Annotated in this window: 56 protein-coding genes, 1 tRNA gene and 1 pseudogene (2 of these 58 cut by a window edge); 38 read left to right on the plus strand and 20 right to left on the minus strand. The window is 63.2% G+C overall.

Annotated features, from left to right (window positions below; translation table 11 throughout):
* The 4 genes in view from GGR03_RS08235 to GGR03_RS08250 are tightly spaced (at most 26 nt apart) and all read left to right on the plus strand, a layout consistent with a single transcriptional unit that may run on beyond the window.
* Nucleotides 1–11 carry the 3' portion of an ABC transporter substrate-binding protein gene (locus tag GGR03_RS08235; RefSeq protein WP_183207169.1) on the plus strand. 982 nt of this gene lie to the left of the window's left edge, so only the last 11 of its 993 coding nucleotides appear in the window; its start codon lies off the left edge, out of view; the stop codon is at nt 9–11.
* 26 nt (nt 12–37) lie between these two features.
* Entirely contained in the window at nt 38–814 is a 777-nt protein-coding gene (locus GGR03_RS08240; protein WP_183207170.1) for an ABC transporter ATP-binding protein, read from the plus strand.
* A complete protein-coding gene (locus tag GGR03_RS08245) occupies nt 811–1,644 on the plus strand; it encodes an alpha/beta hydrolase (protein WP_183207171.1) in 834 nt (277 codons plus the stop codon). The genes GGR03_RS08240 and GGR03_RS08245 overlap by 4 nt, the downstream gene beginning before the upstream one ends.
* Nucleotides 1,645–1,659: 15 nt before the next feature.
* Nucleotides 1,660–2,592 (plus strand): ornithine cyclodeaminase family protein, encoded by a 933-nt coding sequence (locus GGR03_RS08250; protein WP_343058683.1) that lies wholly within the window; start codon nt 1,660–1,662, stop codon nt 2,590–2,592.
* A gap of 63 nt (nt 2,593–2,655) precedes the next feature.
* Here the strand turns inward: GGR03_RS08250 and GGR03_RS08255 are convergent, their stop codons facing one another.
* Complete coding sequence (locus GGR03_RS08255; RefSeq protein ID WP_183207173.1) at nt 2,656–3,264, minus strand: cupin domain-containing protein; 609 nt, start codon at nt 3,262–3,264, stop codon at nt 2,656–2,658.
* A 128-nt stretch (nt 3,265–3,392) separates the two neighbouring features.
* On the opposite strand from GGR03_RS08255, the gene GGR03_RS08260 reads away from it, so the two are divergent.
* From GGR03_RS08260 to GGR03_RS08295, 8 genes are all read left to right on the plus strand, one after another.
* Entirely contained in the window at nt 3,393–4,688 is a 1,296-nt protein-coding gene (locus GGR03_RS08260) for an NAD(P)/FAD-dependent oxidoreductase (protein WP_183207174.1), read from the plus strand.
* A 15-nt stretch (nt 4,689–4,703) separates the two neighbouring features.
* Nucleotides 4,704–6,752: a hydantoinase/oxoprolinase family protein gene (locus GGR03_RS08265; protein WP_183207175.1), complete on the plus strand. Its 2,049-nt coding sequence runs from the start codon at nt 4,704–4,706 to the stop codon at nt 6,750–6,752.
* The gene (locus GGR03_RS08270; protein ID WP_183207176.1) at nt 6,752–8,437 is read left to right on the plus strand and encodes a hydantoinase B/oxoprolinase family protein; all 1,686 of its coding nucleotides are present in this window, start codon (nt 6,752–6,754) and stop codon (nt 8,435–8,437) included. The genes GGR03_RS08265 and GGR03_RS08270 overlap by 1 nt, the downstream gene beginning before the upstream one ends.
* 55 nt (nt 8,438–8,492) lie before the next feature.
* Nucleotides 8,493–9,527, plus strand: a complete 1,035-nt coding sequence (locus GGR03_RS08275) for a TRAP transporter substrate-binding protein (RefSeq protein WP_183207177.1) — start codon at nt 8,493–8,495, stop codon at nt 9,525–9,527.
* 126 nt (nt 9,528–9,653) lie between these two features.
* Nucleotides 9,654–10,121 carry a TRAP transporter small permease gene (locus tag GGR03_RS08280; RefSeq protein ID WP_183207178.1) on the plus strand — a complete coding sequence of 156 codons (468 nt, stop codon included), beginning with the start codon at nt 9,654–9,656 and terminating at the stop codon, nt 10,119–10,121.
* Nucleotides 10,121–11,410: a TRAP transporter large permease gene (locus GGR03_RS08285; protein ID WP_183207179.1), complete on the plus strand. Its 1,290-nt coding sequence runs from the start codon at nt 10,121–10,123 to the stop codon at nt 11,408–11,410. Before GGR03_RS08280 ends, GGR03_RS08285 begins: the two co-directional genes overlap by 1 nt.
* A gap of 50 nt (nt 11,411–11,460) precedes the next feature.
* On the plus strand, nt 11,461–12,639 hold the full coding sequence (locus tag GGR03_RS08290; protein WP_183207180.1) for an MFS transporter: 1,179 nt from the start codon (nt 11,461–11,463) through the stop codon (nt 12,637–12,639).
* A 362-nt stretch (nt 12,640–13,001) separates the two neighbouring features.
* The gene (locus GGR03_RS08295) at nt 13,002–13,397 is read left to right on the plus strand and encodes a hypothetical protein (RefSeq protein WP_183207181.1); all 396 of its coding nucleotides are present in this window, start codon (nt 13,002–13,004) and stop codon (nt 13,395–13,397) included.
* A gap of 97 nt (nt 13,398–13,494) precedes the next feature.
* Here the strand turns inward: GGR03_RS08295 and GGR03_RS08300 are convergent, their stop codons facing one another.
* The 13 genes from GGR03_RS08300 to GGR03_RS08360 all read right to left on the minus strand — a co-directional run bounded on the left by GGR03_RS08300 (nt 13,495) and on the right by GGR03_RS08360 (nt 30,728).
* Nucleotides 13,495–14,937, minus strand: a complete 1,443-nt coding sequence (locus tag GGR03_RS08300; protein WP_183207182.1) for an NAD(P)(+) transhydrogenase (Re/Si-specific) subunit beta — start codon at nt 14,935–14,937, stop codon at nt 13,495–13,497.
* Between the two features lie 16 nt (nt 14,938–14,953).
* On the minus strand, nt 14,954–16,525 hold the full coding sequence (locus GGR03_RS08305; RefSeq protein WP_183207183.1) for a Re/Si-specific NAD(P)(+) transhydrogenase subunit alpha: 1,572 nt from the start codon (nt 16,523–16,525) through the stop codon (nt 14,954–14,956).
* Nucleotides 16,526–16,602: 77 nt separating this feature from the next.
* A complete protein-coding gene (locus tag GGR03_RS08310; RefSeq protein WP_183207184.1) occupies nt 16,603–18,339 on the minus strand; it encodes a dihydroxy-acid dehydratase in 1,737 nt (578 codons plus the stop codon).
* Nucleotides 18,336–19,793, minus strand: a complete 1,458-nt coding sequence (locus GGR03_RS08315; RefSeq protein ID WP_183207185.1) for an NAD-dependent succinate-semialdehyde dehydrogenase — start codon at nt 19,791–19,793, stop codon at nt 18,336–18,338. The genes GGR03_RS08310 and GGR03_RS08315 overlap by 4 nt, the downstream gene beginning before the upstream one ends.
* Nucleotides 19,794–19,805: 12 nt before the next feature.
* Nucleotides 19,806–21,698 carry a thiamine pyrophosphate-binding protein gene (locus GGR03_RS08320; protein ID WP_183207186.1) on the minus strand — a complete coding sequence of 631 codons (1,893 nt, stop codon included), beginning with the start codon at nt 21,696–21,698 and terminating at the stop codon, nt 19,806–19,808.
* Nucleotides 21,691–23,205 (minus strand): tripartite tricarboxylate transporter permease, encoded by a 1,515-nt coding sequence (locus GGR03_RS08325; protein ID WP_183207187.1) that lies wholly within the window; start codon nt 23,203–23,205, stop codon nt 21,691–21,693. Before GGR03_RS08325 ends, GGR03_RS08320 begins: the two co-directional genes overlap by 8 nt.
* Nucleotides 23,206–23,211: 6 nt before the next feature.
* Nucleotides 23,212–23,724 (minus strand): tripartite tricarboxylate transporter TctB family protein, encoded by a 513-nt coding sequence (locus GGR03_RS08330; protein ID WP_183207188.1) that lies wholly within the window; start codon nt 23,722–23,724, stop codon nt 23,212–23,214.
* Between the two features lie 25 nt (nt 23,725–23,749).
* Entirely contained in the window at nt 23,750–24,715 is a 966-nt protein-coding gene (locus GGR03_RS08335) for a Bug family tripartite tricarboxylate transporter substrate binding protein (protein WP_183207189.1), read from the minus strand.
* Between the two features lie 122 nt (nt 24,716–24,837).
* A complete protein-coding gene (locus GGR03_RS24590) occupies nt 24,838–25,848 on the minus strand; it encodes a xanthine dehydrogenase family protein molybdopterin-binding subunit (RefSeq protein WP_183207190.1) in 1,011 nt (336 codons plus the stop codon).
* Nucleotides 25,848–27,728 (minus strand): molybdopterin-dependent oxidoreductase, encoded by a 1,881-nt coding sequence (locus GGR03_RS24595; RefSeq protein ID WP_183207191.1) that lies wholly within the window; start codon nt 27,726–27,728, stop codon nt 25,848–25,850. The genes GGR03_RS24590 and GGR03_RS24595 overlap by 1 nt, the downstream gene beginning before the upstream one ends.
* On the minus strand, nt 27,721–28,638 hold the full coding sequence (locus GGR03_RS08350) for an FAD binding domain-containing protein (protein ID WP_183207192.1): 918 nt from the start codon (nt 28,636–28,638) through the stop codon (nt 27,721–27,723). Before GGR03_RS08350 ends, GGR03_RS24595 begins: the two co-directional genes overlap by 8 nt.
* 33 nt (nt 28,639–28,671) lie before the next feature.
* On the minus strand, nt 28,672–29,835 hold the full coding sequence (locus GGR03_RS08355; RefSeq protein WP_183207193.1) for a zinc-dependent alcohol dehydrogenase: 1,164 nt from the start codon (nt 29,833–29,835) through the stop codon (nt 28,672–28,674).
* A 44-nt stretch (nt 29,836–29,879) separates the two neighbouring features.
* Nucleotides 29,880–30,728 carry an IclR family transcriptional regulator gene (locus GGR03_RS08360; protein WP_343058713.1) on the minus strand — a complete coding sequence of 283 codons (849 nt, stop codon included), beginning with the start codon at nt 30,726–30,728 and terminating at the stop codon, nt 29,880–29,882.
* Between the two features lie 104 nt (nt 30,729–30,832).
* Between GGR03_RS08360 and GGR03_RS08365 the strand changes: the two genes are divergently transcribed.
* From GGR03_RS08365 to GGR03_RS08410, 10 genes are all read left to right on the plus strand, one after another.
* Nucleotides 30,833–31,396 (plus strand): BLUF domain-containing protein, encoded by a 564-nt coding sequence (locus tag GGR03_RS08365; protein ID WP_183207194.1) that lies wholly within the window; start codon nt 30,833–30,835, stop codon nt 31,394–31,396.
* A 954-nt stretch (nt 31,397–32,350) separates the two neighbouring features.
* The gene (locus GGR03_RS08370; protein ID WP_183207195.1) at nt 32,351–33,550 is read left to right on the plus strand and encodes a tyrosine-type recombinase/integrase; all 1,200 of its coding nucleotides are present in this window, start codon (nt 32,351–32,353) and stop codon (nt 33,548–33,550) included.
* A gap of 127 nt (nt 33,551–33,677) precedes the next feature.
* Nucleotides 33,678–33,887, plus strand: a complete 210-nt coding sequence (locus GGR03_RS08375; protein WP_183207196.1) for a helix-turn-helix transcriptional regulator — start codon at nt 33,678–33,680, stop codon at nt 33,885–33,887.
* Nucleotides 33,888–33,952: 65 nt separating this feature from the next.
* Entirely contained in the window at nt 33,953–34,294 is a 342-nt protein-coding gene (locus tag GGR03_RS08380) for a hypothetical protein (protein WP_183207197.1), read from the plus strand.
* 463 nt (nt 34,295–34,757) lie between these two features.
* A complete protein-coding gene (locus GGR03_RS08385) occupies nt 34,758–35,435 on the plus strand; it encodes a hypothetical protein (RefSeq protein WP_183207198.1) in 678 nt (225 codons plus the stop codon).
* 886 nt (nt 35,436–36,321) lie between these two features.
* Nucleotides 36,322–37,098 (plus strand): hypothetical protein, encoded by a 777-nt coding sequence (locus GGR03_RS08390; protein WP_183207199.1) that lies wholly within the window; start codon nt 36,322–36,324, stop codon nt 37,096–37,098.
* Between the two features lie 248 nt (nt 37,099–37,346).
* On the plus strand, nt 37,347–37,853 hold the full coding sequence (locus tag GGR03_RS08395; protein ID WP_183207200.1) for a hypothetical protein: 507 nt from the start codon (nt 37,347–37,349) through the stop codon (nt 37,851–37,853).
* A gap of 8 nt (nt 37,854–37,861) precedes the next feature.
* Nucleotides 37,862–38,197, plus strand: a complete 336-nt coding sequence (locus tag GGR03_RS08400) for a hypothetical protein (protein ID WP_183207201.1) — start codon at nt 37,862–37,864, stop codon at nt 38,195–38,197.
* Nucleotides 38,197–39,300, plus strand: a complete 1,104-nt coding sequence (locus GGR03_RS08405; RefSeq protein WP_183207202.1) for a phage major capsid protein — start codon at nt 38,197–38,199, stop codon at nt 39,298–39,300. Before GGR03_RS08400 ends, GGR03_RS08405 begins: the two co-directional genes overlap by 1 nt.
* A 165-nt stretch (nt 39,301–39,465) precedes the next feature.
* Nucleotides 39,466–39,669 carry a cold-shock protein gene (locus GGR03_RS08410; protein WP_183207203.1) on the plus strand — a complete coding sequence of 68 codons (204 nt, stop codon included), beginning with the start codon at nt 39,466–39,468 and terminating at the stop codon, nt 39,667–39,669.
* A gap of 39 nt (nt 39,670–39,708) precedes the next feature.
* Here the strand turns inward: GGR03_RS08410 and GGR03_RS08415 are convergent, their stop codons facing one another.
* Nucleotides 39,709–40,212, minus strand: a complete 504-nt coding sequence (locus tag GGR03_RS08415; protein ID WP_183207204.1) for a hypothetical protein — start codon at nt 40,210–40,212, stop codon at nt 39,709–39,711.
* 180 nt (nt 40,213–40,392) lie between these two features.
* On the opposite strand from GGR03_RS08415, the gene GGR03_RS08420 reads away from it, so the two are divergent.
* From GGR03_RS08420 to GGR03_RS08430, 3 genes are all read left to right on the plus strand, one after another.
* Nucleotides 40,393–40,659, plus strand: a complete 267-nt coding sequence (locus GGR03_RS08420; RefSeq protein ID WP_183207205.1) for a hypothetical protein — start codon at nt 40,393–40,395, stop codon at nt 40,657–40,659.
* Between the two features lie 70 nt (nt 40,660–40,729).
* Nucleotides 40,730–42,016 (plus strand): hypothetical protein, encoded by a 1,287-nt coding sequence (locus tag GGR03_RS08425; RefSeq protein WP_183207206.1) that lies wholly within the window; start codon nt 40,730–40,732, stop codon nt 42,014–42,016.
* Between the two features lie 12 nt (nt 42,017–42,028).
* Entirely contained in the window at nt 42,029–42,418 is a 390-nt protein-coding gene (locus tag GGR03_RS08430; RefSeq protein ID WP_183207207.1) for a hypothetical protein, read from the plus strand.
* Here GGR03_RS08430 and GGR03_RS08435 read toward each other — a convergent pair whose 3' ends face one another.
* Nucleotides 42,419–42,613 (minus strand): hypothetical protein, encoded by a 195-nt coding sequence (locus GGR03_RS08435; RefSeq protein ID WP_183207208.1) that lies wholly within the window; start codon nt 42,611–42,613, stop codon nt 42,419–42,421.
* A gap of 193 nt (nt 42,614–42,806) precedes the next feature.
* Here GGR03_RS08435 and GGR03_RS08440 point away from each other — a divergent pair, with 193 nt between their 5' ends.
* The 6 genes from GGR03_RS08440 to GGR03_RS08465 all read left to right on the plus strand — a co-directional run bounded on the left by GGR03_RS08440 (nt 42,807) and on the right by GGR03_RS08465 (nt 46,780).
* Entirely contained in the window at nt 42,807–44,489 is a 1,683-nt protein-coding gene (locus GGR03_RS08440; RefSeq protein ID WP_183207209.1) for a tape measure protein, read from the plus strand.
* Nucleotides 44,486–45,169, plus strand: a complete 684-nt coding sequence (locus GGR03_RS08445; RefSeq protein WP_183207210.1) for a hypothetical protein — start codon at nt 44,486–44,488, stop codon at nt 45,167–45,169. Before GGR03_RS08440 ends, GGR03_RS08445 begins: the two co-directional genes overlap by 4 nt.
* Nucleotides 45,170–45,252: 83 nt before the next feature.
* The gene (locus GGR03_RS08450) at nt 45,253–45,636 is read left to right on the plus strand and encodes a DUF2513 domain-containing protein (protein WP_183207211.1); all 384 of its coding nucleotides are present in this window, start codon (nt 45,253–45,255) and stop codon (nt 45,634–45,636) included.
* A 145-nt stretch (nt 45,637–45,781) separates the two neighbouring features.
* On the plus strand, nt 45,782–46,036 hold the full coding sequence (locus tag GGR03_RS08455; protein ID WP_183207212.1) for a DUF4238 domain-containing protein: 255 nt from the start codon (nt 45,782–45,784) through the stop codon (nt 46,034–46,036).
* A gap of 40 nt (nt 46,037–46,076) precedes the next feature.
* The gene (locus GGR03_RS08460; RefSeq protein ID WP_183207213.1) at nt 46,077–46,514 is read left to right on the plus strand and encodes a PIN domain-containing protein; all 438 of its coding nucleotides are present in this window, start codon (nt 46,077–46,079) and stop codon (nt 46,512–46,514) included.
* Nucleotides 46,511–46,780, plus strand: coding sequence for a hypothetical protein (locus GGR03_RS08465; RefSeq protein ID WP_183207214.1), 270 nt, complete (start codon nt 46,511–46,513; stop codon nt 46,778–46,780). Before GGR03_RS08460 ends, GGR03_RS08465 begins: the two co-directional genes overlap by 4 nt.
* A gap of 314 nt (nt 46,781–47,094) precedes the next feature.
* Here GGR03_RS08465 and GGR03_RS08470 read toward each other — a convergent pair.
* Nucleotides 47,095–48,060 (minus strand): annotated as a pseudogene (locus GGR03_RS08470) (IS1595 family transposase); the annotation flags it as partial.
* 86 nt (nt 48,061–48,146) lie between these two features.
* Between GGR03_RS08470 and GGR03_RS08475 the strand changes: the two are divergent.
* The 3 genes from GGR03_RS08475 (at nt 48,147) to GGR03_RS08485 (ending at nt 50,095) form a co-directional block, all read left to right on the plus strand.
* Nucleotides 48,147–48,911 carry a DUF4238 domain-containing protein gene (locus GGR03_RS08475; RefSeq protein ID WP_210292083.1) on the plus strand — a complete coding sequence of 255 codons (765 nt, stop codon included), beginning with the start codon at nt 48,147–48,149 and terminating at the stop codon, nt 48,909–48,911.
* A 423-nt stretch (nt 48,912–49,334) separates the two neighbouring features.
* Nucleotides 49,335–49,574 carry a hypothetical protein gene (locus GGR03_RS08480; RefSeq protein WP_183207215.1) on the plus strand — a complete coding sequence of 80 codons (240 nt, stop codon included), beginning with the start codon at nt 49,335–49,337 and terminating at the stop codon, nt 49,572–49,574.
* 332 nt (nt 49,575–49,906) lie between these two features.
* Complete coding sequence (locus tag GGR03_RS08485; RefSeq protein WP_183207216.1) at nt 49,907–50,095, plus strand: hypothetical protein; 189 nt, start codon at nt 49,907–49,909, stop codon at nt 50,093–50,095.
* Between the two features lie 276 nt (nt 50,096–50,371).
* Here GGR03_RS08485 and GGR03_RS08490 read toward each other — a convergent pair whose 3' ends face one another.
* From GGR03_RS08490 to GGR03_RS08500, 3 genes are all read right to left on the minus strand, one after another.
* The gene (locus tag GGR03_RS08490) at nt 50,372–50,668 is read right to left on the minus strand and encodes a hypothetical protein (RefSeq protein WP_183207217.1); all 297 of its coding nucleotides are present in this window, start codon (nt 50,666–50,668) and stop codon (nt 50,372–50,374) included.
* Nucleotides 50,669–50,835: 167 nt separating this feature from the next.
* Entirely contained in the window at nt 50,836–51,087 is a 252-nt protein-coding gene (locus GGR03_RS08495; RefSeq protein WP_183207218.1) for a hypothetical protein, read from the minus strand.
* 300 nt (nt 51,088–51,387) lie between these two features.
* Nucleotides 51,388–51,477, minus strand: a tRNA-Ser gene (locus GGR03_RS08500).
* A 536-nt stretch (nt 51,478–52,013) separates the two neighbouring features.
* On the opposite strand from GGR03_RS08500, the gene GGR03_RS08505 reads away from it, so the two are divergent.
* The 4 genes from GGR03_RS08505 to GGR03_RS08520 all read left to right on the plus strand — a co-directional run.
* Nucleotides 52,014–52,331, plus strand: a complete 318-nt coding sequence (locus GGR03_RS08505; RefSeq protein ID WP_183207219.1) for a hypothetical protein — start codon at nt 52,014–52,016, stop codon at nt 52,329–52,331.
* Nucleotides 52,332–52,363: 32 nt separating this feature from the next.
* Nucleotides 52,364–53,035 carry a peptide-methionine (S)-S-oxide reductase MsrA gene (gene msrA / locus GGR03_RS08510; protein WP_210292066.1) on the plus strand — a complete coding sequence of 224 codons (672 nt, stop codon included), beginning with the start codon at nt 52,364–52,366 and terminating at the stop codon, nt 53,033–53,035.
* Between the two features lie 148 nt (nt 53,036–53,183).
* Entirely contained in the window at nt 53,184–54,179 is a 996-nt protein-coding gene (locus tag GGR03_RS08515) for a BMP family lipoprotein (protein WP_183207220.1), read from the plus strand.
* A 155-nt stretch (nt 54,180–54,334) separates the two neighbouring features.
* Nucleotides 54,335–55,179, plus strand: the 5' portion of a protein-coding gene (locus GGR03_RS08520) for a nucleoside hydrolase (protein WP_183207221.1). Its footprint extends 97 nt past the window's final position; only the first 845 of its 942 coding nucleotides appear in the window; it begins with the start codon at nt 54,335–54,337; the stop codon falls past the right edge of the window.

Consider the following 55,179-nt stretch of genomic DNA (forward strand, 5'->3'; position numbering starts at 1 on the left):
ACGAGAAATAGGCGAGCTAACAGGCAGGGAGCCCGTGATGTCTGCACTTTCCATAGAGCAGGTGACGAAGACATTCGTCGACAAGCGCGGAACGACGGTCGAAGCCCTTGCGGGCTTCGACCTCGACGTCCGCTCCGGCGAGTTCATCACCATCCTCGGCCCCAGCGGCTGCGGAAAGACGACGATGCTGCGCATTCTCCAGGGTCTGGAGAGTCGGTCCGGCGGACGGATATCGATCGAGGGACGACCGATCGACGGACCGGGACCCGAACGGGGGTTCGTGTTCCAGCAGTACGGGCTGCTTCCTTGGATGACGTGCGGCGAGAATATCTCGTTCGCGCTGAAGGCCCGGGGCGTCGAGAAGGCACGCCACGATGAGATCATCGCGACGTCGCTGGAAACCGTCGGTCTCGCGGCGTTCCGGAATCACTATCCGAGACAGATGTCGGGCGGAATGCAGCAGCGTGTCGGGATAGCGCGGGCTTTGGCGATCGATCCCGATATCCTGCTCCTCGACGAGCCATTCGGTGCTCTCGACGCGCTGACCCGCGAGATTCTCCAAAATGAGATGCTCTCGCTCTCCGAACGCATGAAGAAGACAATCCTCTTTGTCACGCACTCGATCGACGAGGCGATCATCCTGGCAGACCGGGTCGTCGTCATGTCGGCGAGACCCGGACGCATCGACCAGATCATTGATATCGACATAGAGCGTCCGCGGGCGGGCAAGGGCGAGAGCATTCGCGAGGGTGCGCGGTTTATCGAGTACCGGCGGCTTCTCTGGGATCTCCTGATGGAGAAGCACGCGGCATGACGGACGCTGTGCTTCGAGACCACGAGTGGCAGTACAATCCGAGGGTCTCGACCCCGGACGCCGACGGCTATCGCAATAGGGCTTCCGCGGCCTCGACCTCAATGCGGGCAAGACGACCGGATGCCATCTACGATATCCCCTACGGAGCAGGGGAAAACGATCGGCTCGACATCTTCCCCGGCGCTCCTGGAGGGCCCGCGCATATTTTCCTGCATGGCGGTTATTGGCGGGGACGCGACAAGGCCGACTACAGCTATCTGGCCGATACCTTCAACGCAGCCGGAATCTCCCTCTTCGTCGCCAACTACGACTTGTGTCCGAGTGTGAGACTGGCCGATATCGTTCGTCAGGCTCGCCTGTGCATGTCCGCGTTCCCCGCGGTTGCCGCGGATGCGGGATGCGACGTCGGGCAGTTGTCAGCTTCCGGTCACAGCGCCGGCGCGCATCTTCTCGCGATGTGCATGGTCGAGGGTGCCCGAATCCCGGTCGGGATGAAGAGCGTTACCCTCGTCAGCGGCATTTACGACGTCTCCCATGTCCTCGGCATCTCGATCAACGAGACCATCGGCCTGACGCAGGCCGACGTTCCCCCTCTGAGTCCCCTGCATCTGCCGCTCAATCGCGATCGCACGGTGGTCGACGTTATCGTGGGGGGAGACGAGAGTGCGGGGTGGATCGCCCAGTCGGCTCTCTTCGCCGAACGCTGCCAAAGGATTGGCCTTGATGCGATGCTCCTTGTGCGGCCGGGCGAGAACCACTTTTCCATCATGGAGAGCTATGGCGACCCCGGCCACGATCTGGCTCGCCGGATTGTCACGCTCTGCATCTGAACCACAGAGAATTCAATGATTCACGTATCAGAAGAAGACGCCCGTCGCGTGGTCGGGCTTCGCGCTGCCATGGATGCCGTCCGCAAGAGCTTTGTCGATCTCCACGAAGGTCGCTGCCGGCTCCTGCCGGTCGTCCGGGAAGGCCTTTCGAACCGTCTCGGAACATTTGGCGTCAAGTCGGCAGAGTATGACAGCCTCGGTCTTGTCGGTCTCAAGGCCGGCGGCTATTGGCCCGGAAACACCGGGAACGATACCCGGCTGACCAACCATCAGTCGACGACCCTTCTGTTCGACGCGACGTCCGGCCTGGCGCTTGCCTCGGTCGAGGCGAACTGGCTCACCGAGGCCCGCACTGCGGCAGCCGGGGCCGTGGCCATGGACGTGCTCGCCAGAAAAGACGCAGAGACACTCGGCATCTTCGGAACGGGCATGCAGGCTCGCAGCCAGATCGAAGCGGCGCTGCTCGCCCGGCAGTTCACGACGATCCGGATTTGCGGTCGCAATCCGGCGACAGCCAAGGCTCTTGCAGAAGCTATACGCGAAACGCATCCCGGGATCGAAGTCTTGGTGGCGGACGCGGAGGAGACCGTCCGCGGATCGGACGTGCTCATTACGGTGACCCCGTCGAAAGAGGCGCTTTTCCCGCCCGAATGGGTGCCCGATGGGCAGCACATCAACGCCATGGGAGCCGACACCGTCGGCAAGCGCGAGTTGCCAAGGACGCTCCTGGGAAGGGCGCGCCTCTTTCATGACGACTTGGGACAGTCGGAGATCCTGGGAGAGTTTCAGGGCTACAAGGATCACGCTGAAAAGTCGGTCTCGATCGGAAGCGTACTGGCGAATACCTTCGTCTTCTCGCGCGACGAGCGCGACGTGACCATATTCGATGGCACGGGTGTTGCCGTACAGGATATTGCCGTGAGCTGGGTTGCCTACAAGGCAGCTTGATCACCACCTGTGGATAGCTATGCCCGCTTAAGTTCAAGAAGCCTAAGACCCGCTGCTCAACTACTAATATATTGGCGGCGTATTTATCCACAGGACCCGCGTTTCCTCATCCGCGGCATTGCTGAAGCGATGAGGACGTCGGCTCTTGAAGGTGAAACTGTCTCCCGGGTAGAGGAGGAGGCGCTTCTCATCCACCCAAAGTTCGAGAGCGCCGCTCAGGACCACCCCTCCTTCTTCGCCGTCATGTGAGAAGACGTCGTCACCGGTCGACCCACCCGGCGACAGGACGATCATGAGCAACTCGAGGGTGCCGATCGGCTGGGGCGTCAACAGTTCCTTCACGAGGCGCTTCTCCCCAAAGTCAAGGGTCCGCCGTGCACTCTTGCGCACGACCAGCCCCGCTTCTTCCTCTGCATGAAGATCTTCTCGATCCACTGCAGGCATCTTGCTGTGATCGCTGAACAGCGTTCCGACGGGGATTTTGAGACCGTGACTAAGGGCATAGAGGGAGCGGACCGACGGCGACGTCAGACCACGCTCGATCTTGCTGATCATGCTGACAGACAAACCCGTCAACTCCGACGCCTGCTCCAGGCTCAGTCCCTGCTGCTTGCGGTGGAAGCGTACGCTTCGACCTACCGCCTCATCCGGCCGGCGCTCTGTAGTAACCATGTGAGCCTCTCTGAATCTCTTTGCCTTCCGCTTTGACAAGCTACAGGACAAATGACAAGATTTTTTGATTGCAAGTCAAAATTAGCCCCCCTAGGATTGGAACGTCATTCAAGGAAGCGCGCAATCGGATGAGCGTCGAGCACCCCAACTCGTTCTGGCGAGCCACTGCCAACAGCGGGCGGCAGTTCTCCGTCCTCGACAGCGACCGTAGCACCGAGACGTTGATCGTCGGGGGCGGCTTCACTGGTCTGTCCACCGCGCGTGAGCTTTCGAGCCGAGGAAGGGAATGTCTGGTTCTGGAGGCTCACGACATCGGCTGGGGGGCGAGCGGCCGGAACGGCGGCTTTGCCGTTCCTCGGTTCAAAATGAATTATTCCGCCCTGGCGCTGAAATACGGGCACGAGGTTGCCCACGCACTGTACCTCCAGGCTTTGGAGGCCGTCGACAGCGTCGCGGAGACCGTCGAATCCTACAAGATTGACTGCAGCTTTCAAAGAAACGGCCACCTGACGCCCGCTCATAACCACACGGCGCTGGCAGGCCTGCAGGCAGATGTCGATTGGTTGCGAAGTCGCGCCAGTGACAGCACCGCGAGGATCATGGGGCCGGATGAGACCTTCGAGGCCCTCGGCACCACGGTCTATCAGGGCGCCTACCTCGACCCCCGTGGCGCTTGCCTCCACCCCTTCAACTACACGCGCGGCCTCGCCCATGGCCTTGAGGCCCGGGGCGTTCCCATTCTGACAAATAGCCCGGTCGTGTCGCTCCACCGCGACGGCGATCGCTGGGTCGCCCGGACGCCAGCCGGAGCCGTGCGCGCAAAAAGTGTGGTGCTGGCGACGAACGCTTATACCCAGCCCCTCCTTCCCAAAGACGATCTCAGTCGCAGGGTTGTTCCGGTGGCCTCCTCGATCATCACGACGCGGCCGCTGAGTTCGCATGAGAGGAAAAAGACCCTCCCTTGCGAGTTGCCGGTTACGGACACGCGGCGCCTCGTCAGCTACTTCCGGATACTGCCTACGGGCCAGCTGATGTTTGGCGGTCGCGGCGACATCACCGGTCGCCGCGATGACCCGGCCGTGTACCGCACGCTCGAGCGCCAGCTGGCGCTGACCTACCCCCACCTGAAGGGCATCGAGATTGAGGAACGATGGGCCGGAATGGTCGCCGTCACGCTCGACTCCTTCCCCCACATCGGCAAGCTCGACGACAATGTCTTCTACGCATTGGGCTATGGCGGCCGGGGCGTTGCGCTGTCCAGCCTCATGGGCCGTCGTCTCGCGGCGCTCGTCTCAGGCGAGAGAATCCGTCCCGGTCCGATGGGCGATGACAACTTCACCACGGTTCCCTTCCACGCGTGGCGGCGGACCGGCATGCGGATCATGGCCCGCTATTACCAGATCCGCGACCGCTTTGAACGATAGGAAGCAGACCAGACCATGATCGAGATCGGCGTTGATATTGGCGGCACCTTCACAGACGTCGTCTGCCGTGCCCCCGATCAGCCACTGCGGGTGATGAAAGTCCCGACCACGCGCGCAGATCCCAGCCGTGCCGTGTTGGAAGCTGTCCGCCAGCTAAATGAGCAATGGAATGTCGCGCCGGAGGACGTCGCACGCTTCGTACACGGCACAACGGTCGCCACGAACGCGGTGCTTGAGCGGAAGGGTCCAAAGACTGGACTTCTGACAACGGCGGGCTTCAAGGACATCCTCGAGATCGGCCGGCAGATGCGGCAGACGATGTATGCGGCCGTGCTTGAACCGGAAGTGCCTGCCTATCTCGCACCGGGTGCACTGCGGTTCGAGATTGGCGAGCGCGTCGCCTTCGACGGCGAGATTGTGCGGCCGCTCGACGAGCAGGACGTTTTGGACGCGGCTGCGGCCCTTGTCGCGGCCGGCGTCGAGGGCATCGCCATCTGCTTCCTTTTCTCCTTCGTCAACCCAATGCATGAGCGGCGCGCCGCTGAGATTATCCGTGAAGCCTATCCGGACATCGCTTTGTCGCTGTCGTGCGAAGTCGATCCGGCCTTCAGGGAGTACGAGCGGACGGTAGTCACGACCTTCGACGCCTACATCAAACCGGTGATCGACCGCTACCTCGCCAATCTCGAGCGGGGCCTAGAGCAGGCGGGCGTGCCGGCGCCCTTGCAAATAATGCAATCTCGCGGCGGCATCGCAACGAGCGAAGTCGCTCGTCAGCGACCGGTCCGACTATTTCTTTCTGGCCCTGCCGCCGGAGTGGTCGGTGCACGGATGGTTGGTCAGTCAGCCGGTATCACGAACCTCATCAGCGTGGACATCGGCGGCACAAGCTCCGACATCGCGCTGATCCGCGCAGGCGAGCCGCTGATCCGTCCGGAAGGTCATGTCGCGGGCTACAACATCCGCGTGCCGATGGTAGACGTGAATGCTATCGGCTCGGGAGGCGGTTCGATCGCTTGGCTCGACCCCGCTGGCGGCCTTCGCGTCGGCCCCCATTCGGCGGGCTCCGAGCCCGGGCCGGCCTGCTACGACCGTGGCGGCGAAAACGCTACCGTGACGGATGCTTCGATCGTCCTCGGATATCTGGATCCCGATTACTTCGCCGGAGGAACGGTGAAGCTCAGGCCCGAACTTTCGCATAAAGTAATAGAGGAGAAGGTAGCTCGACCGCTCGGCCTGTCGGTGGAGGAGGCGGCGCTCGGCATCCATCGCGTCGTCAACACCCAGATGACCGAGGGGATACGTCTCGTGTCGATCCGCCAGGGCTACGATCCTCGCGACTTCGCGCTCTTGCCGCTCGGAGGCGCGGGCGGAATCCACGCCGTGCCGCTCGCGGACGAGCTCGGCATCACGCGTATCCTCATTGCTCGCCACCCGGGTGTCCTTTCTGCGACCGGCCTCTTGTCCGCCGTCGTCGAGCACGAGATGTCGGCTGCCTTCCCACGCAGGGTCGACGAGCTGTCGCTGCCGGAAATGCGCGCCTCACTTGAAGAGCTGGACCACCGATGTGGCGAGCTGATGGAAAAGGAGCGCGTCCGCTCGGAGGACGTCGAGATCAGCTACTTCGCCGACGTCTGCTTCGTCGGGCAGTCACACTATCTCGAGGTGCCGTTTGTTCCCGGCGAGGATACGGCCGCAGAGCTGCGCAACGGCTTCCGCGCCGCCCACCGCCGCATCTTTGGCCATGCTGCGGATACACCTACCCAGGTCGTCAACCTTCGGGCAATTCACCGCGCCGGCGGCGAAACAATTTCCGACGAGGCCTCCGCTCCGGCGACCGGCGAGAATGCGTGCAAGGGGACGCGACAGATCGTGGTGCCGGGCTACGAGGGCAAATTCGAAGCTGCGATCTACGACCGCGAGCGCCTGGCGCCCGGTGTGACGTTAGTCGGACCCGCCGTGCTCGAGCAGGCCGACACGACAACTGTCGTGCCTATCGGCTGGTCGATCCGCGTCATCGAGGGCGGCAACGTCCTCCTATCCCGCGACAGAGCCAAGGGCTGATGAACAATATGCCGCAGAAGATCGATCCGATCACCCTCGAGGTTGTCCGCAATAAGCTCGACGGCATTGCCAATGAGATGGAGTCCACGCTCCTCAGGTCGTCCTTTTCGCCGATCGTGCGCGAAGGGCTCGATGCGTCCGCGAGCCTGTTCACGCTCGAAGGCGAGTCGCTGGCGCAAGCGGTCGCCATTCCGATCCATCTCGCGACGATGATTCCTGTTGTCCGCCGGATCACGAGCGAATTCCCGCCGTCGACGATGGCGGAGGGCGACATCTACCTGATGAACGACCCTTATCTCGGCGGCACGCATCTCCCCGACATAGCGCTTGTCATGCCGATCTTCGCCGACGGCCGGCCAATCGCCTTTGCCGCTACGATGACGCATCACCAGGATGTCGGCGGCATGTCGCCCGGCTCTATCCCAACCAACGCCACGGAGATCTACCAAGAGGGCCTGCGCCTGCCCCCGCTCAAGTTTCGGGATGGGCCGGACCGCTTCGACGAGACAATCATCAGGATCCTCCGGCTCAACAGCCGCATTCCCGATACGTTCATGGGCGACATCCACGCGCAGGTCTCGGCCTGCACGGTGGGTGCGCAGCGCGTGGCGGCGCTTGCTCAAAGCCATGGCGGCAACATGATGTTGTCGCTGTTCGCCGAGCTGCTCGACCGATCCGAGCAGATGACCCGCGAGGCGCTCCGGAAGATCCCCGAGGGCACCTACACCTATGTCGATTACAACGACAATGATGGGATCGATCTCGACAAGCGGATCCGCATCGAGGTCGCCGTCACAATCAGGGACGGTACTTTCACCTGCGACTTCACAGGCACTAACCCGCAGGTGCGCGGCCCGTTTAACGTCGTGCCCTCGGGTAGCCAGGCGGCGGCGTATTTTGCGCTGCGCACGATCACTGGCCCTGAAATCCCTACCAACGGCGGCTGCTTCCGCTCGGTCGAGCTCGTATTGCCCGAGGGCAGCATCCTGAACCCGCGTGAGCCGGCGCCGGTCAATTCGCGAACCGCCACGATCAAGCGCGCAACGGGCGCGATCCTCGGAGCGCTACGCGGAATCCTGCCCGATGTCGTCGGCGCGGACGCCGCGGGTGAGATGCTCGCGCTTATGTTCGGCGGCACCGATCGCAACGGTCGGCGCTACGTCGTCGGCGAACTGATCGCCGGTGGCAGCGGCGCCGGCCCCCGGAGCGACGGTGTGGACGTCATTGAGACCGACGCGACGAACTGCATGAACCTGCCCGTGGAGTCGTTCGAGCGCGATGCCCCTATCCGCATCAACTCGACCCGGCTTCGGCGCAATTCCGGCGGCGCCGGGCGGCAGCGGGGTGGCCTCGGCATCGAGCGGGAATATGAGGTTCTTGCGGGCGAGGTCGTCTTTACGCATCGCGGCGAGCGTCACTTCTGCGCCCCTGCCGGCGCTGGAGGCGGCGGCTCGGGCATGATGGCTCGATCCGTGATCTATCGTGCGAGCGGCGAAGAGGAGGTCGTGCCCTCGAAGCTCGTTACCCGCCTGTTCCCCGGCGACCGGGTATTGATCGAGACGGCCGGCGGCGGCGGCTTCGGCCCCGCGATCGACCGAGCACGGGATCTCGTGCATGCCGATGTTGCCAACGGAAAGGTCACTGCCGAGCAGGCGCGGGAGCTCTATCGGCTAGACGACGACTGAGAAGAGAGAGCGAAAGCAGGACGACCCTAGAAACCATCTCACAGGAGAATTCGCGATGATCAAGCGACTGGTTCTGAAAGCCGCGCTGGCGGCTGTCCTCATGAGCTCGGCGTCTGCCGGACTCCTGGGAGTAGACGACGCGCGCGCAGCTGACAGCGAGTGGAAGATGCACATCGTCTGGGTCCCCGCGCGCCCGGAGGCGCAGGCGTACCAGAATTTTGCAGACCGGGTGAGCGAGCAGGCGGGTGACGCGCTTGACGTCAAGCTGTTCACGGGCGGGAGCCTTGGCGTCAAGGATGCCGACCTGCTGAGAATCCTCCCGCGCGGCAACATCATCCAGGCGGCCGGCCTCTATCCGGGCTACCTGACTCGCGACAAGCCACAATACGCCTACACGCTGCCCCCGGGCGTGGTGGCGCAGCCAGAGACCCTGCAGGAGATCTTGCCCGAGCTTCGGGAACTCTACGAGGCCACATACGAGGAGGTTGGCATCAAGCTCCTTGGCTTCGTTGGCCACGCGGTTCGCGATACGCACATCATGTGCAAGGAGCCACTGAACTCGCTCGAGCAGCTTCGTGGCAAGAAGGTCCGTGTCTGGGAGCAGTTCCATGTTGATGTTCTGGAGAAGCTGGGCATCTCGGCGCAGATCGTCGGCCAAAACGACCTCTATGTCGCGATGCAGACGGGGGTGATTGACTGCGCGGTCTACCCGATTGGCCTTGCCGTGTCGGTGTCGCTTCAGGAGGTCGCGCCGTACGCGAGCTATCTCTTCCCCTATGTTCTGCACCCGCTGAACCTCCTCGCCTCGCAGGAGGCCTTCGACGCACTGTCGCCCGAGGTGCAGGAGATTGTTACCAAGACGGCCGCGGAGGTCGAGCAGAAGTCCTTCGCGTCCTACCTCAGCGGCGTCAACGACGAGGCGGCGCTGAAGGTCTTTCGGGAGGATGGCGGCCAACTCCTCGATCCGTTCCCGGAGGAGGACCAGCAGGCCTTCGTGAAGGCCGCACGCGAGACCTGGCAGGAACTGTCCGCAGCCGGCGGCGAGGCGGGCCAGGCCACCTACGACACGCTGAGCAAGGCGATCGAGTAAGCCGGGCGAGGGGCGGGCGCCAGAGGCGTTCTCCCCACCGCTCGATTTCGTCCACCCGCACCGAACAAAGGCCGGAGGCCGACGATCTTGCAGTCCATCCTGCGCTGGTCAAACAGGCTCGCCTCAATGCTTGCGAGCATCGCTGCGATCCTTGCCATCATCATGTCGATCTTCGTCGTCCTGGCATCGGTCATGCGATACTTGGTCGGATCTCCTTTCGCTTTCACCGAGGAGCTCGTCGGGCTTTTGTTCACGGCGATGATCTTCGCCGGCATCCCGGTGGCGACGCTCCGCCGCTCGCACATCGCAGTGACGATCGTGCCGGACCTTTTGGGACCAGCGGCGAGGCGGTTCATTGATCGCACGGCCTACGCCATCCTCGCCGTCTTCTGCCTCTGGTTCGGCATGCTCACCTGGGACTACCTGCAGATCACGCTCGCGCTCGACGCGCGCAGCGCCGGAAGCCGCCTCGTTCTATGGCCATGGACAGCCGTGCTTCCCTTATCCTGCTTCCTGTCAGGCCTTGCCGCGCTGCTGAGGATCATAGTGCCGGAGAGCGGCCACGAGGACCGAACTCATCTGGGAGCCGAATGATGGTGTGGTGGATTCTCCTCGCCGGTTTCGCGATTACTGCAATCACGGGAGTCCCGATCGGCATCGGCCTCGCGTTGACCGGCATGGCGATTCTCCAGTTCGTCGTGGGCAACGCGACCGATCTCGCCGTCAACGCGGTGTGGAACGTCTTCACAGACTTCACGCTGAGCGCCGTCCCGCTATTCATCTTCATGGGCGAGATCATGCTCGTCAGCGGCGTGAGTGGTAAACTTTACTCGGCCGTCGCGCCGCTATTCACGCGAGTGCCGGGCAAGCTCCTCCACACGAACATCGCCGTCAGCGCTCTGTTCGGCGCGGTGTCGGGCGCTAGCACGTCGACCGCAGCGGCTATTGGATCGGTTGCTTACCCTGAGCTCGAGAAGCGAGGCTACAAGCCAAGCGTGGTTGTGGGAACGCTCGCGGCAGGCGGCACGCTAGGGCTGCTCATCCCGCCGAGCCTGTCGCTCCTCATCTATGGGGCGACGCAACAGGTTTCCATCGGTCAGCTATTCCTTGCTGGGCTCGTGCCAGGCCTAATGCTGGCTGTCATGATGATGCTGTACATCGGTATCGTCACGAGCCGTACCGCCGGCGTCGTCCCGGACGATGGTGAGCGTGTCGGGCTCCGTCCGGCGCTGCGGTTGCTCCTTCCCATCTGGCCAATCGGGTTCCTCATCTTTGCCGTCCTCGGTACGATATACACAGGGCTAGCAACCCCAACGGAAGCCGCAGGACTGGGCGTCGCGGCGGCTGTCATCCTCGGCTTTCTCTGGGGCGACCTCACAGGTCACAAATTGTGGAACGCTTTTGTCCACTCCGTGCAGGTCTTTGTGTCGATCGGCGTCGTCATGCTCGGGGCGCTGATCCTCGCCCAAGCGATCTCGATCCTCGGCCTGCCACTCGAGGTCATGTCCTGGATTGAATCCATGAACCTCACACCCATAATGGTTCTGGTGCTGGTCAGCGTGTTCTACCTCGTTCTGGGTTGCTTCTTCGACGGCATCTCTTTGATGCTCATGACACTGCCGATCGTGTTCCCGGTCATGACCGGCGTCGGCTTCGATCCCGTGTGGCTCGGCGTCATCATCACGATCCTCATCGAGATCGGCATGCTCACGCCGCCAGTCGGCATGAACCTCTACGTCCTTACCGGTATCACCGGGAACCGGGTGACGCTGCTGCAAGCCGCATATGCCTCTACACCCTTTTGGATCCTGCTTCTCCTGGGTGTGGTCATACTGACGGTGTTTCCGTCCATCGTTCTTTTTCTCCCCAGAACGCTCTTCTAATGCAGCCGCCCTCAGGCGTATCTGATCCGCGCCGGGGGCAGCTGGCAGTCGTGCTGCTGCTCTTCGGGGCGGCGTACTTTCTTTCCCTGTTCTTCCGAACGGTCAACGCGATACTCGCAACGAGGCTCGAGACAGATCTAGGGCTCGATGCCGCATCACTCGGCCTTCTCACTGCCGCTTACTTTTTGGGCCTGGGCCTGACGCAGATTCCGATTGGGCTCTGCCTCGACGCCTACGGTCCTCGGCGGGTTCAGGCGGTCCTCCTCCTCGTAGCGGCTATCGGGATAGGTGCCTTCGGGCTTTTTGAATCGGTGCCGCTCCTCGTAGCTGCACGCGCCCTGATAGGAATCGGCCTCGCCGGGTGCCTTGTGGCGGCCTATCAGGCCTCGAGCCTGTGGGTGGCGCCGGAACGGGCGCCGCTCGCCAACGGCCTTTACCTGGCGGTCGGCGGGCTGGGCGTGCTAGCTGCCACCACTCCCGTCGAGTTCATGATGCAGTTCATGAGTTGGCGCGAAATGTTCCTCTTCATTGCCGCCGGCACTGCGCTCATTGCCGTCGCCATCGCCATGGTGACGCCCGATCCGGCGACGCAGGAGCCAACGTCCTGGGCGAAGCGGATATCGGGGCTCGCCGTCGTTACCCGCAACGAGGAGTTTCGTCGCTACTTGCCCTTGACCGCGCTGTGCTTCGGAACCGGCACCGCGATGCAGGGGCTCTGGGCCTCGACCTGGCTGCGTGACGTAGCCGGCTACGACAGCAGCGCGGTAGCTTGGTCGCTGACGGCCATGGCGGTGGCCTTGACGGTGGGTTCGGCTGCGGGCGGCGTGGCAAGCGTTTTCGCTGAGCGTATGGGCTTTCATCTGAAGCACGTGGTGCTCGGCAACGCGGTCCTGTTCATTGCGGCCGAGATCGGCATTCTTCTTGCGCCGCTTTCGATCGCTCCCGCATTCTGGATTCTGTTCGCTTTGACCTACAACGCCGTAACCCTTTCCTACGCTCACGTGGCTCGCTCGCAGCCGATCGCCTATGTGGGGCGCTCCAATACACTGATGAACACGGCAGTCATCCTCACAACCTTTGCCTTGCAGTATGGCTTGGGACTATTCCTCTCCAGGGCGTCGCAAGGGTTTCCGGAGAAAGCGTATTCAATCGCGATTGCCACGCTGATGATGTTGCAGATCTGCGCCATCGCTTGGTGCTGCTGGCCGCTCTTGAAAAGAAGATCATAAGCATCGCTGGGAGGTGACAAACGCGCCTGCTTCCACCGCGCTGTTTCGCGGCTCGCTGCGCCGGTATAGCGGACCATACGAGAAGGCGGCAGCGATCGCCCGACCGCCTGCCACCCGCTGTATCGATCACGCACTGTAGGCATCGTCCTCGAATGAGGGACAGCATGTGGGACGTCGCTCACGCGAGAAAGCGTGCGGTAGGCGATGGCGTCTAAAAAATAAGCACTCACTAGAATACAGCCTTAGAGGCGAGGTTTTGTCGCTTGCGATTGGGCCCACTCTTCCTGCTTCTTCAGAGTACATATGAAGAGCATCGCGAAGGATTTTGCCGCGATCGGCAATCCAGAGAGGAGAACTGCGGCATGAGCAGCGTCGAACTCGCGACGATCACCGTTCGCGTCCCTCTGGCGATTCGCAAGCGAGGCGGTCGCAAGCTGGTCATCGCGCCGACAGCGGAAGTTGGGCTTTCAACCAGCGGCACCAGGATCGACAGCAGCATGATCAAGGCGGTTGCCCGAGGTCATCGCTGGAAGGGCCTTCTGGAGGCTGGTACGTTCGCATCGATGGCCGAGCTTGCTGCGGCCGAGAAGATCAACCCATCTTACCTCAGCCGCATCCTGCGGCTGACGCTACTGTCCCCGTCGCTGATCCAGGCCATTCTGGATGGGCGGCAGCCGGCTGGCGTGACTCTCGACCGTCTGATGCAGCCGTTTCCATGTGAGTGGGGCAGCCCGGAGAGAGTGTTCAGCTTCCCATAGAGGACGTTGGGGCAGCCTTCCGATTTGCTCCCCCCCTATGCCTTCACTCTGTTCTAGATGCCATAGACCGGCCCCATTGAAGCAGGGAGCAGCCGGCTCAGAGGAGCTTGAGCAGGGCCTCGAGCGAGGTCTTGGCGTCGCCGTAGAACATCCGGGTGTTGTCCTTGTAGAACAGCGGGTTCTCGATGCCGGAATAGCCGGTGCCTTGGCCGCGCTTGGACACGAACACCTGCTTGGCCTTCCAGACTTCCAGCACCGGCATGCCGGCGATCGGCGAGTTCGGGTCTTCCTGCGCGGCCGGATTGACGATGTCGTTGGAGCCGATGACGATGACGACGTCGGTCGAGGGGAAGTCCTCGTTGATCTCGTCCATCTCCATGACGATGTCGTAGGGCACCTTCGCCTCGGCCAGCAGCACGTTCATGTGGCCGGGCAGGCGTCCCGCCACCGGGTGGATGGCGAAGCGGACATTCTTGCCCTCGGCGCGCAGCTTGCGGGTCAGCTCCGACACCGCCTGCTGGGCCTGCGCCACCGCCATGCCGTAGCCCGGCACGATGATGACGCTGTCGGCCTCCGAGAGCGCTGCGGCGACGCCCTCGGCGTCGATCGCGATCTGCTCGCCCTCGATCTCCATCGCCGGGCCGCTCGTGCCGCCGAAGCCGCCGAGAATCACCGAGATGAAGGAGCGGTTCATCGCCTTGCACATGATGTAGGAGAGGATCGCGCCCGAGGAGCCGACCAGCGCGCCGGTGACGATCAGGAGGTCGTTGCCGAGCGTGAAGCCGATCGCCGCCGCCGCCCAGCCGGAATAGCTGTTCAGCATCGACACGACCACCGGCATGTCGGCGCCGCCGATGCCCATGATCAGGTGGTAGCCGATGAAGAAGGCGAGAAGCGTCATCAGGACGAGGGTCCAGATGCCGGCGCCGTTGAAGTAGAGGACCAGGAGGATCAGCGAGGCGATGGCCGCGCCGGCGTTCAGCATGTGGCCGCCCGGCAGCTTCTTCGCCTTGCCGTCGACCTTGCCGGCGAGCTTGCCGAAGGCGACGACCGAGCCGGTGAAGGTCACCGCGCCGATGAACACGCCGAGGAACACCTCGACCTTGAGGATGGCGATGAGCGCGCCGGTCGGATCGGCGAGCTTGTGCGCCAGCACCCCGGCAAAGCCGGTGAGCGCCTCGCGCATGACCGGATCCATCGCCGCCACACGGCCGAGCTCGATCTCGGCATTGTAGCCGATGAACACGGCGGCGAGGCCGACGAAGGAGTGCAGCGCCGCCACCAGCTGCGGCATCTCCGTCATCTGGACGCGGGAGGCGACGACATAGCCCATGGCCGAGCCGGCGGCGATCATCACCAGGATGATCAGGCCGTGGCCGATGCCCGGCCCGAAGACCGTGGCGATGACGGCGAGCGCCATGCCGACGATGCCGTACCAGACGGCGCGCTTGGCGCTTTCCTGGCCGGAGAGCCCGCCGAGCGACAGGATGAAGAGGACGGAGGCGGCGATATAGGCCGCGGAAACGATACCGAATGTCATGTCTGGCCCCTGCCCCTCAGGACTTCTGGAACATGGCGAGCATGCGCCTGGTGACGAGGAAGCCGCCGACGATGTTGATCGAGGCGATCAGCACCGAAAGTGCGGCCAGGGTGACGACCAGCCAGCTGCCCGAGCCGATCTGCAGCAGGGCGCCGAGGATGACGATGCCGGAGATGGCGTTGGTCACCGCCATCAGCGGCGTGTGCAGCGAATGGCTGACGTTCCAGATCACCTGGAAGCCGACGAAGCAGGCGAGCACGAAGACGATCAGATGGCTCATGAACTCGGCCGGCGCGAAGGCGCCGACCAGCGCCATCAGCAGCCCGCCAACGACCAGCAGGCCGAGCTGGCTGCGGGTCTGCGCCTTGAAGGCGGCGGCCTCGCCGGCCCGCTTCTCGGCGGGCGTCAGCTCCTTGACCTTCTCCTTCGGCTTGCCGGCGGCGATCGCCTTGATCTTCGGCGGCGGCGGCGGCCAGGTGACGGCGCCGTCCTTGACGACGGTGGCGCCGCGGATGACGTCGTCATCCATGTTGATGACGGCGACGCCGTCCTTGGCCGGCGTCAGATCGTCCAGCATGTGGCGCAGATTGGTGGCGTAGAGGGTCGAGGCCTGCGCCGCCATCCGGCTCGGATAGTCGGTGTAGCCGACGATGGTCACGCCGTTGGGGCTGGTGACGACCTCGTCGGCGACGGTGAGGTCGCAATTGCCGCCGCGCTCGGCGGCGAGGTCGACGACGACCGAGCCCGGCTTCATCGCCGCGACCATGTCGGCGGTCCAGAGCTTGGGCGCCGGCCGGCCGGGGATCAGCGCCGTGGTGATGACGATGTCCATCTCCGGCGCCAGCTCGCGGAAGCGGGCCAGCTGCTTCTCGCGGAATTCCGGGCTCGACGGCGCGGCGTAGCCGCCGGTGGCGGCACCGTCCTGGGCTTCCTCGAAGTCGAGATAGACGAACTGCGCCCCCATCGATTCGATCTGCTCGGCGACTTCCGGCCGCACGTCGAAGGCATGGGTGATGGCGCCGAGCGAGGTGGCGGTGCCGATGGCGGCGAGGCCGGCGACGCCGGCGCCGACCACCAGGACCTTGGCCGGCGGCACCTTGCCCGCCGCGGTGATCTGGCCGGTGAAGAAGCGGCCGAAATGATTGCCCGCCTCCATCACGGCGCGATAGCCGGCGATGTTGGCCATCGACGACAGCGCGTCCATCTTCTGGGCGCGGCTGATGCGCGGCACCGCGTCCATGGCGATGACCGAGCCGCCGGTCGCCGCCAGGCGCTGCAGGAGCTCGGCGTCGCTGGCCGCATTGACGAAGCCGATCAGTGTCTTGCCGGCGTGCAGCCGGGCGATCTCGCCATCCTGGGGCGGGCGCACCTTGAGGACGATGTCGCAGGTCTGCCAGAGGCTTTCCGCATCGGGGACGATCTCGACGCCGGCGGCGCGATAGTCGGCGTCGGCGAAGTTCGCCGCCTCGCCGGCACCCGCCTCGAGGACGCACTGGTAGCCGAGCTTCTGCAGCCGGGCGGCGCTGTCGGGCGTCAGGGCGACCCGGCGCTCTCCCGGATGGCTCTCGCGCGGTGTTCCGATCTTCATTCGCGTCTCTCCTCGCGCGTCTGGCTGCGCCGCCGGGGAACCCCGGCGCGAACCCGCTGATCATGGAAGCTTGAACTTTAGGCCCTCGGAGCGTCCGAGCGTTTTGTCCCCACCGGCTGAAGGATCGCAAAATCGCAACCTTCATCCGCCTGGAGCACCTCTTCGGCATAGATCCTGTCGTAGCCGCGGCGTTCTGAGGCCGGCTTAGACGACGGTTCGAAGCTCTCCCGTCGTCGGGCCAACTCAGCCTCGTCGACCAGCAGTTCGATCGACTTGTCGCACACCGAGATGCGGATCCGATCGCCGCTCTGCACGAAGGCGAGGGGGCCCCCTATGGCCGCCTCGGGCGCTACATGCAGCACGATGGCGCCGAAGGCCGTTCCCGACATCCGCGCGTCCGAGATGCGGATCATGTCCTTGACGCCGCGGGCCGAAAGTTTGCGCGGAATCGGCAGATAACCCGCTTCCGGCATGCCGGAGTCACTGCGCGGTCCAGCATTCTGTAGCACCAGTATGTCGTCGGCCTCGACGTCGAGATCGGGGTCGTCGATGCGCTGAGCGAGATCGGCGAGAGACGTGAAGACTACTGCACGACCCTCCTTCTCAAAGAGCGCCTTGTCGGCGGCCGAACGTTTGAGGATCGCGCCGGACGGTGCGAGGTTGCCGAAAAGGGCCACGAGGCCACCCGCCGGCTCGAGCGGCGCGTTGGCTCCAGCGATGACGTTGCGGTCGACCGGACGGATCTTCTCCTGAAGCCGTGAGCCGAGCGTCTCTCCGGTAACGGTCAGGCAGTCGAGATGCAGCAGCGGCTTCAACTCACGCAGGACGGCGCCGACGCCGCCGGCGAAGAAAAAGTCTTCCATGTAGTTTGCGCCCACCGGCTTCAAATTGACTAGGACCGGTGTCTCGTCTGACAGCTCGTTGAGGCGGCGGAGTGAAACCTTGATGCCTAGACGTCCGGCAATCGCCGTTAGGTGGATGATGGCGTTGGTCGAGCCTCCGAGAGCCAGCAGCATGCGCAGCGCGTTCTCCACCGAGCGCTCAGTGATGACCTGGCTCGGACGGATCGGGTTGTCGATCATCCTGGCCGCGGCCATCCCAGTCGCCTCTGCCGCTCGAAGCCTGTCGGCATGAACCGCCGGGATCGCTGCGGTACCTGGCAGCGACATGCCAAGCGTCTCAGCGATACAGGCCATGGTCGAAGCAGTACCCATGACCGCACAGGTGCCGGCGGTTGTGGCGAGGCGTCCCTCGATGTCGTTGATTGCCTCGGTTGATATCTCGCCGGCGCGGTACTTGCCCCAGAAGCGTCGGCAGTCGGTGCAGGCACCCAGACGCTCCTGACCGTAGCGCGAGGTCATCATCGGGCCGGCGACGATCTGGATTGCGGGAAGGTCGGCAGACGCCGCCCCCATCAGCTGCGCCGGCACCGTCTTGTCGCAGCCGCCCATCAGGACGACAGCGTCCATCGGCTGGGCCCGGATCATCTCCTCGGTGTCCATGGACATGAGATTGCGGAACTTCAGGCTCGTGGGGTTGAGGAAGACCTCGCCCAGCGAGATTGTCGGAAACTCTATCGGCAGCGCGCCGCCGAGCAGTACGCCTCGCTTCACGGCTTCTAGCATCTCCGGGAAATGCCGATGGCAATTGTTGAAGCCGGAAAAGCTGTTGGCGATCCCGACGATCGGCTTCTTCAGCACCTCGCGCGAGTAGCCCATCGAGGCCGCGAAGGAATTGCGGAGATAGACGGAGAAGTCGGCGTCGCCATAATTGGTCAAACCGCGCGCGAGGCCGTGCGCATCGTCCTTGCTCATGCGCCGCGCACCCGCTCTTCCAGCTTCATCTTGACGTATTTCGTCTCGAGATAGTCGTGGATGCCGAAGGCGCCGCCCTCGCGCCCCATACCGCTCTCCTTGACCCCGCCGAACGGGGCCTCGGCAGTGGCAAGCAGCATCTCGTTGACCCCCACCATGCCGACCTCGAGATCCTCATAGGCGCGGGTCGCCGTCCTCAGGTCGTTAGAGAAGACATAGCCGGCGAGCCCGAAGGGCAGCGAATTGGCGCGCTCCATGACCTCGTCGTAGCTGCGGAAGCTGGTCAGTGGCGCCACCGGCCCGAACGGCTCCTCCTGCATGATCCGCGCATCGTCCGGCACCCGGCCGAGCACCGTCGGCTCGAAGAAATAGCCACGATTGGTATTGGCCGGGACGTTGCCGCCGGCAAGCACTTCGGCACCGCGCTGACGAGCGTCAGCCACCAGTTCCTGTATCGTTTCGAGACCCCTGCGGTTGGCGAGAGGCCCCATTTGGACGCCTTCGTCCATGCCGCGCCCAACCTTGAGCGCCTTCGCCATTTCGGCGAAGCGACCGGCAAAGGCCTCATATTTCGATTCGTGGACGTAGAACCGCGTCGGCGAGATGCAGACCTGGCCGCAATTGCGGAACTTTGTGGTCGCACAGACTTCCGCGACCTTCTCCGCGTCGACGTCGTCGAACACCACCACCGGACCGTGACCGCCCAGTTCCATCGATACCTTCTTCACCCCGTCCGCTGCCAGATGCAGTACCTGCTTGCCCACAGGCACGGAACCCGTGAGGGACACCTTGCGCACGATCGGCGAGGCGATCAGCCGGCGGGCGATCCGGTCTGAATTACCGGTCAGAAAATTGACGGCGCCCCGGGGGATACCGGCGTCATGGCAAGCCGCGACCAAAGCCGCGCACGAACCGGGTGCTTCGCCAGCCGGCTTGATGATGATGCTGCAGCCTGCACCCAGGGCAGCGGAGATCTTGCGGGCCGGCAGCAGGGCCGGGAAATTCCAGGCCGAGAAGGCTGCGACGACGCCGACCGGCTGGTGGATGACCGCCATGCGGCTGTCCGGCGTCCGGCTTTCGATGATCTGGCCGTAGATGCGCTTGGTTTCCTCGGCATACCATTCGAACTGGTCGGCCGCCGCATTCACCTCGCCCTTGGCCTCGGCGAGGGGCTTGCCGGTTTCCAGCGACATCTGGACGGCGATCGCGTCGACGCGTTCGCGCACAAGCTCGGCGACCCGGCGGATCAGCCGCGCGCGTTCCCACGTTCCGACGCTCCGCCAGATGGCAAAACCCGCCTTGGCGGCAGCGAGCGCTGCATCGATGTCGGCGTCGGAGGCATCGGCAATGGTTCCCAGACGCTCCTCGGTCGCCGGATCGGTGACGTCGCGCGTCGCGCCGTTGGCGGCACCGCGCCAAGCGCCGTCGATGTAGAGTTCGAGATCGCGATACATGGTGAGTTCCCGTCAGATCTTCTGTTCGAGGTAGCGCGCCTGGACATCGTCCACCCAGTTGCCGACGTTCCAGGACCCGTATGCTCCCATCTCGGCAATCGCCTCGCGGCCCGCATAAACGGGGATGTGAACGAGGGAGAGGCCGTCATGGTCGTGCGCCTCCTCCAGCGCCGCTTCTAGGGAGGCCCGCGTGGTGCCGGCGAAGACTGCCTTGACGCCGCTGACCGAGGCGGCCATCGCCACATAGTCGACCGCGACGCCGTCATTGGTGCGGAACTCGTGCCCGTACTGGGCATATTGCAGGCTGGTGATCGCGGCCATCCGGCGGTTGTCGAACAGCGCGATCATGCCCTTGATGCCGTGCTCGACCCCGTCGATCAGCACCTGCGGGTTCATCATGAAGGAGCCGTCACCGGTGAAGGCGATGCCATAGCGCGGGCTTTTGACACCGGCCGATCCGAGCAGCGCCGAGGCTGCAAAGCCCATGTAGGACGCGCCGGTCTCGGTAAAGGTGTCGCCGACCGCGTCGTCCTCGACAAGCTGGAAACCGTTGGCCTGAACGTCGCCGGCGTCGAAGAACTTTGCCGCTCCGATGCGTTTGGCGAAGGATGCGACGGTACCGATCGCCGCCGGCTGGGTCAGCACCAGCGTCTCCCATACCACATCGTGGATCGGCGCGGCGTCGGTGCGCTCACGCTTGAAACGGCTCCACGCACGCTTGCGTTCGGCGCATTCGCGCAGCCAGTCCGTGCGCGCTTCGCTCGCGCCCGGCCGGTCCTCGAGCGCCTCTAGAAGGCGGTCGATTACGGCGGTGATGTCCCCGGGCAGGTGCAGGGTGTTGGCATAGTGGCTGACATCGTCGACGTCGCCGTTGATGTTGATGACACGCAGCGCGTTCGGATAGCCGACACCGGAGCAATCAGCCTGGCAGACGCCGCGCGAGCCGATGAAGACCGCGAGCTCGGCTTCCTCCATCGCAAAGTTGCCGCTCATCGAGCCCTTCGAGCCACCGACATGCATGTTCTGTTCGTGGCCATCCGGCAGGACGCCGGTCGATCCGGGCGAGAGCACCACGGCAGCGCCGGTCGCCTCGGCGAGCCGGCGCACTGCATCGGCATGTCTGCGTGTACCGCCGCCCGCCTTGATGACGATCCGATCCGTCCCCGTTATCAGCGATGCCGCCTCGCGATAGACTTTCCCCCCGGCCGGCGCGACAGGCGGCAGTGTCATGCGCCCCGGCAAGGTCGCGACGTTGAGCTGCATCCGCTGCGGCTGCGTATTGATCGGCAGGAGGATGAAGAACGGGCCGGGCCGGTATGGATGATGGACGCAGCTGGTGCCGCGGCGCATGCATTCGCGCAGGGATTCCGGCGTATGGAGCGTGTGCGACTGGCCGAGCAGGGCGGTGATCTTGCCGAACAGGCCCTGCTCGGGCTTCGGCACCTGCTGCATGTTGTAGCCTTCGCCGCGCGTCGTCTCGTCACCATAGATGTGATAGACGCCAATGCCGTTGGACGCTGCCGCGAGCGAGCCCGCCATGGCCTGCAGGCCACCTGGGCCGATTGAGGTGACTACCGCTGGGGTACGGCCATACTGCCAGGCATGGGCCGTAGCGGCGTGCGCCATCTCGACCTCGTTGCGACAGTTGATCACCGTGACAACTCCCACTTCACTGTAGAGGCGCAGGACGTTGCCGAGGTCCGTCGAGCCGTGGCCGAAGATCGCGAAGTAATGCGTCACGCCCTGCTTCAGGAGCCCGATGACCAGCGCCTCGGAAAGCGTTGTCTCGATCGGCATACCGGCCGCCGCGAAGGCAGCCTCGACACCGTCATGAGCGGAGAGAAGTGCGGCGCGCCGCCTGATGCCCGCTTCCTGGTCCTCGCGCGTGAAATCGCTCTTAAGCATTGCTCGACTCAACCTCTGCTATCTTCCGCTTCCTGTCGACCAGCTGGCTTGAGAGCTGGAGCCCGATGATCAAGGCAGCGAGACCGAAGAAGACCAGCGCGGTCGGCGAGGTATAGAAGATCGCCAGGTCTCCGCCGGACAGGCTCATCGCCGTACGGAACTCGCCTTCCAGAATCGGCCCGAGCACCAGGCCCAGGATGATCGGCGTGATCGGGATATCGGCCTTGATCGCCGCGTAAGCGAGCACGCCTACGATCGCCATCGTGTAGATGTCGAAGACGCTATTGCGGACGGTGAAGGCGCCGATGCCGCACAGCACGATGATGACCACGGCCATCAGCCGGGGTGGAACCCTGAGAACGTGGACGAAGAGCCGGATTCCGAACAGCTGGACGACCAGGATCACCACGTAGGCGACGATGATCGAGATGTAGATGCCGTAGACCTCTGCCTGGTTGGTCAGGAACAGCGCCGGTCCCGGCACGAGGCCGTGGATCATCATCCCCGCCAAGACGATGGCGGTGGCGGGATCGCCCGGAATGCCCAAGGCCAGAAGCGGGATCATCGTGCCGCCCGTCACGGCATTGTTGGCTGTCTCCGGCGCGACGACCCCCTCGATTGCACCCTTGCCAAACTTCGACGGATCCTTGGAAAAGCGGCGGGCGTGGTCGTAGGCAAGGAAGGACGCGATCGGTCCGCCCGTTCCAGGGATCGCCCCGATCCCGGTGCCGATCAGGGCACTGCGAACCATCAGCCACAGATTGCCGACGATCAGTCGGAAGGACGGGAGCTCTGCACGAACGTCGCGCATCGCCGGCGGCGGCTTGATGCCGCGCCGATGCTCCTCGAAGACCTGGATGATGAACGGCACGGCGAACAGTCCGATCATCGCCACGAGCAGATTGACGCCCTGCAGCATGCTGGTCGTCCCAAAGGTCATGCGCGGTACGCCTTCAACCGCGTCGAGACCGATGGTCATTACCATCAGCCCAAGAACACCGGCGATCAGGCCACGCATCATCGACTTGCCGGCCATGCCGCAGATCGTCGACAGGCCGAAAACCACCAGGGCAAAAATCTCGGCGGGGCCGAAAGAGATCGCCATTCGCGAGACGACGTCCACCGAGACGACCATCACGGCGAGGCTGAAAATGCCGCCGAAGGTGGATACGATGACGGCCATGCCAAGTGCGATCGAGGCGCGCCCCTGCTTAGCCATCGGGTAGCCGTCGATCACAGTGGCCGCCGCCGATGGCGTGCCGGGGATGCCGAGCAGAATGGCCGAGACCGAGCCGCCGGTCATGCCGCCGATATAGGTGCCGAGCAACAGGCCGATTGCGGGGACGGCGCCCATTCCGAATGTGAGCGGCAGTGCCAAGGCCAGGGCAACCGTAAAGGTGAGGCCTGGGATCGATCCGAATATCAATCCGATGACGGAGCCGAGGGCTATCGCCCCAAGGGCTTCCGGTTGCAGCGTAAGGGCTGCTGCTGCCAGGAATGCTTCCATGTCAGTTCAACCCAGATTGATCCAGGAGCCGGTGGCGAGATAGACCCCGAGGATCTTCCCGAAGACCAGCCAGCAACCGAAGGTGACTCCGACGCTCATCAAGAAGATGCGAAGCGGCGAGCGATCGCCGGCGCAGACGATCATGATCGAGGTGACCGTCACCAGGGTCGCCAGCACGAAGCCGATGAGCTGCATCAGGAACCCATATGCGATCAGGTGAGCGAAGGTCAGGAGCAGCGGCACGGGCGTAAAACGCTCGCCTTCGACCGCCGTCGCGCTGTCGCTCCGATAGGCATCGCTGGCGGTTGCGGCCTCTCCCTCGGGCCGGCGCAGGGCGGTCGCAATCATCGCCGCCGAGAACAACGCCAGGAGACCGCCGAGCAGGAGGGGGAACGCGCGGGGACCGACATCCCCGCCACCCGCACCGGCCGGAATCGTCCGCCAGACCATCAGCATCCACGCGATGGCGAGTACCAGAAGCACCGTGCCAGTGAGCATGTCGCGCGACTTCTCTGTCATCGTTTCCTCCCGATGCCGTCGTCGGTCAGTTTGACATGCCGAGCTCGCCGAGAAGCTCGCCGTAGAACGCGTCGTCCTTTGCGATCACCTCGCCGAACTCCGCGCGGCCCTTGAAGGCGGGCTCGTAGCCGATGTTCGCCGATGCCGAGGTGAATTTCTCCGACTCGGTCGCGGCCTTGGCAGCGGCCTCGAGCTTCACCAGGATTTCCTCGGGCGTACCCATCGGTGCCGCGAGGCCGCGCCACATCGAGATGTCGATGTCAAAGCCTTGGTCCTTCGCTGTTTTGACGTCTGGCAGCACGCTTACCGGCTGGGCGCCGGTGGAGCCGAGCACGGTCAAATCGCCGGTCTTGATGTAGGAGAGGAACTGGCCGGGCCACTGGATGGCGGCGTCGATGCGGCCGGCCAGGAGTTCAATGGGCGCCTTGCCGTCGCCGTAGGAGATGTAGTTCACCTTGTCGGCGATGCCCATCGCGTCGAACAGGGCGGCGGAGGCGAGATGGGTGAAAGAGCCCTTGCCGGAAATGCCCACATTGATCGTCTTGTCGCCGGCCTTTACCGCCTCTGCCATCTCCTGGAGGTTGCTCCAGCCCTTCGCGGAATTGACGGCGAGCACAGGAATCTCGACCGAGACCTGGGCGATCGGCTCGAATGCTTCGTAGTTGAAGGGCAGGGTGCCGAGATGGTGCGTCGTGTTGATAGAATTGGAGTTCCAGACGATGTTGTAGCCGTCCGGGCGCGTCGCCTGCACATGAGCGTAGCCAATGGCGCCGCCGCCGCCGGTGCGTGCGACGGGTACTACTGGCGAGCCAAGCTCTTGGCCCATTAGTTCTGCCAGGAGTTGCGCAGTGGTGTTGGCGGTGCCGCCGAAGAGGACGGTCATCTCGACCGGTTTCTCTGGATACTCGGCTTTGGCCGAGAGGGTACCTGCAAGGGTTGCGGCGAGGATGGCGACGGCGGCGACACGGCCGCGCGATTTCAAGAACGACATGTTGTTTCCTCCCAGTTGAAACGCGTCGCAGCCTCCCGCCGCGACAGTCAGTCCATGCTGATCGACGCCGGCCGGCCCGTATTCGGGTCCGTCCATCGCCCCCGTGAGCAAGCTCGGGATTGTCAGTTCACCAGCGCAGAATTGCGGGCCTGCTTTGCTTCCAGTCCCGCAAGAATGGCCTCCGGGGTCGCCGGCAGCGCGGTGATGCGCACGCCGATTGCGTCGTAGATGGCGTTCATGATGGCTGGTGCGGTCGGCACCAGCGCCGGCTCGCCGATGCCCTTCGCCCCCAGCGGGCTGCGCGGGTCGCGGTCCTCCACCAGGGCAACGTTGATCTGCGGAATGTCGAGCGAGGTTGGCAGGATGTATTTCGAGAAGCCGTGGGTCGTCGTGTGGCCCTTGTCGAGCTGGTAGTCCTCCATCAGCGCCTGGCCGAGGCCCTGGACGATGCCGCCCTCGATCTGGCCTTCGACGCCGCGCGGATTGATTGCCCGGCCGACATCGTGGATGGCCCACATGCCGAGAACCTGAACTTCGCCTGTCAGCGTGTCGACCTCGACCTCCGCCACCTGGCACCCGAACACATAGGCCTGCCAAGGTGCTCCGGAACCGTCGACGGGGTCTAGGCCGGTGCCATGGGCCGTGAAGGATCCCGACCCGACCGGCACGACGCCGCGCTTCTTGCAGAGGGCCACAGCCTCGTCGACGGTCATACGCTTGTTAGTGCCCTCGGCCCAGATGTCGCCGTCGAAGGCTTTGATCGCGGCTGTATCGACCTGCCAGTACGCCGCCAGCTCGGCGTCGAGCTTTGCTCGTGCGTCCCGGCAGGCGATAGCGACGCTGTTCCCAATCATGTACGTCTGTCGCGTCGCCCCGGCATGGGCTGCTTCAGGCGACCGAGCCGTGTCGTTGTCGCCAATCGTCACGTCCTCCGGCCGGATGCCGAGCTCGTCGGCCGCCACTTGGGCCAGCACCGTCAGGATACCCTCGCCGATCTCGGTGACGCCGGTGACCACCTTCGCGGTGCCGCCATCATCCATTTCCACCCAGGCGCCCGCCCGATCGATCGTGGCGGTACGGGCGATGCCATACCACGATGCGGCCATGCCGCGTCCCTTTGCATGCCGTTGCATCACGCTACCTCCTGCCGGGAATCGGTCGTCTCGAGCCTGAACCGCGCGCCGAGCGTGCACGATCGGCGGGTGTCGGGGCCGCCGAGATCGCCGCGGCTCGCACCGCGGCTCGTCGGCGCGCCGGCTTCCCAGCGGCAGAAAGCCTCTGCCGTAGCCAGCACCTCGGCAATCGATACGGTCTCGAGACGTTGACCAGTATGGGTCAGCGAGCCGATCTTCATCATGTTGCGGCGGCGGATCTCGAACGGGTCGAGGCCCAGGCGCTCGGCGCAGATGTCGAGGTGAGATTCGGTGGCGAATTGCGACTGCATTGCCCCGAAGGTCCTGAAGGCGCCGGACGGCGTGTTGTTGGTGTAGATGCCGTAGGTGTCGATCTGGACATTGGGAATGTCGTAGGGGCCGAGCGACAGGATCGCCGCCTTGCGCATCACGCCTTCCGTCGACATGCCGTAAGCGCCACCGTCGCTGATCATCTTGAATGAGACTGCGGTGATTGTGCCGTCGTTCTTCAGTCCCATCCGGTACGTCACCCGGGACGGGTGGCGCTTGGCGGAGGCGATGATCGACTCTTCCCTTGTGAAGATCAGCCGCACCGGGCGGCCGGTCTTCATCGCCGAGAGGGCCAGCATGCCCTGGTAGATCATGTCTTCTTTGCCGCCGAAGCCGCCGCCGACCGGGCTCATGATGAAGCGGACCTTATTGATCGGCTTGTCGATGATGGTCGCCAGCATGTGGCGGTGGTGGGTGATGTTCTGGCTCGGCGAGAACACCGTCACGACGCCGTCGTGATCGACATAGGCGAGCCCTGCCTCAGGCTCGAGATAGGCGTGCTCCACCTGCTGGGTCGAGTAGCTGTTCTCGACAATGATGTCGGCTTCGGCAAAGCCCTGTTCCACATTGCCTTTGCGGATCGGGATGTGCTTGACGAGATTGTTCGGCGCGTAGTCGTGCACGACGACCGCGCCGGGAAGCATCGCCTCCTCCGGGTCGAAGATGCCAGGGAGTTCCTCGTATTCGACCTTGATCAGCGACAGCGCGCGGCGAGCGATCTCCTGGGTCTCGGCGGACACCGCAGCGACAGCCTCGCCGACGTAGCGGACTTTTTCGCGGGCCATCACCGGCTGGTCATGGACAAAGACGCCGAAGCCATCGACACCGGGGACGTCGCGATGGGTGATGACGCATTCAACGCCTTCCATCGCCTCGGCGGCCGAGGTGTCGATCGATAGGATCCGGGCATGGGGATGTGGGCTGCGCAGCACCTGCATGTGCAGCATGTCCTGCATCGTCGTGTCGCCAGCATATTTCAGAGCGCCGGAGACCTTAGACGGGGCGTCAAGCCGCCGGACGTTGTTGCCGATGTAGGAGTCGCCGGCGCCCTCGGCGTCGAGTGCACTTGCGGCTAACCGGCCGTTTAACACGTCGCGTGCGAGCTCGACCGCCTCGAAGATCTTGGTATAGCCCGTGCAGCGGCAGATATTGCCGCCGAGCCGTTCCTTGATTTCCTCGATGTCAGCGAAAGGGTTTTCCCGCAGCGCCGAGGTCGCGGCCATCACCATGCCGGGGATGCAATAGCCGCACTGACTCGCCCCTGTCTTGTGGAAGGCCCTTTGCAGGGTCGTGAGTTCGCCGCGGGGGGCCAGGCCCTCGACCGTCTGGATCGTGGCGCCGTCGGCCTTGTTGGCCGGCATCAGGCACGATTTCACCAGCTTGCCGTCGACGAAGACCGAGCAGGTGCCGCATTCGCCGGCGCCGCAGCCCTCCTTCGCGCCGGTGAGGTGGACCTCCTCGCGCAGATAGTCGAGCAGCCGGTATTGACCGTTGACGGGCTTGTTCACCCGGCGGCCGTTGACCGTCATGGTCAGGATCTGGTCAGACATGGACTGCCTCCCTTTGAACGTCGTTCGGTATCGGAGCGCCGCAGGCGACCAGCGCGTCCTCGATCGCGGCCTCGACAAAGCCGCGGACCACGCGCCGCCGATATTCGACGCGCGAGCGCGAGGCGACGCGGTCGGCCGGCCTGATGCTCGCCTCCGCCACGATTTGGCGGGTGATCGGCTGGCCCCGCAGCATGTCCTCGATGTCGCGGAGCCGCACCGGCACCGGCCCGATGCCGCCCAGCGCCAGACGCACATCCTCGAATCGGTCGCCGCTCGCGCTGGTCTTCACCAGCGCCACGGCGGAGACCTTGGAAATCACCAACGAGCGCCGCTGCCCGACCTTCTGGAACGAGCCGCCATAGCCCTGCATGGATTCGCACGTTACGGCGCTGATCAGTTCCCCGGTCTCCATGGCGTTGGCGCCGGGGCCGCGGACGAATTCGGCGATCGGCACGGTGCGATGGCGGATCGCACCGCCTTCCAGCCGGGCAAGCTCGACATCGGCATTCATCGCTAGGAGCGGCGGCATGCCGTCGGCGGCTGGCGACGCATTGGCGATATTGCCCGCCAGCGTTGCCTGTTCGCGGACCTGGTCGTCCGCGAACCAGATCGCGCAGGAGGGCATGCAGGGCAGATGCTCGCGGAGCACGTCGTCTTCCAGGAAAGCCTGGAAGACGACGTTGGCATTGAGCCGCACCCTGCCATCGGCGATCGTGTAGCCTTGGAACTCCGCTACCCGGCTGAGGTCGACGACGACCGGATAGTGGACGTCGCCCCCGCGACCTTCGCGGGCATAGGGAACTACGTCGGTCGCCCCGGCAATGACCTTGCCGTTTGACGGCAGCCGTTCGACCGCCTCCAGCGCTTCGTGCAAGGTCCTCGGCATGACGTATTCATCGAATGAAAGCATCTGATCGCCCTTCGGCCTCGGTCAGTTGGTCGCTCACTCGGCCGCGATGGCCTGGCGCTGGGCCTGCTTGTTGCGGACCACAACCTTGATGGCATCCTCTACCCGATCCTTGGCGTAGCGGAGCGCCTCGGGGAGGTTCTCCATCTCGAAGGTATGGGTGTGGACCAACGTGGCGTCGAAGCGCTTCTGGCGCATGAAGGCCTCCGCCCGATGCGTCGCACCTTTGCCCTCGCCGCGGATGCCGTAAAGGTAGATGTTGTTGCGCACGAGATAGGCCACGTCGACCGGCACAGCGTCACTCGGGAAGGCCGCCAGGCAGATCTTGCCGCCACGGTTCAGCATCTTCGCCGCCTCGTTCACTGCGTTCGGCGCACCGGAGCACTCGACGACGTAGTCGACGCCCTTGCCGCCGGTGAGGCGGCGCACCGCTTCTACCGGATCTTCGTTGCGCACGTTGATGACGTGGTCGGCGCCAAGATGGCGGCCGATCTCCAGGCGGTTATCACGGGTACCGGTGAGGATCACCGGCTGAGCGCCGAGCGCCTTGGCAACCGCGGCGCCGAGCAGACCGATCGGCCCCGGGCCGCTAACCACGACACTTTCGCCAGCAACGAGGCCGCCGAGTTCCGTCAGCCCGTACATGGCGGTGCCGGCGGTGACGACGAGCGTCGCCTCCTCGTCGCTCATGCTGTCATGGACATGCACGAGCGTGTTGATGTTGTTGACTTGGTACTCGCAGAAGCCGCCATCGGTGGTGAAGCCGTTGGCGCGGTGGCCCTTGTCGACGTCGCCGTAGTTCTTCCCGTAATTGTGGCAGGACGTGTACATGCCCTGACGGCAACGCTTGCACTGGCCGCAGCCGGCATGAATCTCGACGGTGACGCGCTCGCCGATGCGGTACTCGTCGACTCCTTGCCCGAGCGCAACGACGGTGCCCATGTACTCATGGCCGGGGGTGAAATTCTTGTTGAACGGGCTGCCGCCCTCGATCTGGGCCGGCGGACCGTGGTGAATGATCTCGAGATCGGTCGCGCATATGGCGACGGCGTCGATGCGCACCAGCACCTCGGCCTTCTTCGGCGTCGGCACTGCCTTGTCGACGAAGGTCAGCTGGCCGGGATCGCCCAGCACCCATGCCTTCATGGTCTCGGGGATCGGGTAGGCCGGATCGGTCTTCACGCCTTGGGGCATCGCCATGGTTTTCTCCCTTGATATTGCTGTATTCTTCTTGATTTCGACTGTCAGAAATGGCCGACACGCAGCCGGTTCGAAAGCTTGCCGGCGCATTGCACGACCGCATTGGTGACGTGCGTGCGGTAATCCTCGCTCGCCCGGCTCTTCGGCAGCGAAACGCTTATCGAGCCGAGCACCGCGCCCGTCCCGTCCCTGATGGCGGCGCCGAAGCAGACAACGTCCGCCTCAAGCTCCTCGTCGTCGACCGCAAAGCCAGAGCGACGCACCATTCGCAGTTCCTCGATCAGCGCCGAGAGCGAGGTGATCGTGTTCGGCGTGAAAGCGGCGAGGCCGCTGTTGGACACGACGCGCGCCAGTTCGGTCTCCGGCAGCCAGGCGAGTATCGCCTTTCCCGTTGCCGTCGCGTGGGCGGCCCGCATCTTCTTGACCTCGTCAGGCTCGACATGGGTCGGCATGTGCGAAGCAAAACGCAGGCGTGTGATCAGCAGCGAGTCGCGCAGCACGGCCATCTGGACGCTCTCGCGAAGGCTGGCGTTTAAAGCTTCCAGGTCGCCGTGCACGAACTGGCAAATGTCGAACTCACGACTAGACAAGGCGGCTAGATCACCGAGCTTGGAGCTAAGTGTGTATCCCCGGCTTCGTCCGGCGTGGATGGCATAGCCGCGTGTGACCAACGTCGCTAAAAGATGATGGCACGTAGATACGTTGAGACCAGTGGCCTTCGCCAGTTCGTTCAAAAGGACCGGGTGGTCTTTCGAAGCCATCACTTCAATAAGCTGTAACGCGCGATCGACCGACTGGATCAGCCGAGGTGGCGGGCCGACTTCAAGAACTGTATCCCTTGCGGCAGAAGTTAATGCCGAAAAGGGTTTCTCTGCTTCAGGCCTCGTGGTGATGACTTGATCCTCCCGAGCTCAAGTTTCATCCACAGCTAAGCGCTGTTCTGAATTTGGATCAATCAAAATCGACGACGTCGAAAACTCTTTCATAATGTGAAAACTTGACGGACGTCTTGTTGCTTTTAAGTTGTCTTGCAATGCTGTCAGCAGGAAATTCGCTGCAGTGCAGCTTCGCAACTGCGAACATCATCCGGAGATATATTTTGCCCGCGAATTATCTGATTTACGTGAGCCAGGCACGCCCGGCTCTCACCCAGGTCGATCTGGACTCAATCCTCGCGACGAGCCGAGCCTACAATGCTGAGAAGGATGTGACGGGAATGCTGCTGTTCGTCGAGGGTCGAGACGGTAATCGCGGCAGCTTTATGCAGCTCCTCGAGGGTGGCGCGGACGAACTCGAGGCTTTGCGCAAGCGCATCTTCGCGGATCCACGCCACCACACCAAGCTGGTGCTGGAAACCGGTGTGAAGCCCCAGCGAGACTTCGCCGATTGGTCGATGGCATTCAGGAGCGTCTTTGCTCGCGACCTCACAGCCCACCCTGGTTTCGCGGATATTGGAACAGAAGATTTTCAACGCAGATGCGAAGCTGGGGAAGTGCATCAGTCGCTCACGTTCATTCGGGACTTTTGGTCGAGCGACGCAGAAGCAGGTGCAACCCGTTGACGCCTGACGTCCGCCAAGCCTGTCTGTTAGGGACAACGTTTAGCCTGCCGGTTGCGTAGCATGCGTCAACTTGAAGAAGGTTCGGTAAGCTATGGTCGGCCAACTGCGACCGGTGCGAATGTGGCTGGCGTTCTCCGACCTACGCTTACCAGGCGCCACGACGAGCAGCTGCCTGCATCGGCTGATGCCGAATTGGGCCGTTTGCTGTCGGTCCGGACCCCCGGCTTGCGATCGCGCATGCTCCTGCACCAAGCCTTTGCGGAGAAGGTCGGCGAACGGGAGCTCGATATGAGGCCGTGATTTCGAGCAGGTGAAGCACTATTCGAAGCCGTTCTTGCCTTCGGCTCGCTAGACCGGATCGGGTTCGAGGTCACGCCTCCGTCCTGATCAAACGCCCGCCGGTTTGTTCGGTAGCCTTCACCGCCCGCGCTTCCCGGCCATTTGCCATCCACCTGAACAGGATTGATGCCTGCTTCCGATCCATCGGCGCTGAGCCTCAATAACCGGTACGGGCGCACTGCTGCTGTAATCCAGCGAACATGTTGCCGCGAAACCGGCGCAACGATGCCATCGGCAAGGTTGGACGCGGGGAGAGTTCACCGAGCGACCGATTTTCGAACTCGGCGAGGCTCGGACAGGCGCTAAAGCGCATAAGGTGCAGGCGCTTCCGGTTCCGTACTTTTCGGGCGCAGACAGAGCCTCAAAGCATATCCGGAGGAGAGAGAGCCTAACAGGATCCGGGGCGAACGCGCAGTCAACAGGTTTCACGCCGGGGCCTGCAGATCGGGGCCTGTGCTCACTGCCCTAGCGCATCAGAGGGCGTTCGACTGGGAGATGATGGCGGTGAGAGAGCCCGCCGTTCCGGCGCATTCGGCGCACATCTTGTGCCATGGCGATTGCAGAGACACTAAATGCACGATATCCGTTCCTAGGCGTTATGGCATTGGGAATGACATGGCTAAGCACAAGCTCGCGGACTCCAACCTCAAATCCCTCACCAAGGCCGGCGTCTACAGCGACGGGGATGGGCTTTATCTGAGGGTCCGGCCAGGCGGCTCGAAGCAGTGGATCTTCATTTACCGACGCGGCGGCGTACGCAAAGAGATCGGTCTAGGCGGCTACGGGCAGGGCACGGCTCCCGTTTCGTTGAAGCTTGCGCGCGAGAAGGCAGAGGCGGTCCGCGATAAGCTTGCACGCGGCGAAGATCCTCGAGGCGGCCGTAAAGCGGCAGTGCCGTCCCGGAAGACGCTGCCCACCTTCCGCGAGTGCATGGACGCGACGATCGCGCTCAAGGAACAGGAATTTCGAAACGCCAAGCACCGGGCGCAATGGCGCATGACGCTCGACAAGTACGCGGAGCCGCTTCACGATAAGCCGGTTGCGAGTGTCACCGTTGACGACGTGGTGAGCACGCTTGAGCCTCACTGGAGCAAGCGTCCCGAAACTGCCGATCGCCTTAGGCAGCGCATTGCGTCTGTCATGGACTACGCGAAGGCTAGGGGGCTTCGGCAAGGGGATAACCCCGCCGAGTGGAAGGGCAACCTTTCCCACCTTTTGCCAGCCCGCCAGAAGCTCTCGCGCGGGCATCACGCCGCACTGCCTTATGCAGCCGCGCCGGCGATGTGCGTGAAGCTACGCCAGTCGAAGGGGACTGCGGCAAGGGCTGTTGAGTTCATCGCCCTGACGGCTGCAAGGACTGGCGAGGCACGTGAGGCGACCTGGGACGAAATCGACTTCCGCACCGCTGTTTGGACGATCCCCGGCGCCAGAATGAAAGCGGGCGTTGTTCACCGTGTCCCGTTGACGGAACGTGCCGTTGCGATCCTGCGGGAGCGTCAGGAACAGGCGACCGGGGAGTATGTCTTCGGCGGTGCCGTGGGAGGGGCGCCAGTGAGCGCGACGGCGATGACCAAGGCGCTAAGGCTCGCCGCGCCCAACGGCGTCCACTGCACACTTCATGGCCTTAGAAGCATGTTTCGAGACTTCTGCGGCGAAGAGACCGACGCGCCCCGCGAAGTCGCCGAGATGGCACTCGCGCATCATGTTGGTAACGCCGTCGAGCGCGCGTATCGGCGCGGCGACGCGCTCGAGAAGCGACGGGCTGTGATGGATTCTTGGGCGAGATACTTGGGGACCGACGTCAACGTTCGTTGACGAGAGGGGCATGTTAACGCTACTAATCACGGTTGTGCGTCATCTGCAATCAATGCACAGCATGCCCAGTAAACGATGCATGTAAATACCATCCTTGTTAACGTGTCAATCCTCGAGAGGAAAAAAGATGAAGGCTGCAAACGACAATACCCCTCGCCTGATCGCCATGAAGGACGCGAGCGCCATGACCAGCATGTCCCGCACCCTCATCCTGGCGCTGATGCGGGAGGGGAGGTTTCCGCAGTCGGTTCAACTTGGTGAGCGGCGGTATGCCTTCGTCCGTGCCGAAGTGGTCGCGTGGATTGACGCGAAGATCTCCGGACGCGCCTCCGCCTAACGACCTCAACCCGGACCGGCGCCGACCGGCGGGCCCCTTCTACATCTCTCCTCAAAGGATCTGAGATGCGAGAACTCGTAGACCTGCCCGACGCCACCGTGCGCCGGATCATCGATTACGTCACCGCTTCCGCTTACCTCACGAATGGCCGCCACGACTTTCGCATTCCGCATCTGGTGGCCGATGCCTGGGCAAAGGAAGGCTACTGCGTCCTACGGACTAACGACGTGGCAAGGCGCCTTGGCACGACACGGCGAACCGCCTGCAAGGCTATCGCGCGGCTCTTGGATGCTGGCGTAATTCGCAGAGTTGGCACGACGCCAGAAGGATGGGGAATGTATGTCCCCTGCCTCGAGCGCGGCGAGGAATGGCGCGCCGACTACCAGGAGCGCATGAATGTCCAGTGATCGGACGGACGGCCTCCTGGCGCAGCACAACCTCCTCCTCAACATCATCGAGACGGACTGGGCGACACGACTGGACCACAAGGTCGCGGCAGTCATCATTCAGCGGTACTACCCGCGCTATGGAAATGCTCGTGCCAGCCTCCGGTTTATCGCCGAAGCCACCCGGGCCGACCGTTCCAATGTGAAGACCAGCATCAGACGGCTCGTGGATCGCGGCGCCTTCGCCGTACTTCGTGAAGGCAAAGGCACTCGCCCCACAGAGTTCACCCTGAATTTCGCATTCTCTCCTAGTGGGGGTGTGACTACCCCCTCTACTAGTGGGGGTGCAGTGACCCCCTCCTGTGAGGGTGCAGCGACCCCCTCTAGCGAGCCTAGTGGGGGTGTGACGACCCCCGAAACCTACATACAGTTACCGGCCGACAGGACCGGTATACTGGTATGTAGAACATTCGAGGACGCGCCTATGGCGCCGCCCGACTCGGCCCTTTACGGGCCGGCCGGGGCGGTGCCGTCCTCGGGAGGCTTTGAGGAGTTCTGGAGCGTCTGGCCGCGAAAGCATAAGTTGGCAAAGGCGAAGGCGGCTTATAAGGCGATTGCGCCTGATGCTGACTTGCACGCGACTATTGCGGAAGCTGCCCGCGCTTGGGCCACCCACTACGCGAGCAACAATGTCGAGAAGAAGTGGGTACCCGAGCCGGCCTCTTGGCTGGCCAATGAGCGGTGGCTTGAGGATCTGCCATTGATTCACGGCGACGCGAAGGGCGCGGCAATTGCCAAGGCCAAAGCCAACGCACCTGCGAAGCCAAAGGCAGCCGCCACCTTCAAGGTGGACGCCACCTGTAAGATTGAGGCCGCAGAGCTGGAGATGGACGGCAATGATCAGGTCATCGTTGTCACGTTCGCCCCTGAAGGCGGGAATTCTTTCGATCGAAGGATCGTACTCGAGTCGCCCGATCCAAAGCGCCAAGCGGAAGGACAGGGGGAATTCTCGCGCCTATGCGAGGCTATAAATGTTGACGAACCCAAAGACGCCGAAGACTTGATGGGTTTCAGTCTGCATATATGGGGCGGGAACAAGGGACTTGCCTATAATCGACTACCGCCAGCTTGGTTGACTGACAGATCCGCACAAGCCGCATAGCGGCCCTACAGCGCGCGCTATACTTCTGGCGACAGTTGTCGCCAAATAACCAGCAACGCGCCTGACGACCCGCTGTGTGGCGTGGCGGGGCATTTGAATGTTGATTTGACGAGCGACGGTCGAGGATGCTCAAAGAAGGCCGGACGGTCAGTTTGGCGACCACCGCCCGGCCCTAGCGACTAATGCTACTTGCGCTTTACGGTCTCAACAATGTGGGTTTTGGGTTTGTTCGTTGCGGTCTTCACCGTGGTGAACTGCCCATTGCCTGCATTGCGGCCGATTTTGGAAGCCTTTGCCATCTCAATCACCTCCTTTCCGCCTCAAGCCGAGGCAGCTGAAACATACCGTCATCCGCGCGGGATCACCATGGCTAGACCCGAATTAAGCTGAAGCCACAACATATTGTGGGGCCCGATTGTGAACTGCGGGGACAGCGGCGCTGCCTCATATCCAGTGCAGACGGGTGATTTGAAGTCTCAGGCTGTGGTCTTCGCCGACCGGCGTCATGCTCGCACACGTGCGCCCGCAGGTTTTCACGTGGGATCTAAAGTGCGGCTCCCCTGAAAGTCGTGGGTCGCGTCGATCGCCAACCCGCGCCCCCGCACAGCGCGTGCATCTGCGATTGAAATGATGACCCCGGGCGCCATTGGAAGTCTAGGGTGCTCGCCACACCGTACCGGCGTGCTCCGTTCGTTACTTCGCAATTACAGATTTTCCCTCGCGTGCGCGCGATCACGCGTATCGCGCGCGCGCGGGAGCGTGTCATAATTGCCGCGTTTCTCGAATACCTGAAGAAGTTTGGTTCGTTCAAGCGGTCGGTTTGCACTATTTACTTCAGGCAGCACCTCCGCTGCACCGCCTGGCAGGGCGACGAGAGGGACAATCCATGAAGCGCATTGCAGCGAACGACGACGTGCCGGTTTTTGACCGGGCACACGAAGCTCCGAAAATCTCGAGCGGCGACGATAGCGGCGAGTGGTCACCACCAGCCCGCCGTCTTTCCATTCCCGGCCTTGTTGTCAGGCTTCCTGGCGACGGTCCGACGATCGAACACAGGCTGAAGGCTCAGGCGGCTTGGATCACGTCATCCCGCTACAGCGGACAAGCCGCCAACGATAACCAGGATTGGCCGCTAGCCAAGCTTCTAAGGGCCGAAGGTGACGAGCACCATCTACGGCTCGCCGAGCGTTACCGTGAGATGCACGAGGCCGCACATGCCGTCACCGACCTCATTGGCAGGGATGCGAGCGAAGGCCTTTATACGGCCCACCGGACGGACATTGACGCATCGTCTGGCAAGCTCGTCGACAAAGGCGTGCGGAAGGTGGGCAAGGCGGCACGGGCGGAAGCTCACCGCGGCCTTCGCACGGAACCCTCGCATCCGCGTCCTATGTCAAAGCCAATCCCTAAACCTTGGGAAGGCGATGCTGTCCTGATCCGGCAGATAGACGCGCAACGCGAGCTGGCACAGGCGCAGAAGGCGCTGGGGCCGCTTTGCGTCGCGTTCGAGGCGGCGGTCGTGGGCAATGATACCCTTGAGGAAATTGGACGCGCCCACGGGGCCGGTAACAAAACCGGCGCCAAAGGAGCGGGACGCGCTCTGGTGTTTCTCGGATTCCACGAGCTTGAGCATCACTGTCACCGGCTAAGGATAGCTGCGTAGGGCATACCCATTTTCCGACGCGGGCGGGAATAAGCAAGAGACAGATTCAGGCCGTCCTCGGGGGCGGCCTTTTTCGTCTCACGTTGTCCGTCGCGGCCTGCCAGCTTCTTCGGATAGTCGGCGCCGGGCTCCTCTCCCTGATGCGCTGGCGACGGCCCCGTTCGTGCTGATGCGGGGCCACTTTAATAACGGCAGCGGCGTTTTTTACGCAGAATCCTTTCCTTTACTCTCAAGAAATGGAGGCGAACGTGCGGAAATCCGCTCTCGTTGAAATTCTCGCGCGTCGCCTCGGCAAGCCTTTCGGTCGCCTCGATGCCATCCTTTTGGCCTTGCAGGCAGCCGGGCTTGTCTCGAGGGAGCCTTCCAGCCGGCGCTTTCCAGCGGATGCAACCGAGGGCGATATCGTCGCTTTGACACTGGCAGCCATTTGCGACGTGGGCGCCACGAAAGACGCCGCCGAGCACGTCGGTCGTTACGGCGCCATGCGCGCAGCATTCGGCGCCACGTTTCGCGAAACGGTTGGCGCCATCCTCGGCGGTGCCCGCGCCCACGTGAGCCACGTGATTGTCGGAGCTGCCGGCGTCTCAACCATCATCAACGGCGAGCACTGCGTCTTTGGCGCTTCGCCTGGCGGCGCAGCCGCGATCACCAGCGGGCAAGCCGTCATGGCAATCGCGGCGGAACTAGCAGGCGCGTCCCCAAACGACGCGGACGCCGCTGTCGCAATCGCCGAGCTTCGGCGCGCAATCCAATAGGAAATTAAATGGACCTTCAGAAACTAATTGAGGCTGCCGCTGCAGCAGCCGAGGCGGTTGCGGCGGAGGAAGCTGCAGCGGCAGCCGACGTGCCTTTCGTCTTCAGTTGGCAACGCGCCGTCTCCGTCTTCGAGCGTGCCGGAGAAATCGACATCGCGGCCAAAACCCTCATTGCCGCCCGCCGTGAAGGCAAGCGCCCGGAGGCCAGTGCGGCCGTGGAAGACCGCGCCAAGCATCTGCAAGCCGAGAACAAGGCAGCAGTCTATCGCGAAATCAACAAACAGAATGGCACCAACGACCCGCTTCCCGCGTGGATCGCCAATACGATCGGAGAAAAATACTGATGACCAATCTAGCCCCTCTCATTGCCGAACTTGGCGACAAGTTCACCGAGACCTCTGGCGCCCTCGCCACCCGCATTGGTGAGCTTGAAAGGCGGGCAGTACGCGAACGCGAGCCGGCGAACGACAACGTAGTGGCCTCGCTTGGCTCGATTGTCGCGAATGACCCCGAAGTGCAGCGTATGACCTCCAACTTCCGCGGCAAGGCCGTGGTGAAGCTGACGGGCGAGAACGCCGCAATCACGACGGCAAACACCACTGTGGGTGCAGGGCGATCCCAGGGCACTTCGTTGGTGCCTGGCATGCGCGTCCCAGGCATTGTTGAGCCGTTCGAGCGCGAGATGACCATCCGCGATCTGCTCCCGCAGGCGCGTACCACCAGCGGCTCGATCGAATGGCCTCGGGAGACCGGCTTTACCAATAATGCAGCGCCGGTCGCCGAGACGACTCCTAAGCCGTACTCGGACCTGACCTTCGACATGGTGACGACTCCCGTTCGCACCATCGCGCACATGTTCAAGGCCAGCCGCCAGATCCTCGATGATACGCCGGCCCTGCTGGCATACATCGATCGTCGGGGCACCAACGGCCTTAAGCGAGTGGAGGAAAACCAGCTTCTGTTTGGTAACGGAACTGGCCAGAATCTGCTGGGTATCGTGCCGCAGGCCACCGCTTTCGACCCGCAGTTCGCCTCGTCTGACGAGACGGCGATCGACCGCCTCCTTCAGGCGATCAGCCAGGCCGAAGACAGCGACATCCCCGTGACCGGCATTGTGTTGAACAAGCGCGACTGGCGCCGGATTATCGGGATCAAGGATGCAGGTGGGAATTACATCTCGCCCGACTCTCCGTTCCAGATTACCCGACCAAATCTCTGGAATCTCCCCATCGTAGCCACGAACGCCATGCCTGTCGGGCAGTTCTTGACCGGTGCGTTTTCCGAGGGAGCGGCAATCTTCGACCGCATGGATGTTGAAGTCATGGTCTCGAGCGAGAACGCCGATGACTTCGAGAAGAACCTGATTTCCGTGCGCATTGAGGAGAGGCTAGCCTTGGCAACCTTCCGGCCAGACGCCTTCATCACCGGCGATTTGTACGCCGCATAGGCGGGTAACCCCTAGGGCGGCGAGTTGACGGGCAAGCTTAGTCCGGGAGGCTGTCGGTGGGCCGCCATAGCTCCTTACCACCGATAGCCGCAAGCAACCCGTCGCCGAGTCCCCTTCCGCCCTTGGGCGGTTGCGGCGGCGGGCATTTCTTTGAGGAGAGACAGCATGCAGACTGCGACGCTCAAGCATTGGGCCGGAACCTACGGATTCCTGTCGAACGAGGACGGCGGCGGTGACGTCTACGCTCATCTTCAGGAATTCGAACGCGCCAGCCTCAAGCCGCGTGTCGGCGTGAGCTACACGTTCGATGCCGTCATGGATACCCGACGTCCCGGCAGGCGCCGAGCCGCGAGCCTCCGGGAGGCCTGACCCACCGGGTGCCGCGGAAGTCTCGATGGCGGTCGGGGACTAAGACGCATCTTCCTCGGCGCATGCAGCCAGCAGCCCGGCCAGCGCGGGCTCGAATTCCCGGAGCGGGTAGTGCGCTTCCTTGCCTGCCTCTCCCGGGATGCCGATCGTAAGCTCGGGCGCTCCGGCAACCGACCGCATGAACACTTCCGGATCGATGTCGTAGAACGATACCGCGTACATGCCCTCCGATGTGCTCGTGACCCCCACGCGTCCGTAGCGGATCTCCCTGCCGTCGGCCTTAAGGTATCTCTTTCCCGACATGCGGAAACTGCCCTCCGTCTCGGTTCCGGAGTCGGCATAACGCGGGAGAGACGACGCCCCAAAATCGCGACTGACCGATAGTGCGCCCCGATAGCATGTGACGCTGGGCGTCCTTTTGTCGCCGTCGACGAGGACCAGGCGCGGCATAATCCCCGGATCAAGCCGCCACACTGGCTGCGCTACGGCGCTCCCGGACATAAGCACTGTGGCCAATCCGGCGGCGGCGATCAGAATTCGCATGCGGCACTCCTCACGTTCGCTCACCACTTGTAGACGCCGACTCTCCGGGCGCAAGCGCCGGCTGCTGGGATGGCGGTGCATTCCGCCCATCAACGGTGCAAGAATCCTGGAAATCAAGGGCTTCGTTAGTCTGATTTGTCGGAGCTGCCCACTAGGAAGCCGGGCACCGACTCCCGCCGCGTGTCGAGCGAGAAGCGGCTTCGTGCGACGGCCGAGGCCGATGCCTGGTGCGCCTTCGAGGCCAGCCTTCCGTGGCTGAATCGGTCGCGCCGCACCATCGTTGAAATCGCTGCCATCCTTCAGGCGCGGCTCGCATCGGGAACCCTCGGCGTGCCCGGAATGCATCTCTATCGCGTCGTCCTTCGTCAGCTTGGCGCCACGCCGGCCTCAGCCAGCAGGGTGTCGATGCCTACCACTCCAGAAGAGCCTGACGACCTGCTCGACTGAGCGCCACATCCGCGCATCCCCTCGGGAGCGCCTCTTCACCATTCCCAAAACATGACAGGAGCGCGGCCCCATGCCGGTGCAACCCTTTTACGCGACCGGCACCGCCACGGTGACGAGCGGCAGCGCAACCGTGACCGGCACAGGTACGGCGTGGTCAATTCAAGTCATCAATGGCGGCATCTTCTCCCGCAACGGCGTAAGCATCCCGATCGCCTCGATCGAGAGCAATACCTCGCTGACTCTGGCGTATCCGTGGCCGGGCACCACGTCGACCGGCGCCTATGCGATAGCGCTCAATAATGCTGGGGTTGGGTCGGCGATCGAGGCGAACAAGCGGCTGGCCGAGTTGGTCGCCGCGATGGCCGGGGTGAGCCCTTTCGCCAAGACGATCCTCAATGACCCTGATGCGGCCACGGTTCGTGCATCGCTTGGCCTGAACGCCACCCTCGCCTTTGAAGTGGGGAGCCTCGTCTATGGCTCGGCCATCACGAAAGCCACGGCCGCCGCCTGCGTGCCGGGCGGCTTTTACCGGGTAGCGAATGCAGCAGACCAGCCGATCGCTGGAGGCGCATGGCAAATCCTCACGTCGCTGGATTTCACAAAGACTTACGGCAGTCAGATCGCTGTCGCGGAGTTTGGCCCGAACGCAGGTAAAGTCGCCTCGAGGGCCATGCTGGCCGGTGTCTGGCAGGCGTGGCGCAATCACCTCACGACTGCTGACGCTGGTGCAGCCGGCCTTGCGGTTCTGGCCGCGGCGGATGCTGCTGCGGCCCGCGGCGCTGTCGGCGCCACCGGTGTCGGTGGTTCGCTGATCACTTCAGCAGATGCGGCGGCAGCGCGCACGGCGATTGGTGCCACCGCGACGGGATCCTCTTTGCTGACGGCGGCGACCGCTGCAGCAGCCAAGACGGCGCTCGCCCTAAACAACGTTGACAACACCACAGACGCCAACAAACCGGTTTCCGCGGCGCAGGCCGCAGCAGACAATCTGCGGGTGCTGAAGGCGGGGGATACAGTCAGCGGGCCTCTGAACCTTTCGATGCTTCCCACCGCGAACTGGCACTTCACATCGACGACCACGGTATCGGTTGCCAATGGCGCCGGCCTCAATTTTCCGACGGGTAGCGGTTTTGCTGTGGTGACAGATAACAACAACGGTAACACCGGTACTTTTATAATGGGCGGCGGCGAGATTAAATTAGCAGGTCAATCCGGCACAACATTTGTAAATGGTGGCTCTCCCTCACTAGGGTTTATCGGCTGCGGTTTCGTAGGCGGTGTCTATTATTTGGTAAATAATAGGGGCGGCACCGTTGGACTTAGCGCAATGATCTTCAAAACACGCAATTCTGGATAACGATTACACGTCATGGAGAAATCAGCTTTGACCCCAATTGAGGGCACCGAAAGTCAGTGGACCGATCGAGACGGAAACCTCTACGTCGGACGGACGGGGCAGAGTCTTGAAAGCTTTCTTGCCGAGCTTGATGCGGGGACTCCTGCGACCCCGACATTAGCACCCGCTTCCATATCCCCGCTGCAAGCACGTAACGGCCTTCGCACCTGGGGCATCGGCCGCGCTCAGATTGATGCGTTCTTTTCGGCGATTGGGGATGAAGCCGAGCGAGAGGCGGCCGAGGATGCCTGGGAATATGCGACGCAGATCGATCGCTCTAACCGACTCGTCGCGGCTTGCGCGGCGTTCCTCGGCAAGACTGAGGCCGATGTCGACCAGTTCTTCACGGATGCGGCGACATAATTACTGCGCCGCGGCCGCTGGGTGAGTTCCGGCGCTTATGGCACCCGCTCGGCAATTGGCGATGAACTCGAGCTGCTGACGCAGTGATGGAACGTCCTCGAACGTCTCGAGGTAGTAGGCGACCTCCATCGGCTCGGGTTTCTCCCCCAGAATGAGCGAGTAATATCCGATTACGTCCTGCGTCGTCAGCGCCATCGCTTGCTCCTGCATCCCTACCAAAGCGCAGTCTCTGGTGACACCGAGACCGATAAACCGCGATGGATGAACCCAGGATGACTGGGTCCTCCCTCTAGCTCAGGCACCTGTCGGAGCAGCCAGGCATCGCGAGAGACAGTCGGCACGTCTGGCCTCCGCCCGTATCACCCATCACGAACGAACGAGGTCCCTAATGGCTCGCGACGTCGAGGACCTGGTCCTCAGCATTTCCGCAGACACGGCACAAATCCGCCGCGCCCTTAAGCGCCTAGAGGGCGACACGAAGAAAACCACGAGCATCATGGAGCGCAACTTTGCGACCATGAACACGCGGGTCGGTGCCTCAGCTGTTGCCATGAGCCGGACCTTGGCGGCGGCGTTTGCCGGCGCGGTGACGCTTCGCGGCGCGCAGCAGCTCGTAGACTCGTCAATCAGGATCCAGAATGCGCTGAAGACCACCGGCCTTGAAGGCGAAGCCCTTAAGTCGGTCTACGACCAGCTGTTCGCCGCTGCACAGAAGAACGCGGCTCCGATTGAGAGCCTAGTTACGCTTTATAGCAAGCTCGCAATCAACCAAAAGGAGCTAAACGTTAGCTCTGATGAGCTTGTTAGTTTCTCTGAGACGATCGCCGTGGCGTTGCGCGCTGGCGGCACAAGCGCAGCCGAGGCGTCGGGCGCCCTGCTGCAGCTCTCTCAGGCGATGGGCGGCGGTGTCGTCCGTGCGGAGGAATTCACTTCCATCCTCGAGGGCGCTCCCACCATCCTCCAAGCCGCTGCGGCGGGCATCAAGGAAGCTGGCGGCTCAGTCGCTACGCTTCGTCAGTTGATGCTGGACGGCGAGCTTTCCTCGCAGGCGTTCTTCCGTGGCATCGAAGCCGGTTCCGGGATTCTGGAGGACAGGCTTGCGACTGCGGGGACAACGGTTTCGCAGGCGTTCGTGCGCCTGCAGAACGTGCTGCAGGACACAGCCGGACGCCTGAATACGGGCACCGAGGCGAGCGAGAAGATTTCGGGGGCGCTGAATAGCCTGAGCGACACGATCGCTGGCATGGACTTTTCCTCCATCATCTCCGGCCTCGATAACGTCGGCGATGCGGCGTCGCGAGTGGTCGGCGGGATCATCAATGTCTCTCGCGCGCTTGGCGAGATGGCTGGCCTTCCCGACTGGCTCGAGCGCCATAATGCGATGATGGACAATCTCCGTAGCATGACGCCACCGGGCGGCGGCGACGCGCGGATCTCAGGGGCGTTCGAGGTTACGGAAGGCACCGGAATTTCCGGTGCCTCTGTGGCGGGCGGGCGTGGCGGTCGGCTTCCACGGGTCAACCCGCAAATCACCCTTGATAAGTACCCTGTGGCGGGTGACGGCAAAACCAAAAAGCCCAAAAAGACAGACGAAGAAAGATCCCGCGAGAAAGCCATCAAGGATGCCGATCGCGAAGCCGAGGCTGTCCGTGAGCTGATCGCGGATCTTGAGCACGAGCAGTTGCAGATCGGCATGACGAACGAGCAACGACAGATCTCCGACGCACTGCGCCGGGTTAATGTTGATGCGATGTCTGCGGAGGGCCAAGCGATCGCCGGCCTCATCACTGCCATCGAGCAGGAAGAGGCGGCGATGGAAAAGCTGGCCCAGACGCAGGAAGAGGTCAACGACGTCGCGCGCGATGTCTTCAGCGGGATGATTACCGATCTGCAGGAAGGCACCAGCGCGGCTGACATGCTGGCGAATGCGCTTAGCAAGGTCGCCGACTACCTCACCAACATGGCGCTGGATAGTCTCTTCGCAGGACTGCCAGGGGGCGGTGGTGCGACCGCAGGCGGTAGGGCCATCCTCGGCACCATTCACACACTCAAATTGAGGAGCGCCCTATGAGTGCCTTCCACACTGCCGTCTATCCCGACCGCGTCGAGATGCTGACCGACGGCGCCGTCTACCGCAACGACGGCACGCTTATCGGCATTCAGGAGAAGGTGTGGCGCTCGTCGGACATTCCGCTCGCCATCACATGCCGAGGCGACATGCGGACGGCCGGTGTCTTGATCCCATCCATCCTTCGCGTAGCCTCTGCCGGAAGCTTCGATCTCATGATCGAGCTACTCCCGGACATTCTGGCGCGTGGGAAGCAGCGCGGCGTTCCCGCGGGACGAGACTTCGAAATTGTTATCGCTGGCATCTCGGAAACGACCGGCCCCTTCACTGCCTACCTCACCTCCACGAAGTACCAGGAGGGGGTGGACGCATGGACCCTGCTTAACATGGGAACGGACTTCGGTGGCGGCATGGCATTGACTGAATCCGAGTTGGCTGCCCTTGGTGATATCGGGCCCGAGACCAGCCTGGAAGATATCGGCGTGCCGTTGTTCGAAGCCATGCGCCGCAAGAAAGGGCCGAACCCCTGCCGGCCTGACCTGCCGTCGCTGTTCGGCATCGGCGGTCATGTGGACTGGACGGTGGTGGATGCGGACGGCGCCCGGACGCGGCGGCTGCATACGTGGCCGGATAAGGTGGGCGAGAAGATTGATCCGTTTGCGGCGGATGCGGTGGCGGCTTGATGAATAGCCACCTTTTGGTAGCGACACGGGGCTTCCTCCCCGTGCATGTTCCCACCCTTGTCCGGTTGCGGAGGGGTGTGGATATGAAGCTGGAATTAGACCTGCTGCGGGAGTTGCTCCTGTATGTAGAGGAGAAAGCCGACCGGCCCGTGTCGGCACTTGAGGATATCACCATCGAGGGATGGACGCGTGAGCAGATTGCTTATCACGTCATCATCGCCGCCGAAGACGGGCTTATCAAAGCGATAATCGATGATGTTCCCGACACCGAAGATCCGGACATCGTAAATGTGGCCTACATCGTGAACAGGCTTACGGGACGCGGGCACGAGATGCTGGGCGTCATTCGTGCGCCGAAGCACTGGCGCTGGATTAAGGCGCAGTCGAGCAAGGTCGGAGTGGCCACCGTTGGCGCCTTGTTTAAGCTCGGGCAGGACTACGTCAAAATGGAGCTAGGGCTCGGCTGACACGGGGGGCTGTAGGTAGCGGCGATCGTCCCATCGTGTATAATCGCTGGATTATAGTGCTGTGGCCGAGGACCTCCTTGACAGAACCTGAAGTCTGTCAGTGGCATCGTCTAGGGAAATCCGATCCGGTGTTATACGTTGCAGCATGACCTCAGCGAATCCTTCCACAAAGCACCACTACATCCCCGCTTTTTATCTTAGGCGGTGGGCCGGTACCGATAAAAAAGTAACTGAGTTCTCTCGGCCATATCGTGATGTCGTCGTCAGATCTGTGATGCCAGAGCGAACAGGTTATCAGGAGCGATTATATGAACTGAAACTGCTTATCCCTCTCACTCAGGCACACACCATATGTAGCGTGCGCAAGGCACCGCCTGCGCTGCGTTTCGCCATCCCCTGACATGCTTGACTGATGTCGCCCGCGAGATCATGTTCGGACCATGATCGTCGCAGATGCCAACGTCATGGTCCGCGCCCTCCGCTCAAGGAACGGAGCGTCAAACCGCATTCTACGAGGGATGCTGGTTGGTGAGATCGAATTCGCGCTCTCCCCCGCGGTCGTCATCGAGTATGAGGACGTGCTGCTCCGTCCCGGGATCTTGGGACCGAACCCGTGGATCGCGCCGGATCAGGTCGGAACGCTGCTTGATACCCTGTGCAAGGTATGCGTCCCGGCCCTGCCGCGCTTTCGCTTTCGGCCGTTTCTGAGAGACCCGAAGGACGATCTCTACGTCGAGTGTGCCTTGGCGGCCGGAGCCCAGCTCGTCGTGTCCGACGATCGGCATTTCCGCGATCCGAACCTTCGAGCCTTCGGCCTCGACGTAAGGACGGCCGTAGAGTTCGAGGCAGATTGGCAAAATAGGAGAACACCGACATGAGCACCTACCCCCTGCGCCTTCCCGACCATGTCATGGAGCAGGCCCGGGCCGCCGCCGCCGAGGACGGGATCTCCATCAACCAGATGATCGCCTCCCTGGTGGCCGAGGGGCTGGGCCACAGGCGGGGGCTGGCAATGATGCGCCGGCGCGCCGCGAGGGGCGACGTGGATGCGGCGCTGGCCATTCTCGACCAGGCACCCGACGTTCCTCCCGACGAAGGCGACGAGCCGCTCGACACGCGGGGAACGTCCCCGGGTCTCCGCTAGTCTCGCAAGGCCACGCCGGATCCGGGTAGAAGGTGTCGCCAGACACCCGCGACGACCTCTTCCCGGCTGGCGCGCGGAGGATGGCGGTAACGCCTGGTCGAGCGTTCCTCCCCCTTGCGTCGCGGCGGAAGGGCCGGACGGGTCGGATTCCGGCGCTCGTAACGGACGTCGCATCGCTGCCCGATCTGGTCCAGCGCGTCGAGGATGTCGATGCGATCCCTGCTGGCCAACGCTCTCGCCATCTCCAGCCGATCCGGGCTCACCATCTTGAGGATCTGGTCCTGATGCTCGCTTCGCCACTCGGACGTGTCGCCGACGATGTCTCTGTAGGTGGTGCGGGGCAGCGCCTGCCCGACCCCTAGCAGCCTGTCCATTGCGCTCTGGAACGAGCGCCTGCGGTTCCAGCGGAACACGAACTCGTTGAGGTACGCGTCCATATGCTTCTCACGGAAGCCGTGGAAGGTGCCGAGCGCCCAGCGCTTCAGGTTCGAGAATACCCGGTGGATGCGCTCGAAGGTGATGTGGGCTGGCAGCTCGTTCTTGCCACTGAGGTTGCGCGGCTGGTGATTGCGCTCCGGGATCCCGTTGTAGGAGCGGTTTGCGTCGGTGTGCAGGGTGCAGCCCACGGCGGTGTTCGCGAGCACGAAAGGCTTGATGTGCCGGGCGTTGTCCTCCGCAATTCGCGCCAGGCGAATGCGCCCTGACTTGCGCCCGTCACGACGCTCGACCGCGCCGATAACGAACACTTTGCCGACCTTGCTCTTGCCCTGCCCGCCCGTCACGGGGTCGCTGTTCCTGCGGTACGGGAAGCTTGTCTCGTCGACCTCCACCTCGCCATCGAGGGGCGTGCGACCGGGAGCGACCATGGCCCTGCGTAGCTTATGGAGCAGAAGCCAGGCGGTCTTGTAGGATCCCACGCCGATCTTGGCCTGGAGCTGCAATGCCGAGATCGAGTTGGAATGCGTGGCCACGAGGTACGCGGCGATGAACCATGTGCGCAGCGGCAGATGCGTGCCATGCATCACCGTCCCCGCGATCACCGAGGTCTGCCTCCGGCAACCGGGCTTCTCGCCCTTTCCGGCACACTGGAAAAGCCAGGGTCTCGCCTCGAGCCGCCAGCCCTTCGCCGATTTGCAGTGTGGACACTGGAATCCTTTGGGCCACCGCTTTCGGGCAAGGTGGTCGGCGCAAGCGTAGTCATCCGGGAACGTCGCCATGAAGCGCTCGATCGACGGCGGCTTGTCTCTCTTCCAACGGGTGGGGAACAGGGCCTCGCGCATCCCGCCGAGATAGGGGAGGACGCCGGGTCCGTCACGCGGCTTCGCTAGATATGGTTACCGCCTGAGCGAAAGGGATAAGCAGTGAACTGAATGGTTTTGAACCGGCAGAGGCTCAGCAAGTAGAAGAGAAGTTTTTCAAGCTGGTAGACACTTGGGCCTCTGGCGCTCTCGACATGCTTGAAAAGCACGGTCATGACGCCCCTTGGGATGCAAAAAGCCGATCAGCTTGGACACGTTTTATCGTATCGTTGCTGCTCCGGAGCCCAGAGGATGTAGCCCTATTTCGGGAATGGTGGCACGAAGATTTTCGGCGCACAGACGAAGCGGCCGAAGCTGGGTATCGCGAAGTCAGAGGGCCCTCCGACCCAGAGACGTTTAGCGAGTATCTCCAAGGACAATCTCTAAGCATAAAAGAAAAGCATCAATTTGAGATATTAATTTCTCTGATCGATCACGATGGTGTTGGTGAAGCGATAAATAAGATGCACTGGCGCGTTTTACGTGTCGCTGATGGCTCTCCTAGATTACTTACCTCTGATAGCCCCATTCTTCGCACAAGCAGTCTCAAAGCTACAGATGGACATCTCGCTCTGCCAATAGGGCCTAGGTTACTGTTTATAGTTTCTCCGGACAAAAAATTCCTAGAGCGAGTGCTGAAGGCGAGCAACGTGGAGTTGGCAAAGGAGGTTAATCGACAGGTCGTGGAAGGAGCCAACCGATTTGTTTATGGCCACGACGCCAGCCAACTACGGTTCATACAAAACCGCTTCGGCAAATCCCCGCAACGTCGGCTGATGGCCGACTTGATTAAAATGCGGTCCGATCCGTCATCGCGACCTATAAGTCGCTGACCGCCCCTTGACGCTGTTCCCGCTTCGTTCTTCAACGAGGCATGGATCGGACTCGCTCACTCCTCCAGATAGCCGACCGGCTCGAGACTGCCTTCCATCAGCAGCGTGTCGTCAAGCTAAAGCCGGAAACGGCGCTGCTCGCTGCCCACGCTCTGCGCTCGTGGTGCGTCAATCCTACGCCGGAAGACGTCGGTCGGGCCTTGTGCTCGGTGAAGGCTGGCTGCACGACCGTATGCATGGGGTGCCTTGGCAGGGCCAATATCATCCACCGGCTATACAATGGCGAGAAAATGTAGAAATACCATTTTACCAATATAGCAACGAACAGTCGCCAGCTTGTATCAAGTATCCCCCGCGCGCACTCCATAAAGCCGCCTGAGTTCTTCGCTGCCCTTGCTTAGCGAACCAAGCGGAGGGTCGAGGATGGCCAAGAAGCCCCCGAAAGATGAGGAAATGACCCTCGAGCGCCTCGAGGATCTGATGCTGAAGGCTGCGGACCTTGTGGACATGTTTGATGAGGAGATGCGCCCACTGCTCGACTATTGGGAGCGCCACTACCTGGCACGCGTCAAGCGGATCGTCATGCCGGAGCGCAAGCGGATCGAGGCACTGATTACTCAAAAGCGGCGGGAGATCGAGGAGGCGCAGCGGCCAGTGCCGTGACAAAGCGTCCGGCCCCGCAGGGGACGGCTTGCTTATCAAGTCATATCGTGGAACGCTGTCCGTGGGTGTGGAAACCCGGACTTAAGATGACCCGTCAGCTCGTTGGCGCGAGTGAGGGTCGATGCGGTACGGAGCCTTGGCGGGCTCCTAGACGCTGGACGCGCCTTGGCGGGCGCTCCGAACCTGGCAGCAATATGCCGGGGGCGGTGCGCCATGTCCAGAGGGTATCCTTAAAAGCGCTGCCGACGTGTCTCTTAAGCACGTTTCCACCCCCCGGCTGCCCTGTCTGTCACAGGGCGCGGCTGTGGAAAGCCGAACCTTAAGAGACCAACATGACCAATCATCAGAATGTCGCCGCGCCCTTCCGCTTTGACGTCGGCCAAGCCGTCCAGACTGCATGCGGCAGCGTGCGCGGCAAGGTGCGGTATTGTCAACGCAGCAGCTTGGGCACTGATTTTTACGTGTTACGCTACAAGGGCCGCGATCGCTCCTTGAGGGGCAAATCTCTGATCGCCGCTTAACCAGACCGGCTGCTCCGACGAGGGGCAGTCGTAGCGCCGCCGTCACCACACGGCAGAGCGCAGGGGTAGCGGATCCTCGTCCGTGGCCCTGAAGCGCCTCGTCAGCCTCACCGGTGGCGGGGCGCTTTCATTATCGGGATGGGCCGGTGCCTGCGGCGCGCCGTGGTGGGCGGCGCTGTTGCCTTGGCGCATTTATGCGCCGGTGCAGTACGTTACGTGCTAAGAATGGGAAGCGCCGCCGACTATTGGCCGTGCGCCGGGACAGCGGGTCCTCGTCTACTGTCCTGCTAGCGCCTCGCCATCGGGACGTGGCGGGGCGCCGTCTTCTCTAGCGATGATCTCATCTTGGACCCGGCGCTGCGCCGCCGTAACTTCGTCCTGCTCGTGACGCATCAATACGTTCCACTCGGTCCGGCCTGCGGGCGTAGACAGTCCTGCCCGGAACTCACCCATCCAGAGGCACCAGGCATCGCAGTCGGCGGAAAGCTTGTTCAGGCGCTCAGCACCGAAGTCAGCTAGCGAGCCACGGTCTTTGAAGTCGACCGCAGCCGGAAGGGTGTCCTTGGTGGACATGACTTGGCCTAACGTGTTGAGAGCAAATGGCCCCTGAGGCCATACGCAACAACCGTGCCGACGCGGATTAGGTTCCCGCTGGCGCGTCGCGCCTGGGGCAAGTGCTCGCAACGCCTGTCATCAAAAGGTGGCGGGGCGCTTTAGATTAGCGCCAACGTGACCCAATCTTACAGGGCGACGCTGCTGCCGCCGCCCTCGCTTTTCAGTCGTTCGATTGCTTCCCGCAATCCCGGCTCCATCGCAACGCCGAGCCTGCCACCCTCTCCAATAATGATACGCGCCAGCTCGTCGATGTGCTCTTCACTGCTGATGCCGTTAGCGGTGGCGATCCGCGCCGCCGTTTGCCTGACGATGAGCAGCGATCCTGCCGCGGAAGCCCGCGCAACAGCCTCTAGCGCCTGCGTTTGGATCTGATCCATCGATAACCTCCATCCCTCTCTCTATTATTGAGAAGGCGATGGGGGCTGTCTTTATAGCGCTATAAGGCACAGCCCGCGCTTACCCCAATCAGCGCGTAACAGCGCCGTAGTGCCCCGGGCGCCACCCTGGCGGAGCGCCGCGCACCATCCCGAAGCTGGTGCGCGCACAGCGCCTCGCGACCTAAGCAGTTGCGGGGGCGCTTTTTGCATTTGTCCGACATACGGCGCGCACGAACGGGTTGGCCAAATAGTATGGCAAGCTCGTCATAGCCATAAAAACGTCAATGAAATCAATGGGAATGGCGGTGAGAGAGGGATTCGAACCCTCGATACGGTTTCCCGTATACACGCGTTCCAGGCGTGCGCCTTCAACCACTCGGCCACCTCACCGCAGGTTCGGGCTGGAAGGGGTTGGTTGGACCCGCTTCACTGGGCCGTGCCGGGACTTGCCGGAACGGTCCGGGACCATCGGAAAGCCAACCGGCCGGGTCGCCCCGGCGCATCGGTCGGCCAGCGACGAAACCCGCTTACTCGAACGGCGCGGACTATAGCCAGAACGCCTCGCGGTTCAAGCGCCGATTTCGGGATCTTGCCGCGGCGCCGCCGTGGCCGTCGGGCACGCCTCGGTATGGTCGCCATGTTCGCCGCCGGACGCCCTCTCGGCGCAAGGCCTGCGCTGCCGGATGATTGCGGCGCCGGCTCCCGCCGTTTGCGCAGGCACGTCACCAGCCGGCCGGCGCCGCCCGGGTGAATCGGGGCTGCGTGGTTCGTGGTGGCCGGCGCATTGCCGAGCCACGCCGGGATGCCCACATAGGACGGCGAGCCGGAATCGACGTGTCGCCCGGCCTGCCGGCGCGGTGGCCGGTTCGATGCGTCGACCAACGAGGGACGTCGCAGCCCGTCCATCCAGGGGAGAGCAAGCAACCATGCGGTTTTTTCGTCGCCTGTTCGGCAGCCTGTTTCTCGCTTTCGGCACCTTGCTGCTCGCCGTCGGCGTCGTGTTTGCCGTCGGCGACATCGCCCGGTCGCTGGCGGCCGATGCCCTGCGCCTCTTGCCGGTGGGGGAGGCGCTGGCGCTGCTCGGCATCGGCGTCGATCCGGCCGCGACCGGCAGCGCCACCGTCGCCGTCTCCTATGCGGCAATCAGCGGATGGTCGGTGGCGATTACCGCAGGCGCCCTCGGCGTCCTGTTCCTGCTGCTCGGCAGGGGACCGCGCCGGGTCCGCCGCGACGCGCTGCGCTGACCGATTACTCCGATGCCCGAAAGGATTTTGGCATGTACATTCTCGACATGTTTTCCAAGAAGATGAAGCTGCCCACCGGCGCCGAGGCGCTGCCGGGGCGAGCCGAGGCGATCCCGACGGCGGAGCGCCATTTCGTCAACGGCAAGCCGCTGAAGGGCCCGTTTCCCGAGGGACTGGAGACGGCGGTGTTCGGCATGGGCTGCTTCTGGGGCGTGGAGCGCAAGTTCTGGCAATTGCCGGGCGTCTACGTCACCGCGGCGGGCTATGCCGGCGGCACGACGACCAATCCGACCTATCAGGAGGTCTGCACCGGCCAGACCGGGCAGAACGAGGTCGTGCTCGTCGTCTACGATCCCGACGTGATCACCTATGACGAATTGCTGAAGACCTTCTGGGAAGGCCACGACCCGACGCAGGGCATGCGCCAGGGCAACGACATGGGCACCCAGTACCGCTCGGGCATCTATACGTTCGGCGATGCCCAGCGCGAGGCGGCCGAGGCATCGAGGGCGCGCTACCAGGCGGCGCTGACGGCAGCCGGGCACAAGGGCACGATCACCACCGAGATCGAGCCGGCGGGACCGTTCTATTATGCCGAGGAGTACCACCAGCAATATCTGGCGCGGAACCCGAACGGCTATTGCGGCGTCGGCGGGACCGGCGTCGCGTGCCCGATCGGGGTAGGGGTCGCGGCCGCCTACTGACGGTCGCGCGCAGGGCGGGGCGACGTGCCCGCCCTGCGGATTTCGGGTGATTCTTCTTCTTCGCCATGCCAGTCTCGGGAAAGTCGTGGCGCCTCTTCGGCTGTCGCGCGGCTGCTCCCGTCACCCCGCAAGAGGGATCGCGTCACCCATGAAACAGTTCCTGGCCGGACTCCTGGCTGCCACCATCCTGTCGGCTTCGGCGGCGTCCGCCGCCGATTTCGCGCCCGCCGTCCTCTACGACATGGGCGGCAAGTTCGACAAATCCTTCAACGAGGCCGCCTATAACGGCGCCGAGAAGTTCACGGCCGACAGCGGCACCGAATATCGCGAATTCGAGATCACCACCGAAGCCCAGCGCGAGCAGGCACTGCGCCGCTTCGCCCGGGACGGCGCCAGCCCGATCATCTCGGTCGGCTTCGCTCAGGCCGCCGCACTGGAAACCGTCGCAGCCGAATATCCCGACACCCAGTTTGCCATCATCGACGCCGTCGTCGACGCGCCGAACGTGCGCTCGATCCTGTTCAAGGAAGAGGAGGGCTCGTATCTCGTCGGCATCCTTGCGGCGATGAAGTCGGAGACCGGCAAGGTCGGCTTCGTCGGCGGCATGGACATCCCGCTGATCTCGAAATTCGCCTGCGGCTACAAGGGCGGATTCAAGTCGGTCGCAGCCGACGGCGAGGTGCTCGAGAACATGACTGGCACGACCGGCGCGGCCTGGAACGACCCGGTCCGCGGCGGCGAACTTGCCCGCTCGCAGATGAACCAGGGCGCCGACGTGATCTTCCATGCCGCCGGCGGCACCGGCATCGGCGTGCTGCAGGCGGCGGCCGACGAGGGCAAGTTCGGCATCGGCGTCGATTCCAACCAGAACATGCTGTTTCCGGGCCACGTGCTGACTTCGATGGTCAAGCGCGTCGACAACGCCGTCTACGCCACGTTCGACGATGCGGCAAAGGGCAACTGGACCGCGGGCACGGTCATTCTCGGCCTCGAGCAGGACGGTGTCGGCTATGCCATGGACGAGCACAATGCCGAACTCGTCACCGACGAGATGAAGTCTGCCGCCGACAAGGCCCGGCAGGAGATCATCGACGGCACGATCACGGTGCACGACTACACCACCGATTCGAGCTGCCCATACTGAGCCCAACCAAAGGCTCGACCCCTGAAGGGCGTCCCGGCAGCGGGGCGCCCTTTGCCTTGCGCGCGGCAAGGTTTCTGCGACTTCGCAGCGCCGCATCCAGATGCTAAGGCCGCATCGACCCGGCGAAAAGCCGGCCATCGGAGGGACAGACGCGCATGAGCGAGAAGGTGATCTTCGACACCGATCCGGGACAGGACGACGCGGTGGCGCTGCTGGCGGCGCTCGCCTCGCCGGAGGCGATCGAGGTCCTCGGCATCGTCACCGTCGCCGGCAACATTCCGCTGTCGCACACGACCCGCAACGCACTCAGCCTCGTCGAACTCGCCGGCCGCACCGACGTGCCGGTGTTCGCCGGCTGCGAGCGGCCGATGCTGCGCGAACTGGTCACCGCCGAGCACGTCCACGGCCCGACCGGTCTCGACGGGCCGGACCTGCCGCCGCCGGTCGTCAGGCCCCAGGCCCAGCACGGCGTCGACTTCCTGATCGAGACGATCCGCGCCCACCCGCCGCAATCGATCCGGCTGCTGGCGCTGGGGCCGCTGACCAATATCGGTGTCGCCTTCGCCAAGGCGCCGGACATCGCCACGCGGTTGAAGGACATCGTGCTGATGGGCGGCGGCTATTTCGAAGTGGGCAACATCACGCCTGCGGCCGAGTTCAACATCTATGTCGACCCGGAGGCGGCTTCGATCGTCTTTGCCAGCGGTGCGGCGATCACCGTCCTCTCCCTCGACGTCACCCACCAGATGCGGTCGACACGGGCGCGGATCGCCGCCTTCCGCGGCCTCGGCAACCGGTCGGGCGTGGCCGTCGCGGCGATGCTCGACTTCTCCGAAGGCTTCGACGTCGAGAAATATCAATGGGAGGGTGCGCCGCTGCACGATCCCTGTGTCACAGCCTTCGTGCTGGCGCCGGAGATCTTCACCGGCCGACCCGTGAACGTCGAGATCGAGACCGGCAGCGACCTGACGCGCGGCATGTCTGTCGTGGATTACTGGGG

The sequence above is a fragment of the Aurantimonas endophytica genome (assembly GCF_014196845.1).
In the GTDB taxonomy this organism is placed as follows: Bacteria; Pseudomonadota; Alphaproteobacteria; order Rhizobiales; family Rhizobiaceae; genus Aurantimonas; species Aurantimonas endophytica.

Excerpts from the sequence above, each read along its gene's own strand:
- GGR03_RS08240 (WP_183207170.1), top strand. The coding sequence starts at position 38 with ATGTCTGCACTTTCCATAGAGCAGGTGACGAAGACATTCGTCGACAAG.
- GGR03_RS08245 (WP_183207171.1), top strand. The coding sequence starts at position 811 with ATGACGGACGCTGTGCTTCGAGACCACGAGTGGCAGTACAATCCGAGG.
- GGR03_RS08250 (WP_343058683.1), top strand. The coding sequence starts at position 1,660 with ATGATTCACGTATCAGAAGAAGACGCCCGTCGCGTGGTCGGGCTTCGC.
- GGR03_RS08255 (WP_183207173.1), bottom strand. The coding sequence starts at position 3,264 with ATGGTTACTACAGAGCGCCGGCCGGATGAGGCGGTAGGTCGAAGCGTA.
- GGR03_RS08260 (WP_183207174.1), top strand. The coding sequence starts at position 3,393 with ATGAGCGTCGAGCACCCCAACTCGTTCTGGCGAGCCACTGCCAACAGC.
- GGR03_RS08265 (WP_183207175.1), top strand. The coding sequence starts at position 4,704 with ATGATCGAGATCGGCGTTGATATTGGCGGCACCTTCACAGACGTCGTC.
- GGR03_RS08270 (WP_183207176.1), top strand. The coding sequence starts at position 6,752 with ATGAACAATATGCCGCAGAAGATCGATCCGATCACCCTCGAGGTTGTC.
- GGR03_RS08275 (WP_183207177.1), top strand. The coding sequence starts at position 8,493 with ATGATCAAGCGACTGGTTCTGAAAGCCGCGCTGGCGGCTGTCCTCATG.
- GGR03_RS08280 (WP_183207178.1), top strand. The coding sequence starts at position 9,654 with ATGCTTGCGAGCATCGCTGCGATCCTTGCCATCATCATGTCGATCTTC.
- GGR03_RS08285 (WP_183207179.1), top strand. The coding sequence starts at position 10,121 with ATGGTGTGGTGGATTCTCCTCGCCGGTTTCGCGATTACTGCAATCACG.
- GGR03_RS08295 (WP_183207181.1), top strand. The coding sequence starts at position 13,002 with ATGAGCAGCGTCGAACTCGCGACGATCACCGTTCGCGTCCCTCTGGCG.
- GGR03_RS08300 (WP_183207182.1), bottom strand. The coding sequence starts at position 14,937 with ATGACATTCGGTATCGTTTCCGCGGCCTATATCGCCGCCTCCGTCCTC.
- GGR03_RS08305 (WP_183207183.1), bottom strand. The coding sequence starts at position 16,525 with ATGAAGATCGGAACACCGCGCGAGAGCCATCCGGGAGAGCGCCGGGTC.
- GGR03_RS08310 (WP_183207184.1), bottom strand. The coding sequence starts at position 18,339 with ATGAGCAAGGACGATGCGCACGGCCTCGCGCGCGGTTTGACCAATTAT.
- GGR03_RS08315 (WP_183207185.1), bottom strand. The coding sequence starts at position 19,793 with ATGTATCGCGATCTCGAACTCTACATCGACGGCGCTTGGCGCGGTGCC.
- GGR03_RS08320 (WP_183207186.1), bottom strand. The coding sequence starts at position 21,698 with ATGCTTAAGAGCGATTTCACGCGCGAGGACCAGGAAGCGGGCATCAGG.
- GGR03_RS08325 (WP_183207187.1), bottom strand. The coding sequence starts at position 23,205 with ATGGAAGCATTCCTGGCAGCAGCAGCCCTTACGCTGCAACCGGAAGCC.
- GGR03_RS08330 (WP_183207188.1), bottom strand. The coding sequence starts at position 23,724 with ATGACAGAGAAGTCGCGCGACATGCTCACTGGCACGGTGCTTCTGGTA.
- GGR03_RS08335 (WP_183207189.1), bottom strand. The coding sequence starts at position 24,715 with ATGTCGTTCTTGAAATCGCGCGGCCGTGTCGCCGCCGTCGCCATCCTC.
- GGR03_RS24590 (WP_183207190.1), bottom strand. The coding sequence starts at position 25,848 with ATGCAACGGCATGCAAAGGGACGCGGCATGGCCGCATCGTGGTATGGC.
- GGR03_RS24595 (WP_183207191.1), bottom strand. The coding sequence starts at position 27,728 with ATGTCTGACCAGATCCTGACCATGACGGTCAACGGCCGCCGGGTGAAC.
- GGR03_RS08350 (WP_183207192.1), bottom strand. The coding sequence starts at position 28,638 with ATGCTTTCATTCGATGAATACGTCATGCCGAGGACCTTGCACGAAGCG.
- GGR03_RS08355 (WP_183207193.1), bottom strand. The coding sequence starts at position 29,835 with ATGGCGATGCCCCAAGGCGTGAAGACCGATCCGGCCTACCCGATCCCC.
- GGR03_RS08370 (WP_183207195.1), top strand. The coding sequence starts at position 32,351 with ATGGCTAAGCACAAGCTCGCGGACTCCAACCTCAAATCCCTCACCAAG.
- GGR03_RS08375 (WP_183207196.1), top strand. The coding sequence starts at position 33,678 with ATGAAGGCTGCAAACGACAATACCCCTCGCCTGATCGCCATGAAGGAC.
- GGR03_RS08380 (WP_183207197.1), top strand. The coding sequence starts at position 33,953 with ATGCGAGAACTCGTAGACCTGCCCGACGCCACCGTGCGCCGGATCATC.
- GGR03_RS08385 (WP_183207198.1), top strand. The coding sequence starts at position 34,758 with ATGGCGCCGCCCGACTCGGCCCTTTACGGGCCGGCCGGGGCGGTGCCG.
- GGR03_RS08390 (WP_183207199.1), top strand. The coding sequence starts at position 36,322 with ATGAAGCGCATTGCAGCGAACGACGACGTGCCGGTTTTTGACCGGGCA.
- GGR03_RS08400 (WP_183207201.1), top strand. The coding sequence starts at position 37,862 with ATGGACCTTCAGAAACTAATTGAGGCTGCCGCTGCAGCAGCCGAGGCG.
- GGR03_RS08405 (WP_183207202.1), top strand. The coding sequence starts at position 38,197 with ATGACCAATCTAGCCCCTCTCATTGCCGAACTTGGCGACAAGTTCACC.
- GGR03_RS08410 (WP_183207203.1), top strand. The coding sequence starts at position 39,466 with ATGCAGACTGCGACGCTCAAGCATTGGGCCGGAACCTACGGATTCCTG.
- GGR03_RS08415 (WP_183207204.1), bottom strand. The coding sequence starts at position 40,212 with ATGCGAATTCTGATCGCCGCCGCCGGATTGGCCACAGTGCTTATGTCC.
- GGR03_RS08425 (WP_183207206.1), top strand. The coding sequence starts at position 40,730 with ATGCCGGTGCAACCCTTTTACGCGACCGGCACCGCCACGGTGACGAGC.
- GGR03_RS08430 (WP_183207207.1), top strand. The coding sequence starts at position 42,029 with ATGGAGAAATCAGCTTTGACCCCAATTGAGGGCACCGAAAGTCAGTGG.
- GGR03_RS08435 (WP_183207208.1), bottom strand. The coding sequence starts at position 42,613 with ATGGCGCTGACGACGCAGGACGTAATCGGATATTACTCGCTCATTCTG.
- GGR03_RS08440 (WP_183207209.1), top strand. The coding sequence starts at position 42,807 with ATGGCTCGCGACGTCGAGGACCTGGTCCTCAGCATTTCCGCAGACACG.
- GGR03_RS08445 (WP_183207210.1), top strand. The coding sequence starts at position 44,486 with ATGAGTGCCTTCCACACTGCCGTCTATCCCGACCGCGTCGAGATGCTG.
- GGR03_RS08450 (WP_183207211.1), top strand. The coding sequence starts at position 45,253 with ATGAAGCTGGAATTAGACCTGCTGCGGGAGTTGCTCCTGTATGTAGAG.
- GGR03_RS08455 (WP_183207212.1), top strand. The coding sequence starts at position 45,782 with ATGACCTCAGCGAATCCTTCCACAAAGCACCACTACATCCCCGCTTTT.
- GGR03_RS08460 (WP_183207213.1), top strand. The coding sequence starts at position 46,077 with ATGATCGTCGCAGATGCCAACGTCATGGTCCGCGCCCTCCGCTCAAGG.
- GGR03_RS08465 (WP_183207214.1), top strand. The coding sequence starts at position 46,511 with ATGAGCACCTACCCCCTGCGCCTTCCCGACCATGTCATGGAGCAGGCC.
- GGR03_RS08480 (WP_183207215.1), top strand. The coding sequence starts at position 49,335 with ATGGCCAAGAAGCCCCCGAAAGATGAGGAAATGACCCTCGAGCGCCTC.
- GGR03_RS08485 (WP_183207216.1), top strand. The coding sequence starts at position 49,907 with ATGACCAATCATCAGAATGTCGCCGCGCCCTTCCGCTTTGACGTCGGC.
- GGR03_RS08490 (WP_183207217.1), bottom strand. The coding sequence starts at position 50,668 with ATGTCCACCAAGGACACCCTTCCGGCTGCGGTCGACTTCAAAGACCGT.
- GGR03_RS08495 (WP_183207218.1), bottom strand. The coding sequence starts at position 51,087 with ATGGATCAGATCCAAACGCAGGCGCTAGAGGCTGTTGCGCGGGCTTCC.
- GGR03_RS08505 (WP_183207219.1), top strand. The coding sequence starts at position 52,014 with ATGCGGTTTTTTCGTCGCCTGTTCGGCAGCCTGTTTCTCGCTTTCGGC.
- msrA (WP_210292066.1), top strand. The coding sequence starts at position 52,364 with ATGTACATTCTCGACATGTTTTCCAAGAAGATGAAGCTGCCCACCGGC.
- GGR03_RS08515 (WP_183207220.1), top strand. The coding sequence starts at position 53,184 with ATGAAACAGTTCCTGGCCGGACTCCTGGCTGCCACCATCCTGTCGGCT.